Consider the following 57,671-nt stretch of genomic DNA (forward strand, 5'->3'; position numbering starts at 1 on the left):
TGCATAAAACGTTGCTTTCCTAAAAGCACTTCTTCTGTTTCTACATGATTTTCGTCAGGAATACAACAGTCTACTGGACATACAGCTGCACATTGTGGTTCTTCATGAAAACCTTTACACTCAGTACATTTATCTGGCGCTATATAATATACTTCATCACTAATAGGTTCTTGAGTTTCATCAGCATCTACTTCCTTTCCATTTGGCAATACTACTTTACCGGTTAAACTCGTTCCGTCTTTATATCTCCAATCGTCAGCACCTTCGTATATTGCAGTATTTGGGCATTCTGGTTCACAGGCACCACAATTAATACATTCGTCTGTTATTATAATTGCCATAGTAATTTTTAATCTTGTTATTATAAGTGCTGAAATAAGGTCAGATTATATTCTCTTCTTTTAGCACATTTCTTTTTCGTTTGCGTAAATTTGCAACTGCAAAAATAAAGCCAAAACATCGTATAACCAAACTCAAGATGGATTTACAACAAAGAATTAACGCATTTGTAAAATTAGGAGATTTTTTAAGTCAATTTACTAATGAAGGAATTCAAGAAATTGAGGATATTCCTTTTAATGATTTGTTTTTTGAAGGCTTTCAGCATCAAATTATACTGGCTCATGAACATAATGGTTGGTTTAAAAAAGACAATATTCTTTTCGCTTTACAAGGTTGGTCTAATCAATTGAATAATAAGCAACTTAGCCAATGGTTGGATAAGTATAAGTTCACAAAAGAAAACCAAAAAACAATTGCCATAATTATGGCAGGAAATATTCCATTAGTAGGTTTTCATGATTTTTTAAGTGTTTTAATTACTGGACATCATGTTTTGGTAAAGCAATCGTCTAATGACAAACACTTATTACCCTTTTTAGCCAAGTATTTAGAACATGTTGAACCCGAATTTAAAGGTCGAATTCAATTTACAGAATCCAAGCTTGAAAATTTCGATGCCGTTATTGCTACAGGAAGTGATAATACAGCTCGTTATTTCGAATATTATTTTAAAGACAAACCTTCAATCATTAGAAAAAACAGAAACTCAGTTGCGGTATTAACTGGTGCTGAGTCAGAAGATGAGTTAAAAGCATTATCAGAGGATATTTTTAGATATTATGGATTAGGTTGTAGAAACGTGTCTAAATTATTTGTGCCAAAAGGTTACGATTTTGATAGCTTTTTTAAAGCTATGTACGAGTGGCATCCAATTATACATGAAAATAAATACGCCAATAATTACGATTATAATAAAGCCGTATACTTGATGAGTGAATTTAAGATGCTTGAAAACGGTTTTTTAATGCTTAAAGAAGATGAAAGTTACTCCTCACCTATTGCAACAATCTTTTTTGAACATTATGAATCTTTAAAAGAATTAAAAGAAGTGCTTCTATTGAAAAAGGAGCAAATACAGTGTGTTGTTTCTAATGGTTTTGTTGATGATGAAATTAAATTTGGGCAAACACAATCTCCAAACCTTTGGGATTATGCAGATGGTGTTGATACTATTTCGTTTTCGTTGACAATCTGTTAATAATTAATCAGTTTATTACCACTTATTTTATCAGAATTTATGACCTTTGTAAGTGTAAAATCATAATATATTCTCCGTTTTATCGAAACTTAAATATCAAATAAATGAAAAGACATAATTTTAGTGCAGGACCTTGTATTTTACCTGGTGAAGTACTACAAAAAGCTTCAGAAGCCGTAATTAATTTTGACAACGGACTTTCACTTTTAGAAATATCGCACAGAAGTAAACCTTTTGTAGATGTTATGGAAAACGCAAGAGCTTTAGCATTAGAGTTATTAGGACTTGAAGGAAAAGGCTACAAAGCTTTATTTCTACAAGGAGGAGCAAGTACTCAGTTTTTAATGGTGGCACTAAATTTATTAGAAAAAAGAGCTGGATATTTAAATACAGGAACTTGGAGTGATAAGGCTATAAAAGAAGCAAGGATTTTTGATGATGTCTATGAAGTTGCTTCTTCAAAAGAAGCTAACTTTAATTATATTCCTAAAGGATATGATATCCCTTCAGAATACGATTACTTTCACTGTACTTCAAACAATACCATTTTTGGTACACAAATGAAAGAGTTTCCAAAGTCACCTATTCCAATGGTTTGCGATATGAGTAGTGATATTTTTTCACGAGAGTTAGATTTTTCAAAGTTTGATTTAATTTATGCAGGAGCACAAAAAAACATGGGACCTGCAGGTGCAACACTAGTGGTTGTTAAAGAAGATATCTTGGGAAAAGTATCGCGTAAGATTCCGTCTATGATGGATTATAAAGTTCACATCAGCAAAAGCAGTATGTTTAATACACCTCCTGTATTTCCAGTATATGTTTCTATGTTAACTTTACAATGGTTGAAAAATTTAGGCGGTATAAAGGCCATCGAAAAGGAAAACGATAAGAAAGCACAATTGATTTATTCAGAAATAGATCTTAACCCGTTGTTTAAAGGGTATTCTACAAAAGCAGATCGTTCAACTATGAATGCAACCTTTACTTTGGCTAACGAAGACTTGAAAGAAACATTTGAGACAATGATTAAAGAAGCTGGTATTAATGGGTTAAATGGACATAGAAGTGTTGGTGGCTATAGAGCTTCAATGTATAACGCATTATCACTAGAAAGTGTTGGTGTTCTCGTCGATGTCATGAGTGAATTAGAACGTAAAGCATAATATACTTTGTTTTAAATAGTGCTTACGCAATCAAAATAAATAAACTAATAAGATTTCCTATATCGAGGAAATAAAACATTTTTAAATGAAAGTATTAGCAAACGATGGTGTTTCGCAAAGCGGAATAGATGCCTTAGAAAATGCAGGTTTTGAAGTAATAACAACAACTGTTGCACAAGAACAATTAGAAAACTATATAAACGATAATAATATTACCGTTTTATTAGTTAGAAGTGCGACAACGGTTAGAAAAAATATAATAGACAACTGCCCTAGCCTGAAAATAATTGGTCGTGGTGGAGTTGGTATGGACAATATTGATGTAGACTATGCGAGAAGTAAAGGACTTCATGTAATCAACACACCTGCTGCTTCTTCTCATTCAGTGGCAGAATTGGTATTTGGTCATTTCTATGGATTAGCACGTTTTTTACACAATTCAAATCGCGATATGCCATTAGAAGGCGATGCAAATTTTAAAGGCTTAAAGAAATCTTATGCTAAAGGCACTGAACTAAAAGGAAAAACTCTTGGAGTTTTAGGCTTTGGACGCATAGGTCAAGCTACAGCAAAAGTTGCCATTGGTGCAGGAATGAAAGTAGTTGCATTTGACCCTTTTATGGAGAAAGCAAATTTAGAGTTAGAATTTTTTGATGGACAAAAAGTAAATTTCGAGATTACAATGTCTTCTAAAGAAGAGGTATTAAAACAAGCCGACTTTCTAACATTACATGTGCCTGCTCAAAAAGATTATGTTATTGATGAAGCTGAATTCAATCAAATGAAAAATGGTGTTATAATCGCTAATGCAGCACGTGGTGGTGTTATAAATGAAGTCGCACTTGTTAAAGCTATCGAAAGCGGTAAAGTATCTAGAGCTGCATTAGATGTTTTTGAAAAAGAACCTAAACCAGAAATTCAACTACTAATGAATCCTGCTTTATCACTAACACCTCACACAGGTGCAGCAACAAATGAAGCACAAGATAGAATTGGTACTGAATTGGCAGATCAAATTATAAGTCTATTAAAATAAGTCATTAAAAATGTGACCTAAACAAAAAAAATGAGTCCTAATAAATGTTAGGACTTTTTTGTATCTTGAAAGTCCAATTAAATTAATCTTATAAATATATTATGTCAGGAATTTTAGACTTATTAAACAGTGACTTAGGGAAAACTATTATTAGTGGTGTCTCTGGTCAAACCAATCAACCTCAAAACAAAACTCAGGATGTATTAACCATGGCTTTGCCTGTATTAATGCAAGCAATGAAGCGTAATGCTTCAACTCCTGAAGGTGCCCAAGGATTAATGGGAGCTTTAAATAGTAAACACGATGGAAGTATTCTAGATAACCTTAGTGGTTTATTTGGTGGTGGTGTTGATGATAACGTAATGAATGATGGAAGTAAAATTCTTGGACACGTATTAGGTAATAAACAACAAAGAGTTGAGCAAAATTTAGGTGCAAAGGCTGGAATGGATGCAAGTTCAGTTGCTCAAATTTTAAAAGTTGCTGCTCCAATTTTAATGGGTGTTTTAGGAAAGCAATCTCGTCAAAATAACGTGAGCTCTCCAAATGACTTAGGTGGTCTTTTAGGAGGTTTGTTAAGCGGAAATTCGCAACAACAAGAGCAAAGCTTTTTAGAATCGATGTTAGATGCCGATGGAGACGGAAGTATTATTGATGATGTTGCAGGAATGGTTCTTGGAGGAGATAAAAAGAAAGGTGGACTTGGAGGACTTTTAGGAGGTCTTTTTGGAGGAAAGAATTAACACACTTTTTTATTACATATTAAAAAGCTGGACTTAGGTCTGGCTTTTTTGCTTCTACTCTGTTTGTGAATTAAATACAACTGAAGAATTTTGTAACTTTATAAATAAAAATCGTTATGAAAACTTTTATTAAATTTTGTTTGGTGATTCTGTTACTTACAAGTTGTAACAGTGCACAAAGTGTTGTTGATACAAGTCAAGAGGCAGAGATACCAGAAGACGATATTGTTAGAATTGCTAATGATAAAATAGAATATGAAATTATCATTATTGAACCTGGTTTTAATAGCTGGCTAAATTCTACTGCAAGGCCAGAAGGTTACTATTCGCAATCCTACATGGAAACAAGGAATAGAATTTATGTACAAGAATGGAATAATAGAGTTATGCAGGTTAATAGATTTGATTCTGGTCTATACGAATTTCAAATAGATTACAACCCAAATATAGATTACGGTTATGATGTGAACTACAAATTATATAACTATTTTATTTACTTTCAACTAAAACATAATCAAAAATTAGGTCCAATCCAACCAAGAATTTAGATTACCTTTGCAAAATCATTTTAGATTATGTTAGAGAAATTTAAATTACGATGGGAAATCCAAGAAAATTGGCAACTTTTGTTTCCTATACTTGGTTTGTCAGGATTGGGATATAGTGCGTGGAAACTTGCAGTAAGACTTACTAATGCCTATTCTATAATCTTTACAATTGCTACAGCAGTTTTGTTGTTGTTTATACTCTTAAAATTAACCTTATATATTTTCAAGAAACTAGAACACAAATGGATTTTAGATTATAAATGGGAAATGATACGAGTCTTTATCGTATTTGCAGTAACGGGATCATCTTCGCTATTTGTAGGAAGACCAATAATGAAGCTCATAGGAATTACTAAAGAAAACTTAAACCCTATTCTTTATTGGGTATTATTCATTATTATTGGACTAATTTTCTACCAAATACTTTTAGTTATGTTTGGTTGGCTTTTTGGTCAATTTAAATTCTTCTGGGAATTTGAAAAGAAAATGCTCAACCGATTTGGTTTAGGTAAATGGATTAATTAGTGAATAACTACAAACAACATATCGCTTTTAGAATAGCTACAGTTTTTATTGTACTTTGTTTGGTATTGCCTACCGTTGTTAAGATGTCACATGCATTTAGCAATCATGAGCATGACGTTTGTCTTGTTGAAAATCAATCACATTTTCATGAAATTGATTCAGATTGTGAATTTTATAAGTTCAATGTTAACCATCAAACAACATTAACCTATTTTAGTTTCAGTCCATTTGAAGCTGATGAAAGTCAAAACCTCATTGCTTCTAAATATTTATTTTTAAGCACTTTTCAGAAACTTCATTTTTCACTTCGAGGTCCACCTTTTAATAGTTAATATTTTTCTGCTACTGATAACACTTAATTATCAGTCAATTTTTAACTATTAAAATTCAATATACAATGAAAACAAATTATGTTTTTGTATTACTATTTTTGGTAATACAAACCTTATGGTCACAAAATACATTACAAGGAAAAGTAACAGATGCAGACTCAAATGCAGCATTAGTTTACGTAAACATCTATCTTCCTGAACTAGAAAAAGGAACCGTTACTAATGAAAATGGTACTTTCGAACTATACAATATTCCAAATGGGAACTATAAAATTATAGTATCGTTTGTAGGCTATGAAACCTATTCGCAAACACTAAGTTTTCCAACCACAGAAAACTTATCTATCACATTAACGCATTCAGCAATTGAAATGGAAGAAATCATAATTTCTACACCTTTTCATAAACTCCAAAGCGAAAATGTAATGAAGGTTGAGCGAAAAGACGTTAAGGAATTACGAGTGCAAGGTGCAGTTAACCTTATTGATGGCATTAGTAATATCGCTGGAGTAAATAATGTGAGTACAGGAATAAGCATTGGTAAGCCTGTCATTAGAGGTTTGAGCTCGAATAGAGTTTTGGTGTATACTCAAGGTGTTCGATTAGAAAATCAACAATATGGTGATGAACACGGTTTAGGGATAAACGATGCTGGAATTGAAAGTGTTGAAGTGATAAAAGGACCTGCTTCTCTACTCTATGGAAGTGATGCGCTTGGAGGTGTTTTATATTTGAATCCAGAGCGTTTTGCAGATGAAAACTCATCAGAAGGAAACTTGCAAACACGATTTTTTACTAATACTCAGGGTTACAATTCTAGTGCAGGTTTTAAAGCCTCTGGGTCAGAATTTAAATTTCTTTTTAGAGGTAGCCTTTCCGAACATTCAGATTATGAAACGCCAGATTATAGGGTTACCAACACTAGATTTAGAGAACAAGATTTTAAAGCTGGTTTAGGATATCAAAAGAATAATTTCAAAACAGAATTGCGGTATAACCTTAATAATGCAAAACTTGGGATACCTGAAGACATTGGAGAGCAAAGCACAAACAGAACACCTTTAGAACCCTTTCAGGAAATCACGAATCACATATTTAGTTCTAAATCTACCGTGTTTTTTAATAATTCTAGTTTAGACTTTACATTTGGCTTTACGTATAATGATAGAAAAGAATTTGAAGATCATCATCATGAAGAAGATCTTGAGGAAAACGAAGAAGAACATGAGGATGAGGAGCATGAGGAAGACGAAGAAGCAGCGCTTCACATGAAATTGAAAACTTTCAATTATAATATTAAATATAATCTTCCAAAATTTGGTCGTTTTGAAACTATTGTTGGTGTACAAGGAATGAATCAAGTAAACACAAACTATGGAGAAGAAATTTTAATTCCGAATGCTATAACCAATGATATTGGAATTCTGGCAACTTCTCATATTCATTTTAAAACTGTAGATATTCAACTTGGAGCTCGTTTTGATAATAGAACTATAGATATAAATAATGCAATAACTAAAGACTTTAATAGTTTTAACGGTGCTTTTGGAATAAAAACAGATCTGTTTAAAAAAGTTACTGCACGTTTAAATTTGGCAACAGGATTTAGAGCGCCCAATTTATCTGAATTAGCATCTGATGGGACTCATGAAGGCACAAATCGATATGAAATCGGTAATATTGATTTAAATAATGAGCAGAATTTTCAAATAGATTTTGCTTTAGAATATACCAATGAACATGTTGAGATATTTGCTAATGCATTTTATAATAGTATCAACGATTATATTTTCTTAAATCCTAATGGTGAATTTATAGATGAAAATCCAGTTTTTCTTTATCAACAAGATAATGCAAGACTTTATGGTGGAGAATTCGGTTTTCATTTTCATCCACATCCTATAGATTGGTTGCATGTGGAATCAAGTTTTGAAACGGTAACTGGTCAATTAGATGATGATAGTTATTTACCTCTAATTCCGGCCAACACACTGAATAATACAATAAGAGTTGAATTTGAAAGAAATTGGTTCAAAGAAGGTTATGCTTATGTAAAATACAGTTCTACTTTTAATCAGAAAAAAGTGAGTGATTTTGAAAGCACAACTAAAGGATTTAACCTATTAAGTGCTGGATTTGGAGCCACTGTAAAATTATTCGAAAAAAATCTAGATATCAGCATAGCAGCTAATAATTTAACAGATGAACGGTTTACAAATCATTTATCTCGTTTAAAACCAGATGGAATATTAAATATCGGACGTAATATTAGTTTTGGCTTGAATTATACACTGTAATATATAACTGCTGTCTCATCGAGCGCAGTCGAGATGTCTCAATAGTTCTCGACTGCGATCGATAAGACAGTTTTATTAATCGATGTCAATGATGGTTTCTTTAGGTTTATTTTCCGAAGAAAACACAAATGTATATAGCCACATTAAGGTAAAAGTTGGAACAACATCTAAAAACGGTAATGCCTCTTCTACAAAAGATATAGCTGCAGCTATTTTACCTTTTTTTCCTTTGTATAATTTGGTCATTAACCAAGCAGAAGCTGGAGCCCAAATGAAATCAAAAGGTGGAAAAATAAAAGAGATATAACCAAAAGCATCAAATAGAAGTCCTACAAGAAGCTTTTTGTTTTTAGATAGATTTTGTAACGTCATATGTTTTGTAATTTACTTAATAATAAGCAAATAGCATTCCAAAATACGAACTACGACAAATTTTCACTTATCAATTTTAAAAATTCTGATCTCGTTTCAATATTTTTAAAAGCTCCTCTAAATCCTGAAGTCGTTGTTGTAGAATTCTGCTTTTGAACACCTCTCATCATCATACACATATGTGAAGCTTCAATGACAACTGCTACACCTTCAGGTTTAAGGGTATTATTAATACAATTTAAAATTTGCTCAGTTAAACGCTCTTGTACTTGAAGTCGCCTTGCAAATACATCAACAATTCTTGGTATTTTACTCAAACCAACGATATGGCCATTGGGAATATAAGCGATGTGTGCTTTTCCGAAAAACGGTAAAATATGATGCTCACAAAGTGAATAAACTTCAATGTCTTTTACAATAACCATTTCATTATAAGACTCTTTGAACATCGCGCTTTTTAAGATTTCGGCAGCATCCTGATGATAACCTTGTGTTAAAAATTGCATTGCTTTAGAAGCACGTTCTGGCGTTTTTAAAAGTCCATCACGATTGGTATCTTCTCCTAAATCTTCAATAATGCTCTTATAGCGAGCTTTTACGTCATCAGTAACTTGAATATTATACTCTTCAAACTTGTTATATGGCATTGTACATAAATATTAATTTCACTAAAAGTAAGTAAAAATTATAATATTAAAATAGATTAGGTCTTATCAAAACATTAACACAACATCAATGTTTTTAACGTTCTCTTATGAAAATTGATTAGTTGGCCTAACTAGATTTGTAAGACTAACTGTAACAATCTATAATTTTTAGTGTCATTATTATTGTTAGTAACTAATCATCAATCAAACTAAAATGAATTTCCGTTTAACATTCTCTACATTTATATTATCGTGTATTTCCGTTTTTGCACAGGATACAGATAGTATTCAAACCGTTTTAGATAAGAAACAACTACAAATTGCACGTACTTCTTTTGCTCCAAAAATTGATGGAGTTTTAGATGATGTTGTATGGCAAGATGCCAGTATAGCTTCAGGTTTTACACAGTTTAGACCAGATATGGGTAAGTCGGCAACTGAAGACAAAAAGACCATCGTAAAAATGGCTTATGATGATTCAGGTATTTATGTAGCTGCTTACATGTACGACGATCCCAAATTGATTTCTAAACAATTTACAAGTCGAGATAATTTTGGGCAGTCCGATTTTTTCCTAGTTGTATTAAATCCAAATAACGATGCTCAAAATGACACTGAATTTTTTGTGTTCACCTCAGGAACACAAGCCGATGCAGTTGCCAATCCTAGTAATGGAGAAGATTTTGGATGGAACGCTGTTTGGGATAGTGCAGTTAAAATAAATGATGATGGTTGGGTTGTTGAAATGAAAATTCCATATCGTGCTTTGCGTTTCTCGCCAGATGTTGAAACTTGGGGATTACAATTTCATAGACGATTTCAAAGAGACAATTCACAATATACATGGAATCCTCTAGATCCAACTAAAGGTAATATTGGTCTATATCACGGTGAACTAAATGGTATTACAAATATTGAACCTCCTGTAAGGTTAAATATTTATCCGTTTGCTTCTACTGTATTTGATAATATGGATAAACCAGATTTTAATCTTGGAATGGATATTAAGTATGGAATCACTGAAAATATAACTTTAGATGCCACATTAATTCCCGATTTTAGCCAAGCTGGATTTGATAATTTGAGTCTTAACCTTGGACCTTTCGAACAGACATTCAATGATCAACGACAGTTTTTTACTGAAGGAGTCGATTTATTTAGTAAAGGAAATTTATTCTTTTCTAGACGAGTGGGAAATAGTCCTATAGGTAGTGTCAATTTAGCAAATAATGAAGAACTTGCTGACTATCCAGATGAAGTTAAAGTTTTAAATGCAGTAAAAATATCTGGACGAACAAAAAATGGTCTTGGTATTGGCTTTTTTAATGCTATTACTGAAAAAACAGATGCAAAAATATTAAATACAGAAACTGGTGAAACCAGATCAGAAACTGTAGAGCCTTTTACAAACTATAATATTTTTGTTTTAGATAAGCAATTCAATGGTAATTCATCTCTTGCTATTGTTAATACAAATGTGACACGAGAAGGTCATTTTAGAGATGCTAATGTTACGGCTTTAGTTGCAAATATTTTTAATAAACGAAACACTTATAATATAAGAGGTGATATAAAAATGAGTAATAGAAATTTGGATACTGGAATAGAAACCGGTTTAAGTTCATTTTTCTTTATTCGTAAATCGCATGGTAAATTTAGATATAGTTTTGATCATAGTTTCGCAAATGAAAATTATGATATCAATGATTTAGGACTCAACTTTAGAAACAATTTCAATAATTTTGGCGTTGATGCTTCTTACCGAATTTTTGAGCCAACTGAAAAACTGAACAATTTCAGTATAAACACTTGGTATAATTACAGACGATTATACAGACCTAGCACATTTACTAATCAAAACGCAGGTATAAATGTCTATGGCAAAACTAAAAAAGAATTGATGGATTTTGGTGGAAGCATCAATTATCAAATGGGTAAGCAATTTGATTTTTTTGAACCTCGTGATTTTGAGAACAAACGCTTCTTTATTTATGAAGACCGTATAAATGGTGATGTTTGGATTTCTACCAATTACAATAATTCATTCGCTGTAGATACCAATATTGGTGGAGCATTAATGTTTGAAGATGGTCGTGATTATTCTCAATATTGGTTTGGCTTTAGCCCTAGAATTCAATTAAGTGATAAATTTTTAGTGTCTTATAATTTCAATTTTCAAAATGAATTTGGTGACAGAGGTTATGCAAATAATTCCAACGGTTTAGCAGATGAAATAATTTTTGGAGAGCGTAATCAGAAAACCATTGTAAATAGTGTATCTGCTGGGTATAATTTTAATCCGTTTAATTCATTGAACTTTACTTTCAGAAATTATTGGACAACCGTGAATTATGATGATAATCCTTATTTTTTACAAGAAAATGGTCGTTTAATTAAATCTGCAGATACCTTTGAACAACTAGGTTTAGGGAATTCTGATGTTAATTTTAGTACTTGGAATATAGATTTAAGCTATTCTTGGCAGTTTGCTCCTGGAAGCTTTTTAACCGCACTTTATCGAAACCAGTTATTTAATTCTAATTCAATGGCAGAAGAACGGTTTTTTGATAGTTTAAATAACTTACTAGATCAAGATATGCAACATATACTTTCTATACGATTACAATATTTCATTGATTATGGAGGTATTCGTAGTATCTTCAAAAAGAAAAATAAAAATGCAGAAAAATTAAGTAGACTATCACGAAACTTAAATCCGAATGTGCATATTCTTTAATTATCATTATTCATATTAAAGTAGTATTTTCGAAGTACATTTTAATAGAATGATAAAAGCAAAAAATATTCATAAATACTATGGTGATCTTCACGTTTTAAAAGGTGTAAATCTCGAAATTAAGAAAGGAGAAATTGTATCTATCGTTGGAGCTTCAGGTGCTGGAAAAACTACCCTACTTCATATTTTAGGAACTTTAGATACGTTAGATCATAAAAATGATAAAACTTTATTGATAAACGATATCGATGTATCTGGATTAAATGACAAGTCACTTGCCAAATTTAGAAACAATCATATTGGCTTCATTTTTCAGTTTCATCAATTATTACCAGAATTTACGGCATTAGAAAATGTATGTATTCCAGCTTTTATAAATGGAAAGAATCAAGCTATTGCTGAAAAGAGAGCAAAAGAGCTTTTAGATTTTCTTGGACTCAAAGAACGATACCATCATAAACCTAATGAACTGTCAGGAGGTGAACAACAACGAGTTGCAGTTGCAAGAGCTCTCATAAATGATCCTGAACTTATATTTGCTGACGAACCTTCTGGAAATTTAGATAGTGAATCTGCAGAAAATCTTCACAACCTCTTTTTTAAACTTAGGGATGAGTTTGGTCAAACATTCGTAATAGTGACTCATAATCAGGAATTAGCTGATATGGCAGACCGTAAATTGACAATGGTTGATGGTCGTATTGAGCTTTAAACCTAAGTTATAAACAATCAATTCTTAAAAACTTCATTAGACTTCTGTATAATGATTTGTCTTTCGCTTTAAATTTGGCTATAATAACTAATCAGCCCAAACTATGCTTAAAAATTTACTAGTATTACTCGTTTGTTCAATTACGTCAATTTGCTTTTCTCAAAATGATTTTGAAAGTGAGATAGATTCGATACAAACTCTCGATGAAGCCAAAATATACGTTCAAAAAAACAAATCCCTAAAAGGGAAAGTGATTACCTTTAATAAGGAGAAACACCATACAAAAATTGCTGACGAGCTTTTTAGTTTAGGTAAAGGCTCAAAAAAGGTTTATAAAACGGATATGACCAAAACCTATTATAAAGTGGTCGATAAAAATGAAATTCCGTATCAAAAACTCAGCTATATCTTCTTAGATGGTAAAAAGAAATCTATGGAAGAAATTAACATCCTTAGACAAAATATCGTTGCAAAATATCGAAATGGCTTTCGTTTTGAAGATTTAGCAAAGCACTATTCTATGGATAGTAATGCAAATCGTGGAGGTGATTTGGGTTGGGTAACGCAAGGCGATTTGCATCCAGATTTTGAAGCCCAAGTTTTAGATAATACGCATCAAGTGAATGATATTTTTACAGTTGATATACCAGATCAACAGTGGTATTATGTCGTTGTGAAAACCGAAGACACCAAGTACATAGAAGAAATAAAAGTACTTAAAGTCACAGAACCTGTTAAATAATGCAGTTATTTTTTATTTCGGAATTATCTCAAGATAATGACCAAATACAATTTTCTAAAGAAGAAAGTAAGCATATTGTTAAGGTTTTGAGAAAATCAATTGGTGATATTCTATATATCACTAATGGTAAAGGTGTTTTATTCACTTCTGAATTAATCTCAGCAGATCAAAAGAATTGTATTGCCCATATTATTTCTTCTGAAGTAAAACCAAAAAGAACATACAATCTTCATTTAGCAGTAGCCCCAACCAAAATGAATGATCGTTATGAATGGTTCTTAGAAAAAGCCACAGAGATTGGAATTGATAGCATCACTCCTATTTTTTGTGAGAATAGTGAGCGACGAATAATTAAAGCAGAACGCTATGAAAAAATTCTTCTATCTGCGATGAAACAGTCTCTTAATTGTTATTTACCAAAACTAAATGATGCCCTTAATTTTAAGGATTTCATGAGTCAAAATCATGAGGGTTCATTGTTTATTGCACATTGTGAGGACACTAATAGGAAATCACTTAAACAAGAATTAAAAGCCAATCAAGATATTACCATTTTAATTGGACCAGAAGGCGATTTTAGTACCAATGAAATAGAACTAGCCATACAGTCTAATTTTGTACCTGTTACATTAGGAAATACTCGATTAAGAACAGAAACAGCAGCTATTGTTGCTTGTCATTCTATAGCTTTTATTAATGAATTATAACTTTAGCACACGATCCTTAATATCTTAGTAGTCAACTTGTAAGTAAATAAAAAAATCCGATGATTGCTCATCGGATTTTTTTATAATAATTAATATTATTTATTCGCCCATTGCAGCAATCAACGCTGCAGACAAACGTTTATAAGTTCCATTTACTAAACGCTCTCTAATAGCATCAAAAGCATCAAGAGTTTCGTTTACATCTTCAATGGTATGTGTAGCAGTTGGTATCATTCTTAATAGTATTAATCCCTTAGGAATAACAGGATACACTACAATAGAACAGAAAATACCGTAGTTTTCACGTAGATCACGAACTAATGCCATGGCTTCAGGAATACTCCCTTTTAAATACACTGGAGTTACACAACTTTGAGTAGTTCCGATATCAAATCCACGTTTCTTTAATCCAGATTGCAATGCGTCAACAATTTTCCAAAGATTTTCTTTCAACTCTGGCATTGTTTTTAGCATTTGCAAACGCTTACGTGCACCAACTACAAGTTGCATTTGTAGTGATTTAGCAAACATCTGTGAACGTAGGTTATATTTTAAGTAATCTATTATTTCTTGATCGGCAGCAATAAAGGCTCCAGTACTTGCCATAGATTTAGCAAACGTAGCGAAATACACATCGATATCATCTTGAACACCTTGTTCTTCTCCAGCACCAGCGCCAGTTTTTCCTAAGGTTCCAAAACCATGTGCATCATCAACAAATAATCTGAAATTGAATTTCTTTTTTAAAGCTACAATTTCCTTTAAACGTCCTTGTTCACCACGCATTCCAAACACACCTTCTGAAATCACTAAAATTCCTCCTCCAGTTTGTTCAGCCATTTTTGTGGCTCTTTCTAAGTTTTTCTCAAGACTTTCAACGTCATTATGCTTATAAGTGAAACGTTTTCCCATGTGTAAACGAACACCATCAATAATACAAGCATGAGCATCAACGTCATATACAATTATATCATCCTTAGAAACCAAAGCATCTACAGTAGAGACCATGCCTTGGTAACCAAAATTTAATAAATATGTTGCTTCTTTCTTTACAAACTCTGCAAGTTCATTTTGAAGTTGTTCATGAAGATCTGTATGACCAGACATCATTCGAGCTCCCATTGGATAAGCTGAACCATATTCTGCTGCAGCTTCCGCATCAACCTTTCTAACCTCAGGATGGTTAGCAAGACCAAGATAATCGTTAATACTCCATGTAATTACGTCTTTACCTTGAAACTTCATTCTATTAGATATTTGACCTTCTAACTTAGGAAAAACGAAATAACCTTCGGCTTGCGAAGCCCATTTCCCTAATGGTCCTTTATCTTTATAAATCTTTTCAAATAAATCCTTCATTTATAGCTATTAATTTTAGTCAAGTTATTTAATTGAGTACATCTTAATGAAATTTTTAAGCGAAAATCAAGATATAATCGGGACAAAATTAGTCAATTATATTATGATGACATAATATTTTAAGGGCAATGTTTATATGCTTTAACACACAAAAAATCCTATCACAATTAAATGCAATAGGATCTTATTATATTTAAGTCAATTATTTTATATACTGAATACTTTCAGAAACTTCAGTTTTACTATCAAAGAAACCTTGTTCTCCCATCCATTTATCGCTATATACTTTGCTCATGTATCGAGATCCATGGTCTGGAAATATGACCACAACTTTATCTCCTTTTTTAAATTCACCTTCTTCGCTTAGTTGTTTTAAAGCTTGCATTGCAGCTCCACTAGTATAACCAACAAATAAACCTTCAGTTTTTGCTATTTCTCTAGCAGTGTGTGCACTTTCTTCATCAGTAACCTTAATAAATTTATCAATCAAATCGAAGTCAGTTGCCGTAGGAATTAAGTTTTTACCTAATCCTTCAATCCGGTAAGGATAAATTTCTTTATCATCAAATTCACGTGTTTCATGGTATTTCTTTAGTACAGAACCAAAAGCATCAACACCAATGACTTTTACGTATGGATTTTGCTCTTTTAAGTATTTAGAAATTCCAGAAATAGTACCACCAGTCCCACTACAAGCAACTAAATGAGTAATTTCTCCGTCAGTTTGATTCCAGATTTCTGGACCAGTAGAATTATAATGTGCATCAATATTTAGTTGATTAAAATATTGATTAATATAAATAGAACCTTTTATTTCATTATGTAAACGCTTTGCTACCTGATAGTATGAGCGAGAATCGTCAGCACTAACATTAGCAGGACACACATAAACTTGTGCTCCCATTGATTTTAACATATCAATTTTATCTGCTGAAGATTTTGAACTCACAGCTAAGATACACTCGTAACCTTTAATGATACTAACCATAGCAATACTAAATCCTGTATTACCTGACGTTGTTTCAATGATTGTGTCTCCTGGAGTTAAAATGCCTTGTCTTTCGGCTTCCTCAATAATATGAAGTGCTATTCTGTCTTTTGACGAATGACCTGGATTGAAAGCTTCTACTTTAGCAAAGAAATCACCTTCAAAGCCTTCTGTCATTTTATTTAATTTGATAAGTGGTGTTTTACCTATTAATTGTAAAACATTATCAAATACATTATTGTCTTGTTTCATAAACGCAAATTTATCAGTTTCAATGTCATTTAAAATTGAAACGTAAAACCTTGCAAAATTACTATTTTTTTTCGAAATAGCTAGTATTTCCTTCTAAGTCTAGTAAAAAAGCGTATTCCCTTGCATCTTCTTTAAGAGCTTCAAAACGTCCGGAAGCTCCACCATGACCCGCTTCCATGTTGGTAATTAGAAATAATTTGTTAGTATCTTGTTTATAAGTTCTGAGCTTAGAAACCCACTTTGCAGGTTCCCAGTATTGTACTTGAGAGTCATGTAATCCCGTAGTAACCAGTAGATTTGGATAATGTTGCTTTTTTATATTATCATAAGGTGAATAACTTTTGATATAATCGTAGTAACTCTTGTCTTTCGGATTTCCCCATTCATCATATTCACCTGTAGTTAAAGGAATGGTATCGTCTAACATTGTGGTAACAACATCTACAAAAGGAACAGCAGCAATAACACCATTATAAAGCTCAGGTGCATCATTAATAATCACTGCCATTAATAAGCCACCTGCACTTCCTCCCATCGCATACAAATGTGATTTTGAAGTATAACCTTCAGTAATTAAATGTTTTGAACAATCAATAAAATCAGTAAAGGTATTTTTCTTTTTTAGAAGTTTTCCATCTTCATACCAATGCCTACCTAGATATTCACTGCCTCTAACATGTGCAATTACATAAATGAAACCACGATCTAATAAACTCAATCTTATGGTTGAGAAATATGGATCTACGGTAGAACCATAACTTCCATAGGCATATTGCAAAACAGGAGTTTCTACACCAAGTTTGGTGTCTTTTCTTCTAACAATTGACATCGGAATTTTAGTACCATCTTTAGCCGTTGCCCAAATACGTTCTGAAGTATAGTTGTTTTTATTAAAATTAGGATCTAAAATTTCCTGCTCCTTTTTAACTTCTTTTGCTTTAGTTCTCATATTGAAGTCAATCACAGAAGATGGATTTGTCAACGAATTATATACATACCTTAATGTTTCCGTATTAAAATCGACGTTAGTACCAACATTTACGGTATAAGTTTCGTTATCAAAGGGCAAATAGTAATCATCAGAATTATCCCATCGTTTTATTCTGATTTGATTCAAACCATTAGTACGTTCACTAACGACAAGGTAATCTTTGAAAATATCAATGTCTTCAATAAGCACATCTTTTCGATGAGATAAAACGTCAACCCAATTATCAAGTTTCGTAGCATTTTCAGGTGTTTTCATGAGTTTGAAGTTGGTTGCATCATCTTTATTAGTAACCACATAAAAATGATCTTCAAAATGTGAAATGCTATATTCTAAGCCACGAATACGTTTTTGAAATACTTTGAACTCGTCATCAGGTGTGTCTGCATTGAGGATATGAAATTCATTGGTAAGTGTACTATAACAAGCAATAATGAGATATTTTCTAGATTTAGACTTATAAACTGTAACTCCGAATGTATCATCATCTTCAGTAAAAACTATAACATCTTCATCTTCAGAATCACCAATTTTATGCTTATAAATTTCATTCGCTCTAAGGGTTTGTTCATCTTTTTTAGTGTAAAAAATGGTGCAATTATCATTTGCCCAAGTTGATGAACCTGTTGTATTTTCAATGATATCTGAAAATATTTCGTTCGTAATTAAACTCTTTATTTGAAGACTATATTGACGTCTACCAATAGTATCAATACCAAAGGAAATCATGGTATTATCTGGACTGACGCTTAAGCCTACTAATCTGAAATAGCCATGACCTTTAGCCATGACATTACAATCAAAAAGCAATTCTTCTTTAGCGTTTAAGTTTTCTTTTTTACGCGTATATATTGGATAATCTTTACCTTTTTCGTAACGAACGATATACCAATACCCATTGTATTTATAGGGCACTGAAGCATCGTCTTCTTTTATCCTTGCTTTCATTTCCTCAAAAAGCTGCTTTTCAAATTCCTTTGTATGCGCAGTTTCTTGCTCATAGTATTCGTTTTCAGCATTTAGATAATCTAATACATTTTGATCTTCTCGTTGATTCAACCAGAAATAATTATCAATTCTGATGTCTTTATGAATTTCTAATTCTTTAGGAATTTGTCTAGCAATAGGCGCTTTGATAGTCGTCTTCATTTTTCTTTTTAAAAGTCAGGCAATTTAGTAATTTTGCAACTATAATTTTAATACTTAACAATATGTTTGGAGATATGATGGGAATGATGGGTAAACTTAAAGAGACCCAGAAAAAAGTTGAAGACACAAAAGAACGTCTTCACAGTGTTTTAATTGATGAAAATAGTAGTGACAATAAACTAAAGGTGACAATTACTGCTAATAGAACTATAAAATCTATTGCAATAGATGATGAATTACTTCAAGACAAAGACATGCTTGAAGACTACCTTATTCTTACTTTAAACAAAGCTATTGAGCGTGCAACAACGGTTCATGAAACTGAAGTCGCTGCAGTTGCTAAAGCTGGAATGCCCAACATTCCTGGAATGGATATGTTTAAATAATTTAGACAGTTAGACTATTTAGATTTTCAGATAGTACAGTTCTAGAAGTCATTCAAAACATCTAATAGACGTCTATGCATAGCATCAGTATAATCTAAATGGGTTACCATTCTAAGTTTATTGCTTCCCATGCCAATTATATGAATGTCTTTATCTGATAACTGCTGAAGAAATTCTGCTTCATCAACATGAGATTCCAATTCAAAAATGACAATATTGGTTTCAATAAGTTCAACTTTAGAAATTATTGATAAATCTGCTAATACTGCACCAATTTCCTTAGCTTTTTTATGGTCTTCTGCTAATCGATTAATATTGTGATCTAAAGCATAAATACCAGCTGCAGCTACATAACCGATTTGACGCATATTGCCACCTAGAATTTTTCGTACTCTTATAGCATTTTGCATTATAGCATCATCACCAATTAGCACAGAACCAATTGGGCAACCTAAGCCTTTACTCAAACAGACAGATATGGTATCGAAAAGATCGCCATATTGCTTAGCTGACTCATTCTTAGCAACTAAGGCGTTCCAAAGCCTTGCGCCATCGAGATGATAACCTAAATTATTATCATCACAAATGGTTTTTATTTTTTTTAATTCTTCAAAATCCCAACAAGCTCCTCCTCCTTTGTTGGTTGTGTTTTCAACTTCAACTAATGTCGTTTGACTGTAATAAAAGGCATCAGGATTAATTGCTTCTTTAACTTGAGAGGCAGTAAACATACCTCTTTTGCCATCAATTAAATGGCATGAAATTCCACTATTAAAAGATGCACCACCAGCTTCATAATTATAAATATGTGCATATTTATCACAAATTACTTGTTCTCCAGGATTCGTATGCAATTTTAAGGCGGTTTGATTTGCCATACTTCCAGAAGGGAAAAATAAGGCTCTAGGTTTGCCAAACATTTCTGCAAGTCGCTCTTCTAGAGCGTTCACAGTGGGATCTTCTTTAAACACATCATCACCAACTTCAGCAGACATCATTGCATCTAACATGCCTTTTGTTGGTTTGGTAACGGTATCGCTTCTTAAATCAATAATCATAATCTAATTAGAATTATAATGACATATATCACTTCCTATTGGAGAACCATCAGGGATTTTTGGAGTTTTTTCAATTTTGAATTTTTCTGGGTGTTCTTTAAATTCAGAAATCATCATTTCAAAATGCGAACTATATGGTGTTGACAGTCGTTTATCAGTCAATAAAGAATTAATTGCATTGTTTGCTTTTACTTTAACTTGTAAAAATGATTTAGAACTTGAAGCCAAATTCATCAAATGAATCAGGACACGTTCATTAATGAGTTGTTGTACTTCATTTTTGTAAGCATCGGTAAAAGTTTTTCCAAAAGAATTAGTTATAACTTGTTGTAAAACATTTTCTAATGTCAATTGATTAGGATCTAAACTCTTTTGTTGAACCATCCTATTTGCGCGCTCTGGATGTAACAATAAACCTAAGGTCATATCGCTAGCTGTTGCAGCCGCACTTAAAGGATCAAAAGCAACACCTGTTTGACTTGAAAAGGACTCACGATTTCTATAATATTCAAAAGCTCTTGGTGGAAAAAGGTCTAATTTTTCTTTTGGAATTGCCAATGCATCAGCCGAAATTGTTTTAAGAATTACAGTTAAGGCATCTCGTTGTGTTTGAGCATCAATTGACTCTACTATGGTTTGTCCATCACCTTTAACAGCATAATTATAATCTAATCCACCAACAACTTTGGCCGCAGCTTCCGTTTGGAATCTATGGAAAAAATAAAGAGGCACAAACACATCTTCTAAGACAGAAAATGGTTCATCTTCTCTAATATTATCTTTTGAAAAATTTGAAATGGCTTTTTGTCGCACTGCCAAAACAGAATTTAATTCTTCTGAAGCCGATTTACCGTTATCCCATAAATGTGCTAAAGCATGAGCTCCTCCAGTCGCTCTTGCATCAGAATCAGAAATAAACCGATGACCAGCAATTGTTGCAGCCTTTAGAATCTTATTTAGCTCGTCTTTTTCAGTTGCGCTTTTATCAAATTCAGAATAACTATAAGCGACTGTAACTTTGTCCCAACTACCAATCCCTACAGCATAAGCATCACTCAAATCAATTTGACCATTTGTGAGTTTTACTAATGGATGCGGATAATCCATAACAGAAGCTCTTCCGTTGGTACTTGCTGCAAAATTATGTGCAAAACCAATAGTATGACCAACTTCGTGAGCACTTAGCTGGCGAATTCGAGCTAAAGCCATGTCTAACATAGGTTTATAATTGTCATCGCGCTCTGCAAAAGGTTTGTTTAATAATGCCTGAGCAATCATAAAATCTTGACGAATTCTCAAACTACCTAAACTCACATGACCTTTAATGATTTCTCCTGTTCTAGGATCGATAACACTTCCACCATAACTCCATCCTCTTGTAGAGCGATGTACCCATTGAATGACATTATAACGACAATCCATAGGATCAGCATCTGCAGGCAACATTTTCACCTGATAAGCATCTTTAAATCCGATTGCTTCGTAAGCTTGATTCCACCATCGCGCTCCTTCTAAAAGCGCAGAACGAACAGGCTCCGGAGTTCCTGGGTCGAGATAATAAATGATTGGTTCTTTAGCTTCACTAACTTTAGCGTTAGGATTTTTCTTTTCTAAGCGATGACGAATGATATAACGCTTTCTAATTGGTTCTTGTATTGGTGTTGCATAATCTAAAAACGACATTGAAATTGCTCCACTTCGTACATCAAACTCACGCATGTTGTAGCCATCATCTGGTAATTCAATAAAACTATGGTGCTGAATTACACTCACTAAAGACGCTGTAGGAACTACAGTTCTAATATTTCTACCAGTTGGTTGTCCACTAAAAGTCAATAACGCTTCAAACTCAACATTTTTAGGAAACGCTTTTGTCTGTTCAAGTGATAATGCACTTTTAGAAGCATCTAATTTATAATTTCCTTCTTTGCTTCGTTTTAATGTTGTTGCTACACCATGTGCATCTTCTAACAAAAACGGTGTTAAATCAATAATATAATTTCCATTGCTTTCTTCAACAATATTGAATCCGAACAAAACCGATTTAGCAAAAGCCTGTTCAATACTTTTCTTTTCAAGTGCGTTGTCTGTAATAGCTCTATAATTTTGATTAGGTTGAATCAGTAATAATTTATGTCCTGCTTTTTGGAATTTCACAATGCGTTCTCTCCCTAATTGACCTCTATCTAAGCCGATATCGTTAGAGCCAACTCCTGTGGCTAAAGAATTAACATATAAGAATTCTTTGTTTAAATCTTTCACCTCTAGATAAATTTTATCCTGAGCTTCCTCATAATAAAAATCAAAAAGTCCCTTAAAACTTTCGAGTTCCTTAGTGTCTAATACTTGTGAGAATAATGGTGAAATTGAAAGACATAAAACGATGTAAAGTAGCTGTTTTTTCATTTTGAATAATTAGTGTATAAAACTACATAATTTATACGAATTGATAATTGTGACACTAAGAAATAAAATGTGTCTAATAATTAAGTAACGTGTAAATTAAGTGATGAATTTTAGTTTGCATTAATCCCTGTAAATCCTGAAATCCTTTTTTAAAAGATTTAAGATAGCTTTGATTTTTATCGGAAGTGGAAATTTGAAACCAATTTTAGATGGATTTCTAACACGACTATATTCCAAAACAAATTTCATTGGTTTAGAAGCTTCCCCTCATAAATTAAAGGTTTCAGATTCATCCATCGATATAGCAATAAGACCCTTTGAAACTTCTGATATCAATGCTCTCAATGAAAAATTTAGACACTCTCGTTTGGTTGAAGAGCAAATTCCAAGATGTTATGTAGCTACCAACAAAAAAAAGAAAACCGTGTACAGACAATGGTTGTTTACTCATAAATCTCAACAACAAGTTATCAATTATTTTGGTCCAGTTTTCCCTGAATTAGACAAAAACGAAGCAATAATTGAAGGTGTTTTTACACATCCAGATTATAGAGGATTGCGTATTATGTCTAAGGCTATGCCTAAAATAATAAAACAACAGCAATACAAGAATATTAAAAGAGTTATAGCTTTTGTTAATGAACGAAATATATCAAGCCTTAAGGGATTTAATAGAATTGGTTTTAGCCCTTATTGTATAAGAATTGAGGTCTGGTTTCTATTTAGTAGAAAAGTGTCTTTTATTCAAATGACAGATTCGCTTGAAAAAAAATATTTGGAGTCAATTAAAACATAATTCCGTTTTAGTTTTTTCTAATTGATATATATCTTATTTTCGTTTAAAATTTCAAACTATGATTACTTCAGATCAAATTAAAGATCTCAATACACGCCTTGATAAACTAAGGCACTATCTTTGACATAGATGCCAAATTAATTGAAATTTCTAACGAGGAAGAGCAAACTTTTGATCCTAATTTCTGGAACGATTCAAAGCAAGCAGAATTGATTATGAAATCAATTCGCGAAAAAAAGAGTTGGGTTGAAGATTATAAATCTGGTGTTACCTTACTAGAAGATCTTGAAGTCATTTACGAGTTTTATAAAGAGGAAGAAGCAACAGCAGTGGATGTTGAAAACAGGTATCAAAAAGCATTACTTCTAATTGAAAAATTAGAGTTCAAAAATATGTTGTCTGATGAAGGTGATAGTTTGAGTGCTGTACTTCAAATTACTGCAGGAGCTGGAGGTACTGAATCTTGCGATTGGGCAAGTATGCTAATGCGAATGTATTTAATGTATGCTGAAAAGAGCGGATTTAAAGTTAAAGAACTCAACTTTCAAGAAGGTGATGTCGCTGGAATAAAAACGGTGACCTTAGAAATTGAAGGAGATTACGCCTTTGGTTGGCTTAAAGGTGAAAACGGAGTACATCGTTTGGTTAGAATTTCTCCATTTGATAGTAATGCCAAACGACATACAAGTTTTGCTTCAGTTTATGTGTACCCATTAGTTGATGATACTATAGAAATTGATATCAATCCTGCAGATATTGAAATCACAACAGCTCGTTCAAGTGGTGCTGGTGGACAAAATGTGAATAAGGTTGAAACAAAAGTCCAGTTGACACATAAGCCTTCAGGAATACAAATTTCATGTTCCGAAACACGATCACAACATGACAACCGTTCTCGTGCCTTGCAAATGCTTAAATCTCAGTTATACGAAATTGAATTGCAAAAACAAATGGCACAGCGTGATGATATTGAAGCTGGAAAAATGAAGATTGAATGGGGAAGTCAAATAAGAAACTATGTCATGCACCCTTATAAATTAGTAAAAGATGTAAGGTCTGCTCACGAAACAGGAAATGTAGATGCTGTCATGGATGGTGATTTAGAACCATTTTTGAAGGCATATTTAATGATGATGGGACAAAAAGAAGAAGATTTAAATCAATTATAAAAATTATGATTACAATATATCACAATCCACGATGCAGTAAATCTAGAGAAGGTCTTCAGGTTTTGGAAGATTCTGGCAAGAATTTTGAGATTGTTAAATATCTAGATGAACCAATTTCAGAAGCAACACTAAAAGAGATTATAAATTTATTAGGAATTAAACCAATAGAATTAGTCAGAAAAAATGAAGCCATTTGGAAATCTGAGTATAAAGGAAAAGATTTGGTAGATGACAACATCATTTCTGCGATGGTAAAACATCCAAAACTTATTGAACGTCCTATAGTTGTTGCTAATAAAAAGGCTGTGATTGGTAGACCAGTAGACAACATAAAATCGCTCATCGAATAATTATAACACTAGTATGAAAACTTATTTTTTTTTAGGACTTACCCTTATCCTTTTTAGTTTTAATGTTGTGGCTCAATCACAAACTAAAGAAGAAAATGAAAGGATTAGAATGGAACGCAAAATTGAAGAACAAAAAACAGAATTCATTACCAATATTGTCGCTAGTTTTTTTGAGTTAGATGATTTTCAAAGACATATTCTTAAACAGCGACTACATTCTTATTATGATGAGCTTTTAAAAATAAATGTTTTGAACATTCAATCATTTGAAAAAGCAACCTTAATAAATGACTTAGATTATAGTCATTTTAAAGATTTTGAAGAAATGTTAGGTCGCGAATTTATCGACAAACTATTAGAGAAAGCTAAAGGAAAAGACAATTCAGCTCAAAAAAAGAAGAAGAAAAAAAAGAAACGAAAGAAAGGAGACAACTAAGTCTTTTTGTCAATGATTTATTGAACTGAATTGTATAGATTGATTCTATTTAATTTGTTTAACAAAAGATTAACCGTAACCAACCGCAAGTAGTTTTATTTTTGCACATCTAAAATTGCAAACCATCACATTTAGGTTACCATGAAAATAAAACTGACTCTACTCCTCTTTCTAATTACCATCTTTAGTTTTGCTCAAAACCAAATTTCAATTACAGGTAAAGTTATTGATGCGGATGAAAATTTTCCTTTAGAATACGCAACCATTTCTTTTATTAATAAAGCAGAAAACACCATTGTAACAGGTGGTATTACTGATATTGATGGAAAGTTCGAAATTGAAGTCCCTATAGGAACTTATGATGTTAAAATTGAGTACTTATCGTATAAAACAAAAACATATTCTGATAAGTTACTTGATAAAACAATGGACTTGGGAACCGTAAGTATGTCTCTAAATCTTGAAGCCCTAGATGCTGTAGAAATTATAGCAGAACGAACAACGGCTGAGATTAAGCTTGATAAAAAAGTATATACCATTGGTAAAGATTTGACGGTTCGTGGCGGAACTGTTAGTGATGTTTTAGATAATGTACCTTCTGTTTCGGTTGATGTTGAAGGAAATGTGGCCTTACGTGGTAATGATGATGTTAGAATATTAATTAATGGTAAACCTTCAGGATTGGTTGGTTTAAATTCCACTGAAGCTTTACGTCAGTTGCCTGCAGATGCGATTGAGCGTGTTGAAGTGATAACGTCTCCTTCAGCTAGATACGATGCTGAAGGAACAGCTGGTATATTAAACATTATTTTAAGACGAAGTAAACTACAAGGCCTTAATGGAGCCATAACTGTTAATGCTGGATATCCCACTCAAGCAGGTATTTCTGGAAACGTTAACTATAGGACTGGTGATTTTAACTTTTTTAATACAACGAGTTATAATTATCGATCAGTTCCAGGAAATGCTTATGCAAATTCTGAATTTATTCCTTCTGGTGACAGACTAGAGGAAACAAGAAAATTTGATCGTCAGCGAAAAGGTATCAGTACAAATTTTGGTGTTGAATGGTATATTAATGATTCGGCTTCATTGACTACTTCAATTCAATTTCGTGATAGCAATAACGAGCAAGAAAGCACTAATAGAATTGTAGAGTTTGAAAATTCTACCAATACAACAACCTTTAGAAGTCGTTTTGATCCAGAATTTGAAGATGATAGAACTATTCAGTATTCGGTAAATTTTGACAAACAATTTGGTGATAATTCAGACCATCGGTTTACCGCCAATTTTCAATATGAATCGAGTTCTGAGTTAGAAGCATCGGTAATTCAACAGGATGCGATTGAAGTTGAGGATGTTACTACAGATGAAAATCAAGATCGTATTTTTTTACAAAGTGATTATGTTTTGCCAATAGGAGAAGTTAGTCAATTTGAATTTGGATACCAAGGACGTTTCCTTAATCTAGATACAGATTATGAAATATTTTTGAGAGACAATGATACAGGTTTGTTTGAACTTAGTACAGGTTTAAGTAACAATTTACTTTATAGAGAATATGTTAATGGCTTCTACACCCAATTTGGAAGCAAAATTAAATCTAAGTTTAGCTACCTTTTAGGATTGCGATTTGAAGATACTAGAATCAGTATTGATCAACAAACAACAAATCAATTTGCTAAAAAAGATTATGTAAACTTCTTCCCGACTGTAAATTTGTCTTACGAGCTTAGTGAAGATGAAAATATTACGCTTGGATATAACCGTCGTATTAGAAGACCTCGTTCACGTTTTATAAATCCGTTTCCTTCACGTAGTTCTGCAACGAGTTTATTTCAAGGGAATCCGGATTTAGATCCGAGTTTTTCAAATACATTTGATTTAGGTTACTATAGAAGATTCAGTAAAAAAGTAACATTAAACACATCCATATATTTCCAACGAACAACAGATGCGTTTAATATTATTAATATTGGAACTGATAATTATTTCAATTTTGATACCAATGAGATTATTAATGTAAACGACCCTGAATTTGCTGCACAAGAAGAATTTTTGGTTCAGATTTTACAACGATCACCTATTAATTTAGCAATAAACGATCGATATGGTTTTGAATTCACTCTTACGTATAGACCTACAAAAAAATGGAATATAAACGGAAACTTTAATATGTTTCAATCTATTACAGAAGGTATATATGAAGGCACAGATTTTGGTGCCGAAAACTTTAGCTGGTTTGTACGCTTAAATAACAAATACACACTTCCTGGAAATATAGACTGGCAAACGCGAATGAATTACAGAGGACCAAGAGTAGATGCGCAAAATAAAAGTCAAGGCATCTTTTCAACAGATTTGGCATTCAGTAAAGATGTATTTAAAGATCGTGCTTCAATTGCGATTAATGTAAGTGATTTGTTTAATTCTAGAAAAAGAATAAGTAAAACTACTACTCCAACTTTTATTTCTGATAGTGAATTTCAATGGAGAGAACGTACATTTAATCTATCGTTTACTTACCGTTTCAATCAAAAGAAAAAGAATGATCGTTCTGGCAGAGGAAATGGTGATGATTTTGATTTTGAAGGCTAAGGAATAAGAATCAAACGATTACAAATAAAAAAAGGAAACCTAAAATGGTTTCCTTTTTTTTTATCTTTTTAAACTAAAGTCTAGCTGTTAGCAGCACGTTTAGCTTTCTTTTCTTCTTTCATTTCTTTTAATCGCTCCATTAACGATCCGCCAATCCAATAAGGAACTACAAATGTGATTAAAAATATCATTAACCAAAAACCTATAGTTAAAATGGTTAAAAACGCTAAAAATCCTAAATATTGGTCAAATTCAAACATGTGGTTTTTTTTTGTTAAGGCAAAGATATAATAATCCGAATTGTTTTACAATAGTTTATTTGGGTTTTATTAACAGGATATTAAAAGAAATCGAAATAGACCTCAGGTTTAAACAATTCATGAATTGAACACAATAAGATAAATACCATTGGTAAAGTTGAATTTGTTAATATATAATGAAAAATTAAAGTTATAATCACTAAGCAATTATTCCCCAAAATCTTAACTTTGTTTTACTATAAAATGACAAAATATCTCATGAAATTTAGAATAGAAAAAGACACAATGGGTAATGTAAATGTACCTGCTGATAAACTTTGGGGAGCACAAACTGAACGCTCTCGAAATAACTTTAAAATTGGTGCTCCAGCATCTATGCCGTTAGAAATTGTTTACGGCTTTGCTTATCTTAAAAAAGCTGCTGCTTATACTAATGCTGATTTAGGTGTTTTAGACACTGATAAGCGTGATTTAATAGGTAAAGTTTGTGATGAAATTTTGCAAGGTCAACATGACGATCAGTTTCCATTGGTTATTTGGCAAACAGGTTCTGGTACACAAAGTAATATGAATGTGAATGAGGTCATTGCTAATAGGGCGCATCAAATTGCAGGTAAAGTTATTGGTGAAGGTGATAAAACTATTCAACCCAATGATGATGTGAACAAATCACAATCTTCTAACGATACATTTCCAACAGGAATGCATATTGCTATTTATAAAAAAGTAGTTGAAACAACTATCTCTGGAGTTATACAATTAAGAAATACGCTACATGAGAAATCGTTGAAATATATGGATGTTGTAAAAATTGGTCGCACACACTTAATGGATGCAACACCTTTAACACTTGGACAAGAATTTTCAGGTTATGTGTCCCAATTAGACCATGGTTTGATCGCTTTAGAAAACACGCTTCCTCATCTATCCGAATTGGCACTTGGTGGAACTGCAGTAGGAACAGGTTTAAACACACCAGATGGGTATAGTGAATTAGTTGCTGACTATATTGCAAAATTCACCGGATTGCCTTTTGTTTCGGCAGATAATAAATTTGAAGCGCTTGCAGCTCATGATGCTCTAGTTGAAACTCATGGAGCATTAAAACAATTAGCGGTTTCTCTAAATAAAATTGCAAACGATATCCGAATGATGGCTTCTGGACCTAGAAGTGGCATTGGTGAAATTATTATTCCTGCTAATGAACCAGGTAGTTCAATTATGCCTGGAAAAGTTAATCCTACACAATGTGAAGCACTTACCATGGTATGCGCTCAAGTTATGGGTAATGATGTTGCAGTTACAGTTGGAGGAACTCAAGGTCATTATGAGTTAAATGTATTTAAACCTATGATGGCAGCTAACGTATTGCAATCTGCGCAATTAATTGGTGATGCATGTGTAAGTTTTGAAGAGCATTGCGCTTCTGGAATTGAACCAAATCATGATGTTATAAAGCAACTTTTAAATAACTCGTTAATGCTCGTTACGGCCTTAAACACTAAAATTGGTTATTATAAAGCCGCAGAAATTGCCAATACTGCACATAAAAATGGTACGACTTTAAAAGTAGAAGCTATTAACCTTGGTTATGTAACTGCTGAAGAATATGATGAATGGGTTAAACCAGAAAATATGGTTGGTTCACTAAAATAAATAAAATTAAATACTATGAAAACAACTTTACTAACGATACTTATTTGTGTAAGTATAAACTTGAGTATAAATTCTCAAACGACTTTTAGCGCAAAACAGCCAATTAATACCAATACAGATAATGCGCCTTTTGTAATTGATTCGGGTAATTTAGATGCAGACGCATTTCCAGATATCGTAATAGGCACAAATCTTGGAGACACAGTAGAATGGTATAAAAATAATGGTGATGGCACGTTTACATTACAACCGTTAATAGCTAATGACGTCACACAATGTGGAGGTGTAACTATAGCAGATCTCAATAGTGATGGATTTAATGATGTAATCGCTTCTAATTTTGGAGATGATAAATTAGTCTGGTTTGAAAATGATGGAACTGGTAATTTTGAGCCTGAGCAAATAATTTCAAGTTCCATAGATGGTTCTAGCGGAATTATTGCAGGATTTATTGATGGTGGTACAACAGTAGACGTTGGAGTTGTTGGTTTTAATTCTGGAGATACTGTTTGGTTTTCAAATAACGGCTCTGGTGTATTTACTGGTCCTAATACCATAGAGTCGATACCTGGAAGTGGTCCTGGTAATTTAGATCTTGCCGATTTTGATGGTGATGGTGATAATGATATTGTGCTAATGAATTCTAATATTGGCACTGTCGAACTTTATTATAATGATTTAATTCCTGGCGGAACTGTTAGTTTTATTAAAGATGTAAATACTGTGACTTCTGGTGAAGTATATCCATTTGATGTTAGCTTTGGTGATGTTGATGATGATAGTGATCTAGATATAGTTGTGGTAGATCTTTTTGGTGGTGCTTCTGGTTTAGGTTGGTATCAAAAGGAATTAGACGGTACATTTACGGAAACTATTATTACTACGACCATAGCTAATCCTGCAACTGCAAAAGTCGTAGATTTAGATAACGACACGTACAACGATATTCTTTTAAGTTCTGGAGGCTCAGGAGCAGGAACTGATATCGTTTGGTTTAGAAGTACAATGACTGGGACTTTTGGTTCTGAAATGATTATTGATGATACTCAGAGTCAAACCTACGCGTTTACTTTGAACGATTTTGAAAATGATGGTGATATCGATATAGCTAACATTGCTTACAATGATGATGATTTAAATTGGTTTGAAAACGAACTCATTACTTTAGGACTGAATAATGAAGTTCAGCAAACTATAAGCTTCTACCCTAACCCAACGTCTTCAATCTTAAATTTTAAGGGCTTGGATTCCGTAGTGATTGATGTTTCTATTTTTGATATTTTAGGAAAAGAAATCCTAACAACTAAAATTGATGCATCATTAACTTTAGATGTGTCAAATCTTGAGAATGGCACATATTTAATAAAGTTTAAGGACAATGATAGTGTATTGAAATTCGTAAAAGAATAGCTTTTACAACTAAGAAATAAATTTTAAAACGCTAGCATTTCGCTGGCGTTTTTATTTGTTGAAGAATTTAATAAGCAACATAATAAGTTTAAAGATCAACCATAATGAAATACCTGCTCCTAAAAATGATTTAAAACCTTTCTTTTCATTCTTTTTGTGAATAGATCTTGAGGTTTTTCGAAAAACAGGAGTGATTTCAACTACTTTATTAAAGTCTTTACATTGATCTTGAAAGTTAGGAATATTGTTTGTTAAACCACATAAAATTCCATATCGCTCATCTATAATATGATTTTTACATGTTTTGCAAATTTTATCACGTTCAACTTTAGTCATGAGGATTAAATTTTGTTAAATTTAGGGTTTTATCTTAATTATATGTCAATATTAATTATCAATATTAAAGAACTCGTTCAAGTAAGAGAAACTAATGTCACCATTGTAAAAGGTAAAGACATGAGACTTTTACCTACAATTGAAAATGCCTACTTATTTATAGATCATGATACTATTGTAGAATACGGAAGTATGGAAGATCTAGCTGGCATTGAAGCTGATGAAACAATAGATGCAACTGGCAAGACTGTTTTGCCTACTTGGTGTGATTCGCATACACATATTGTTTATGCAGGTGATAGAACTCAAGAGTTTGTAGATCGAATAAATGGTTTATCCTATGAAGATATTGCCAATCGAGGTGGTGGAATTTTAAATTCAGCCGAAAAGTTACAAAACACTTCAGAAGACGACCTTTATCAACAAGCAGCAAATCGACTAAAAGAAGTTATTAAACTTGGTACTGGAGCTATTGAGATTAAATCGGGCTATGGATTAACTGTCGAAGCAGAACTAAAAATGCTTCGCGTTATTAAACGGTTAAAGAAAGACTTTCCTATTAAAGTAAAACCAACATTGCTCGCTGCTCACGCGATTCCAAAGGAATTTAAAGACAATAAAAAAGGGTTCATCGATGTAGTAATTAATGAATTAATTCCTGCTGTAGCAAAAGAACATCTAGCAGAATACATAGATGTATTTTGTGAAAAGGGTTATTTTGATTTGGAAGATACAGAGCGTGTTCTTGAAGCTGGCACTAAACATGGATTGACGCCAAAAATACATGTGAATCAATTTAATGCCTTTGGAGGTGTAGCTTTAGGTGTGAAACATAAGGCATTATCAGTAGATCATCTTGAAGAATTAAATTCAGAAGATGTAGATGCATTAAAACAATCTCATACGATTCCTGTTGCCTTACCTGGTTGCTCCTATTTTTTGAGTATACCTTATACACCAGCCAGACAACTTATTGATGCTGGTCTGCCTTTGGCAATAGCAACCGATTATAATCCAGGATCAACACCAAGCGGAAATATGAATTTTGTGGTTTCTGCATCCTGTATTAAAATGAAAATGACACCAGAAGAAGCCATCAATGCTGCAACGATTAATGGTGCTTATGCTATGAATATTTCTAATATGTATGGAAGCATTTGTCGAGGCAAGAAAGCAAATATTATAATTACTAAAGCTATTCCGAGTTATCACTATTTAGCCTATGCCTTTGGTGATAACCATATAGATACTGTAATTATTAATGGTCAGAAATTCTAGGATTATTTTACCAAAAAAAATCCGAAAGCTCATTGAACTTTCGGATTTCAGATGTATATCATTTTGAAACTATTTCAAAGTAAACTCAGAAGTAGAGACCAATTCATTTTTGTTAAAAACATTGACCACATAACGTCCAGAATTAAAATCTTCATTTGGAGGAATAAACTCGCAAATATCTAAGCTTTTATTCTCGTAATTAAATTTACTTATGATGCTGTAATTTAATATCGTCTGTTCAAATTGAATTTGTTCATTAGCACCTAATACATTGTTTTTAGGATCTAAAACCTGAACGTATAATTCTTTATCTCCTGCACCAACTAATGCGTTTTTGGCAACTGTATAACATACTCTAATCTTATCACTACGTTTTGCTCTTTCTGTAGGAATTAGTTTGCCAGAACTTCTTTCAATAACTCCAAAGCCTTTTAAACTAACAGTTTGTAATACTGCTGCGTTTTCCACGACCTCAGAAAGTTGTGTGTTTTGAACTAATAATGAATCTGTAAATACTGTGCGTTCTGCCAACTGCATATTTGTACTATCTAGCGATGTTGCCAATAATTCATTTTCTATTTTGAGTTTATCGTTTTCTGTTAACAATACATCCATTTCCTCTTGAAGTGCCATGAATTTCTTTTTATATCTCCATAAACTATTTACACTATTTTGAGAAATTTTTAAAGAATCCATTAAACCTTGAATACGATCTCTGGCTTCAACAAGATTCTGATTTGCAACTTCATTTTCACCAATAGCAATATCATATTGTTTTGCCATAGAACTTAAATCAGCCATAACCTGATTTTTCTCTTTGGTTAATGTCGCTTCATTTTCTTTTTTCTCATTATACAATTTAGAAGTGTAAAATGCAGTACCTAAAAATAAAGCCAATAAGATACCTAAAGCAATTTTTAACCCAATACCCTTACTGTTTGAATTTTCCATAATTTACTTTTGTTTATTTGTTATTTTAAAACGTTAATTCTTTTAATTTTTTGCAAAGCTGAAAATAAAAAACTGTACTTTTAATACGTCAAAATTAATCAATTTTGTTGATGGAATACTTAAAACTTTTTACAACTTCAGAATTATCTACAATTCTGAAAAAGCGCCCTAAAGAAACCAAATTCGGAGAACATATTATGTTACTTCCAGACTTTGACAATATATACGAACAATTGTTAAAAATGGACGTCTCCTATGTTCTTTTTGGTATAAAAGAAGATGTTGGAGTTTTTGCAAATTACGGAAACACAGGTGCTTGTGAAGCTTGGGACGCGACTATAAAAGTTTTGCTAAATATCCAAAGTAATGTGAATACACATGCTAAGAAAGTTGCCGTTTTAGGTTGTTTAGACTTTGAAAAGTATCAAAATAAGCTTGAGACACTTGATCAGAATAAGAAAAAAGACATTCAGAAAGCTAGAAAATTAGTATCAAAAATTGATGAAAGCGTGACCTATTTAGTGTCACAAATTGTAAGTGCAGGTAAAATCCCTATCATTATAGGTGGTGGTCATAATAATGCTTATGGTAATATAAAAGGAACGTCTTTAGCACTTAAAAAGCCTATTAATACTATAAATTTTGATGCGCATCATGATTTTAGAGCAGAAGAAGGACGACATAGTGGGAATGGATTTAGTTATGTGTATGCTGAAGGTTTTCTAAAAAATTATTTCATTTTCGGACTGCATGAAAACTATACTTCTGATACTATTTTTAAAACCATAAATAAGTTAAAATCTATTCAGTATAATACGTTTGAAACTATAAAAATAACGCAAAACACTGATTTTACATCTGAAATGGAATTAGGTTTAAATCACATTGAAAAAAAGCACTTTGGAATAGAAATAGATTGTGATGCTATTCAGAACACACCAAGTAGTGCAATGACTCCTAGTGGTTTTTCTGCTAATGAAGCACGTCAGTTTGTACATTATTTTGGAGCACATGAAAATGCATCCTATTTGCATATTTGTGAAGCAGCACCTACTCCTGAAAATGAAACTCAAGTTGGAAAACTTATTGCTTATCTTATAACAGATTTTATTAGAGCACATGAAGGCCATTGAAATCATACCTTTCGATAATCAATATGCGAACGATTTCTATAAATTAAACATAGAATGGTTAAAAACGTACTTTTACGTAGAACCGTTTGATGAAGATGTCTTAGGTCAACCAAAAACACACATCATTAATAAAGGAGGTCATATCTTTTTTGCGAAATGTGATGACTTCATACTGGGAACAGTGGCACTAATGCCTACAAACGACCCTAAAGTATTCGAATTGACTAAAATGGCTGTTCTACCTGATTTACGAGGACAAAAAATTGGTCAACAGCTACTGCAACATTGTATAGATTTTGCCAAATCAATTCAATTGGAAGCATTAATGCTCTATTCGGCAACAAAACTGGAAAACGCTATTTATTTGTATAGGAAATATGGCTTTGTAGAACTAGAACTTGAAAAAAACAGTCCGTATGTGCGAAGTGATATTAAAATGGAATTAAAGTTTATTTATTAAACTTCAAAATTTTCGTATTAATAATTTTATCATCTAGCTGAATTAATAAGGTATAAACACCTGAAGCATAGGTTGACAAATCTATAGTTTGGTTTAAAAAGTTTGCTTTAGACTGTACAACTTGTCCAAAACTATTTATAAGCTGAAAAGCGAAAGGTTTGTTGTTTTTAAAAGTAATATTCAAAATTCCAGTCGTTGGGTTTGGATACATAGTTACAGCATTTGAATCATACTCGTAATCGTTAGTTGATAATGATAAACAACTTGTATTAATAATGATTAAACCATCATTTGAAGCTGCATAAATCGTTTCTGAATCATATTGAGATTCTTCAAAAAGATTAACACCTGGAAGCGTTTGGGAATTATTATCCAAGAATTCCCAATCATTTTGACCTTTGAAAGCAATTTTTCCATCTCCTGTATTCTCAGGCTCACCTGCTCCTATCCATAAATACCCTTGGGAATCAAATTTAACAGCATTAGCAACTAAACCGCTAATGTTGTCCATGTCATTGAAAATTGTAGGTGTGTTTTCATTGTGCTCAATTAACCAATTGTCATTTTCAAATTTTAATAAGCCATACCAGTTTGTAGCATATACAATATCTGAATGTGCTGTAATGCCATTCAGAAAATTAAAAGACTCAATAGGTAATATAGAATTTGTGACATCATACACATTCCAGTTGATGCCATCAAAGGTTAATATATCATATTCATAAAAGGCATAATTAGATAACCAGAGATTTCCGTTGTCATCATAATCCATAGACGTGGTCATCCCACAACATGACGGTGTAACTAATGTTTGTAAATCTTGAGTGTAAATAATTTGATTACTGGCATTTAAAATATTGAATTCATATTGAGCAGCAATTGCTAAATTATCATTAGGTGTAGTTGTCATTACGCCTTGAATAGTAGTGCTTATTTCTTGAAAATTATCATTTGATAGTTGCATTAAGGATAAGTCTGTACTTACATACAATCGTCCATTAATGTTTAGAACCGACTTTATTGAATTGCTTGAAATAGTGCTATTAGAAGTTGTATATATCTGAAAGTCTTCAGTTATTTTATCATATGAAATTAGTCCATTATTGTAAGTGCCTAACCAAATAAATTGGTTGTCATCTGTTACTGAACTCACATTATAACCACTAAGTACGATATCAAAACATGCTGTTTGCGAATTACAAATTTGTGCACAAAGAAGTAAGGCAAATAATAGTCTCATGTTTTAAAGAATCAAAATCTTTTAAAGGTAGCCCTTTTATAATGAAATTCTAAATGTAAATAGACATTCTAATGCTCTCCAGTTGCCTTCAATGAATCAATTTTGCGTTGCAAGGCTTCAATTTCTTTGGTCTTTTCATCGATTTTAGGCATCGCCATAATAGAATCAACTGCTTGCTGAATTATAAGATCTTCATCTATGAGTTCTTCTTGGTAGAAATAACCGATGCCTTCACTTGATCTCCAAGCCTCTCCTAATTGGTCATACACTTCCTTATCCCAAGTACTTGGATGTTTTACATCTATCCATACTACATCGCGATATTCACTATCAATCAAAACCAAATCTGGTGTTGCAGAACCATCAAATTGTTGATCGTTGACATTACTAATAGCAGAAATTGTTCCTAGAAAAAACATTCGCTTTCTACCTGCAATATCTTTAATATATGGTCTAAACTCTACAGGTGTATTTGCTGTCCAATCGATTTCTTTTTTAGATTCTTTCACCTTTTGAGGCATTGCAGACACTCCAGCATAACCTTGTTTTTTTGCTGCATGATCGTAATAATATAATTTATCTGTTCCATCTGCAGGAATAAATACGCTATAGCTTAAACTAGTTCGTTCATCACCAATAGGTTCTAAACCAAACCAATGATATAAACCACTATAGGCATCACTTTCTGAGCCAGCAAAATCAAAATCGGTGACATATGGTTGTTGATTCTGATCTTTTGGCATTTTTGGGATTTTAACTGCTGTCAACATATTCCATGGTAAAGGATCACTAAAACCTCCTAAGAATTTTAAAGATTCTGCTTGTAAACGAGATACCTTTTCTGCCAAGGTGTTTTGTTTATTGAGGTATGGAAAGTTTTTCATCTCATCAGGAGCAATATAAGTTCCTTTTCCAATGGTTATACGTTCCATATAATCATTAAAATCATGTTCACCATTTTCAATAACCATGACACCACCAAAACTTGGATATGGAAAGAAAAAGCCTTTCCACTTAATTAAACTCACGACTTGTACCCATTCTCCATTATCATCTTTCATATAAAACGTATCACTAGGTTCGTAGTTCACCAACATCCAAGGGTTGAATCGTTGTACCACTGCGTTATACGTATTGCGGCTAAATTTCAATGTTTCACCTATTGAAAAGGTCACAGGAATTCTATTTTCATTTGAAAAACGAGGAAATGGCGTTGTACTAGAAACGGCAAAGACCTCTTCTGTATTATCACTTATTTGTTGAAAGGTATAGTTTTCAGAAGGCTGAATGGCCATGGTCCATTTATTTTCATTATCCACTCGAACTAAATGCGGAAGTGAAACATCTTTGGTCTCTCCTACACTTTCGTTAGCCATGGTGAAAATATTCTGTAACGGTTGAATCCGTTCATTTTGTGTAAAAGGTAATTCGTTAATTTCAACCTTATTTATATCATTGAAAACGTTATACGTCTTCATATAATCATATAATTTTAGATGCCATCCTGCAAGATATATTAAACCATAAAAGGCAATTAAAGCCACAAGAATTCCTAAACGCTTTCCTGTACTGGCCGAACTTCTAAATTTTTTAAGTCCGAATAGCAATACTATCAGACTTAAAATGATGATAAAGATGTATTTTCTGATAAATAATAATCCAGGTTGATAATCGTCACGCAGCACAAAAAGAGCGATAAGCAATATGAGGCTTACTATAATAGTTATGACTTTTTGTTTTTTTCCTTTATTCCAATATGATTTGATCATTCTTTGATTTTTGTCATTCTGCGCTGCGACGCAGAATCAATTTAATATGTATGGATTCCGCATCAATTGCGGAATGACAGTTGTTTTACATCAACCCTTTATCTTTTAAACGTTCTCGTGCCGATTTTTGATCAGGACTTGTTTCAGGTTTAATAGCTTCTTTAGTATCTTCTAAGACTTCTTTGTCTTTATTTTTAAAATCATCGATAAGATCTTTACCTTTTTCGACTACACTATCAAATTTATCTTCTAAAGTTTCACTCTGTTCTTCAATAACTTTTGAAGATTTAAGTACAAAATTGGCAAGGTACGTTCCAATTAAAGTGCCTGTTGCAAAAGATGCAAACCCAGAGAGTACAAAATAATTAGTGAAAACTTCTACAGGTGTTAAAAATTGAATGATTAGTCCTATGATAAGCATACTTGTAATAATAAAAATCAACCGTGGAATAAATGCACGTTGATAAATGAATCCTTTTTTACTGTCTGGAGCCATTTGTAATTCTTTACTATTGACTATTTTATTTAAAAAGCGATAGACACCATTTCCATTAGATTCTCTCCAGTATAAAAATATACCAAAAAGTATTGCAGCAATAAATATGACTAGTTCTAATCCCATAGTTGTTGATTTTTAGTTTGAAGCCTTTATAAAGTTAGTCTAATTTTGTTAGATATTGTTACTAATAGTTTCAATTACCCAATCTTGTAATGACTCATCCCAAGTTTCATATAGTTTATAAAACTCTTGTTTATCATACCAATATATAAATAGAATATCCTTAGGTGAAATATTAACTAATAGTTTCCATATTAAATCTTGGTGTTTTGGATCTAAACTTGAATGTGGTTCGTGCAGAGCATCGAATAAATCCTCATCAACAATATCTGATATTTTATATTGATTACTTGTTTCTAATTTTTCTAAGTAACGTTCAACGCTCATTATTTTTTTACGAGTATCAATATCAATTTTATTCAAATAACTCTTAAATAATAAAGGGTCATTTAAAATGTTTTTGACAGGATGTTGCGTGTCTTTTAAGTGTTGTGCAAACTCAAATTTCTTTATCCTTTCATAGCGTTTCGTTTTAATAACCTCTTCTAAATCATATGTAATAATGATATGATCACGAAGTTTTTCCATAAGCTCTGGTTGAGAAATATGAAATATAATAACATCGTGAACGGTGTCTTTAATAGCTTCTTTATACCATTTCTTATCTTCAAAAACGAGTATAGGTGTGATAAAATCCCTCAGCACATAAACACCTCCAAATGATCTTGTATAAAAAGAATCGGTCACAAAACTAATAGATCTTAGATTTAAATCTCGCTCTCTTAAATCACCATATTTTGTTGCAGATTCTAGCAACTGATTATGAATGTCTTCATCTATAAAATTGTTTCCAAATTTAAATTTTTCGATGAGATCTAATTGTTCCTGTCTTACATTATCTAAATTATTGATAAGATGAAACCTTATTGTAATCCGTTGATATCTTAAAAGATCAAAAGGCTCATAAAATGTATCAATACCTTGATCAAAGTCAATACAAATGGCTGAATCTCTTGTAATATCGTTTATTTTATCACTATGAGTTTTAAACACTAATTGCATCATATCTCTATCAAACGTATGATAGGGCAAATACACAGGTTTTTGATTTTGTAACGGAGAAATTATAATGCCATGTGGATTTGATTCGCCATTACCCAAATAATATTGTTCGCCCTTTTCTTCAGCAATTTCGGGACTCCAGCCAATTCCATCAATAGAGAACTTTGTCAGTTTAGTTTCACTAAACCCCATTTTTTTTAAGCATTGATTATAACGCTCAACTAATTTCCCAGAAACTGGAATGAGTTCACTTCTATATAGGTTTTCAGCTTTTAATTTTTGCATTACACTAATATATTTATCTGAGCATATTGCAATAACATAATTGTTTTTGCATCAATAATAGCTTTTGTTTTAATCATTTCAATTGCTTTGTTAAAAGAAATTTCCAGGACCTCTATTTCTTCATCTTCGGAAGCTAATCCTCCTCCATCATTAACTTTCATATCCTCTGAATATTCAGCAGTAAAAAGATACAATTTTTCAGTCAATGCACCTGGAGACATATATGCTTCCATAACACATGTTGCATCATCGATTTTAAACCCAACTTCTTCTTCAATCTCTCTTATAATTGTCCATTTAGGAGATTCATTTTTATCTATTGCGCCAGCACAAACTTCAATAGACATGCCTTCACTTCTATCATTTTCAAATATTGGCATTCTAAATTGTTTCGTTAAAATCACTGTACGTTTTTTAGTATTGTATAATAATACAGCAGCACCATTTCCACGATTATAACACTCGCGTTTTAAACGTTTATATTCTCCATTTTTAAATTGATAATCATAGTCAATTCTATAAAGTGTTGCCCAAGCTTTAGAAAGAACGTTGTGTGTTATGTTTTTGATTTGTTTCATTTATTCATTCCTATGAAGGCAGCAATCTATTTTAATTGGTTATTGAGATTCCTCGTCGATTTGCACTGTCGGAATGACAATTGATTAATATTAATCATTTCTTCCAAATTGTTCACGAGCTTCTGTATCAATCTTTAGTTGATTCACTCTCGCGTCTACTTTTCGTTTAAAGTCTGTATCTGCAATCGTAGCGACATTATCTAAATAACGCACAACTTCTTGACGTCTAATTTCAGAAAAGTCTAAACCTTTCATGTTAGAACGCATTAACTCTTGTAACATATTGAATTTTGATTCGTAATCTTTTTTGAAATATAAATCTGGGTTTTCAAACCAATCTTCTTCCAAATCGAAATCGGTTAATCGTAAGGAGACTGCGCTTTGAATATTTCTTACATCACGTGATGAGAAAAATGGAAAAATCTTCTGAATTTCTTTATATAAATTGGCATAAAACAAATGTTGATTAGTTTTAAAACTGCCTTCTATTTTATCATATGCCTCTAAAACTCGCTCTTCAGTTGGTTTATCTGAAACTTTTAAAATTTCACCCATGTTTTTAGCCAATCCTTGATCTTGCAGGTAACTATAGTTTTCTGGACCTTGCATGTTTACAAAATCTGGCATTGTATCATCAAGTTTTCTCCACCATAAATGGTCTTGATCTAAAAAGTCATGCTCTGTACGTGCACCATCAATTTTAAAACGACCTTGTACACGAGAAATAACGGCTTTATCTAGCATCTCTGGGAGATTGGTAAATAAACCAATAGAACTATTACCATAATTAACAGCATAAGCACCTTCAGTATACCTTAAAAACACACCTATCACTTCTTTAACACCAGCAGACACGCCTTGAGCAGTTCGTTCTTGTAAATTGTTTTCAGCATCATCAATAGGTGCAAAAATTAATTTTGAAGGATCCTGCAAAGGTTTCATCCATTCTACCATCTTTTCTGCTGAACCACCTTGAAATGTAGAAATCAATGTGTCTGGCATTGGATGAAATAAAAATGGAATATCTAAGTTATCACAATGTTCTTTTAGTCGCGTTGCTATGGCAGCAATTAGCATACTTTTTCCGGTTCCTGGAATTCCGTAACCCATAAACACAGGCATAAAACCTCCAAGTTCTTGAAACGGATTCTTTTTGGCCGTAAAATCATAACTCAGCATGCGTTCAGTTAATCGTCTAGCAAAGTGTTTTGCATCTCTATTACCTACAATTTGTTCAAACTGAATTTTATTAAACTCAATACTTTTCGCAGTGCCTTGAAACACATTTTCCCAACCTGACACTGCAAACTCAGAATGCTCTAGTTTGTAGGTTCTATCAACTATAGTTTCGGTGTATTCCAAACTACTTTTACGCATTTGAATTTCCGCAATTAAGGCTTCGAAATATACCACAGTGAAGTCGATGACATCTTTATCGGTTTTAACAATCTCAGGATGACCTAAGTATTTATCATAGTAAAATAAGGCACATGAAATACCTTTTAAAGGCGACATTAATGATACTTCTGGAATACCAGCAAACTTATTTTTCATGACACTTAAATCATCTGAAGCAATAGTTTGCAAATCATGCAAAATCTTATAGGCTACAGAAAACAACATAAAAGCTGTGGCTGTTTGCATTTTACTTTCATATTCACGTTTGCCTGAATTATCTAAAGCAGATTTGTTTTCAGATAAGCTAGATAAACCTGAGGCATCGTAATAACTGTCTTTAATCCAGATGCCTAAAGTAATTCCTTCCTGAACAGCATAAAGGGTTTGATTTAAGTGAATAGGAATGGCAATGGACTCAGGTAACAACCGTTTTTTAAGTTCTAAAATCGTCTTAGAAACTGAAGTTACTTCTGCTCCACCATTTCCTTTGGCGCGTGATAAATACAAAAGAATCGATTCATCTTTTGCATCTTTATCTTTGTTTTTTGCACGCTGACCTTGTTCCCATTGTACACTTTTAATATAGGAGGTTGCTTCATCTCGAAGCATATCAAGTTCATTTTGTTTTATAGGAAATGTTGAGTTGTGTTCCATTTTTATAATTAAAATTTATACTGTCATTTATTTTGGATTCTGCGTCTTAGCGCAGAATGACAAAACATATTAATTCATTTTTAATTTAGTCGATATCGATACAATTTTGCAGCTTCTTCAATTTCGTCATCTAAATCACCATCATAGCTAAAACTTTGTATTCTCCATGTATCGTCTGGTCTGTAAAATTGAAAAGTAAATCGCAAAGGTTGACGATCATATTTTACTAAATAGCTAATAAGTACAAAACTATCTGATAATTTTTTTTCAAGAATGACCTCTTTACCATAGTACTTTCCAACAAAATTTTCATTAAGTCCTTCCATCTGAGTTTTTAGTTTTTCAACTGCATCATTATTTCTTGAAATCCATGTATTACCACGATATAGCTCATCTAAAGCAAATGTTGCTCCTTTAGTTTCAAAATTCTTAAAAAAATTGTCAACAAGATCTTGAGGTTTGTCTTGAGCAGACACCAGTCCCGTTATTGAAAAACACAGTAAGCAGATTAGAATATTTGATTTCATAGTTCTATTTTTTAATAATTAAATTCGCTACTTCTATTGGTGGTTTTGCCAACAAATTCATAATTTCTGGTGTTTTATTATACAGTAATTGTATAATTCGATGTGGTGCAAATACATAATCTTGTTTTACGATGTCACTCCACTTTTGAAATACTTGTTTACTGAAATAGCCGCCCTCTTCAAATTCACTACCTGAAAACACTTCATGAATTTTAAAGGATAATGCGTAAGACTCTAAAGGAATTTCTTTACTCGCAATACTTTTAAGAATGGTATGTGTTATTTCATTTTCATCTTTAGCAAACACATTATGAAATGGTCCTAAATCAATACGTTTAATATGCTTAGGTCTTAGGTCTGGTAATTTTCTATCGATGCCATAAGCCATCGTGTCTAAATTCATCTCACGATCTGCAGTACTTTTTAAAACCTCATAAATTTTGTCTTTATAACTTTCAATATTTCGACCATCATAATCAAAATACATAAAGCAAATAAATGGACGATTGTGAGCTACATCATAAAAACTCCAACTTGTCATGTATTGTGCTGAAGCTGTTTCTGGAGCATCAATAATTTTTCCCTGTACAAAACGATTGAAAATATATTTCTGTTCTACTGAGGTATAATAGACTATTGAAGCTGCTTGAAATAATTTGTCTTTTCTAACGGGTTGTTTTTTTCGAAGTAATTGATCAAGAAATTCTTCTTGTAATTCACTTACATCTCTAAGTTTAGCAACATAATTATCTTTTAATGACAAATCATTGAATAAATATCTAAACTCTAAATAATTTGGGAAGCCAGAATCTGTTAGATCGACTTTCATATTATCTTCCTCGTCATACATGTATTTTACACGCATAGCTTCAATTGAATACAATAATAAGTCACAATACTGTTTAAAAAAGACCAACTCTTTTGATGTGCACAAATTTTCCTTTTGAACACTAACAATAAGTTCTTTAAGTACAAAATCTACTTTTTTATGATAAAAGATGTATTGTTCTTTAGAATCTAGTACTGCGGAATCTAATGGCGTTACAATCATAATCTACTTAGACATAAGTTTCTTTGATGGTTTGCGTTAAGGATTGAATGGTCTATTTGAGCTCCTCGAAGAGAGCGAGTAATGAAAGCCTGACCTACTTATGCCGTTAAAAGCAGAAGTAGGAAACGCCATCATTATTTTTATTAGCTTAACAAATCGTCAGTACCACCTTCTGGCTTAGGAGTTCCATCTGGTTTTCCATCATCTCCAGCAGGTGCATTAGGATCTGCTTTATAGTAATCTTCGAAAATCTCTTTCATATCGATACCATAGCGCTCAGCAAAATTCTTTTGAATATCAATATCCTTTGCTCTAATTTCTTGCAAAGCCTCTGCATAACTGCTATACACACCTTGCATTACTTTTTCGTGAACAGGAATATTATCCATCATTTCTTGACGTGCTTTAGCACTTGCAGTATGCATAGACGCTAAAGTTTCACCAATATGCTCATCGGTTTTTACACCTAAATGTTCTAAAATGGCAGCAAACTCTTGATCTGTTCTTGCTTTTAAGGCCACCACGTAACCATCATAATACTTTAAACGTTCTTCAGTATCACTTTTTAATTTAGCACGATGCGTTTGCAGGTTACTGCGTAAAGAGGTTAATACTTTGATGGTTAAATTATGTTTGTGAACGAAACTATCTTTAGAAGCCGCTAAGGTTGTATACGCATTTTTAAGGCCTTCTAATTCTTCAACTTTCTGTTCTAATGTTGTGACATCACCTATAGCTTGTGCATACTCAGCAGATTGCTTATCAACAATCTCTTCTAAAGCCTGACGTGCTTGTTTTAAAGCCGCATATTTTTCTTCAAGTTTAGCTTCTACTTCTTTCTTTTTCTCTAAAGCTTTAGTGTGATTTTTAGTCGCTTCAACAATGGCAGTTTGCAATTTATCTTCAACTTCTTTTATTTCAACCTCACGATTTTTTAATCGCGTCACTGCGGCTTGAGACTTATAGCTTAATTCGCTCAGTAACGTTTGAATGTCTGCACTTTCAATACGCGTTTGAAACATTGCCTTAGCTTTATTATCTGCTGCATCTCTATCTTTTTGAGCAACTTTTAATTCATCCTGAGCATCTTTAATCTTGCTTTTTCTTCCCCAAAGGTTATTCCACCATGTATCTGGTTTTGCTTCAGCATCTTCTAATTCAACTTTTGCCCGTTCTAAACGTTTGATGGCATCATCAATAATTTTTTGTTCATCTGCATTAAGCGAAGAAAATTTTTCAAATATAATCCCAACTTCATCCTGATAGTCTGTAAGATCTTTAATAGCATCAAGAAGTGTGGTTCTATCTTGCTCTGCCATATGAACAACATCATCAAGAGTAGCATTAAGAATCTTCTGGCGACTTTCTGGATCATCTTCTTGTGCAAGTTTAGATTTCATAGTGTCAATGGCTTTTCCCCAATTAACATCTACTTTCTCACTTTTCTCGTTAGTATTCGTTTCTAATAAATCAAAATCGTCAGACATGTTATGTATAGTGTTTTAAGTTGAACAAAGTTTCGGATAAGCAATTTCGTCAAAAAATATGATTTTAAAAACTTAATGTGCTTAAAATATCAGTAGTAAATTTGAATATTTTGTTACAAACTTTCTTTAGTCTTGTTTTATGATTATCCATTGGACTAATATTTTCAAAAGGCGTTACCATATAAATCTAAAAAGAGCGATTAATCACGAAAAAAAATAAACTGATTAATTAAATTGAAAAAATAAATTTCCATCAAAAAATAAGTCAAATAGCTGTACAGAAGAGCTATAGGTTGAATGGTATAAAAAATCCGATGAAGTGTAAGTGTTAAAATGTAACTTTTTTATAACTAATTAGTTGGCATTTGGAATAAAATTGTATATTTGATGAACCAAATCTAATTAAACTTATAAAATATGTTAGCTAACTTCGTAAGGACTCATTCCCTCGTAAGCACTACTCAGCTCACTATTGTACTCATAATAACTGCCATAATATTTGCAGTCTTTATTGGCATTGCTGTCATTAAAATGTATAAACTTAAAGCTGAAAATAAACGTTTGATGGATAAAAGTAAATATAAATCTGATGTAGAGAAAGAATACACAGATTTCACAGATAGTCATTTGTATGATACTAAAGATTAATTCTATTCTTTGAAGTTTAGAGTAACAAAAACATAAACAAAAAGCCAGCAATTTGCTGGCTTTTTTGTTTTTGTAATGTAGAAATTCTAAACTATCTCACTAGTTTTTTATACTTAATACGCTTCGGTATTAAATCACCACCTAAACGTTTCTTTTTATTCTCTTCATAATCTGAGAAACTTCCTTCGAAGAAATACACTTGACTATTACCTTCAAAAGCTAATATATGTGTACAGATTCGATCTAAAAACCATCTATCGTGACTAATCACCACTGCACATCCAGCAAAATTCTCAAGGCCTTCTTCTAAAGCTCTTAACGTATTGACATCAAGGTCATTGGTTGGCTCATCTAAAAGTAATACATTACCTTCTTCTTTGAGTGTCATTGCTAAATGTAAGCGGTTACGTTCTCCTCCAGACAATAATTTAACTGCTTTATTTTGTTCACTTCCTGAAAAATTAAAACGACTTAAATAGGCTCTAGAATTAACTTGTTTTCCTCCCATCATGATCAACTCTTGTTCATCACTAAAATTTTGCCAAATCGACTTTTCAGGATCAATATTGGAGTGTTTTTGATCTACATAGGCGAGTTTTGCTGTATCACCAACTTTGAATTCACCTTTATCTGGAGTTTCTTCTCCCATTATCATTCTAAAAATGGTAGTCTTTCCAGCTCCATTCGGACCAATAACACCAACAATTCCAGCTTGTGGTAGATTGAAATTTAAATCTTCATATAACAATTTATCGTCATAGCCTTTGCTAACACCTATTGCTTCGATAACATTCGTACCTAAGCGTGGACCATTAGGAATATAGATTTCTAACTTTTCATCCAATTGTTTCTGGTCTTGACTCATTAATTTGTCATAATTCTTCAAACGCGCTTTTTGTTTCGTTTGACGACCTTTAGCACCTTGACGAACCCATTCTAACTCTCGTTCTAAGGTTTTTTGACGCTTAGAAGCGGTTTTGCTCTCTTGAGCCATACGTTTAGATTTTTGATCAAGCCATGACGAGTAATTCCCTTTCCATGGAATCCCTTCACCTCTATCAAGTTCTAAAATCCATCCAGCAACATTGTCTAAAAAGTATCTATCGTGTGTTACCGCAATTACTGTTCCTTTATATTGTGCTAAATGGTGTTCTAACCAATGTACAGATTCTGCATCTAAATGGTTAGTAGGCTCATCAAGCAATAATACATCTGGTTCTTGAAGTAATAAACGACAAAGAGCAACTCTTCGTCTTTCTCCTCCTGATAGTACAGATATTTTTTTATCACCATCTGGCGTACGAAGCGCATCCATAGCAATTTCTAGTTTCGTATCTAACTCCCAAGCATTTGAGGCATCGATTTGATCTTGAAGTTCGGCTTGACGATTCATTAGCTTTTCCATTTTATCAGGATTGCTATACACTTCTTCTAAACCAAATTGATCATTGATACTATTATATTCATCGAGAATGGCTACAGTTTCCGCAGCACCTTCTCGTACAGTTTCCATGACTGTTTTGTCTTCATCTAATTTAGGCTCTTGTTCTAAATAACCTACGGTATAGCCAGGAGAAAAAACAACATCACCTTGATAGTTTTTATCAACACCTGCAATAATCTTTAATAATGTCGATTTTCCAGATCCATTTAGACCTAAGATTCCAATTTTTGCGCCATAAAAAAAGCTCAAATAAATATTCTTTAAAACTGGAGTTTGTGCACTTTGAAATGTCTTAGTCAAACCAGACATTGAAAAAATTACTTTTTTATCATCACTCATTATACTCTACCTTTTAAAGCGTTAAACACCCAAGCAATAGCAAAAAATCCAATTCCAACGGCTGCAAATCCCCAACCCGCTACATCATCATATCTGAAGGCACCTAATGCAATTAAACCTAATCCTACTATTATCATAATTGTGGTAGCCCAAGCTAGCACAGTATTTTTATTCATTGCCATATTAATTTTTTTAAGGGAACTACAAATATCGCATTTTTAAACTAAAAAAAGCATCCAATTTAAGATGCTTTTTTGTTATCAATTATTTTATAGATTTAGTTCATTGGAACTTCAATGATTACCAAATTAGAATGTTGATTTGCTTTAATTTCAAGACTTTCAGTTTCGGAAACACCTAAGGCATCTCGTCTCCCTAAAATTGAGCTAGCGACTTCTATTTCGCCATCAACAACGAAAACATAGAGCCCATTTTGTGCTGCTTTCGTCTTTAAATTTATAGTGTTCTCTTTATCTAAACTCACTCTATAAATATAAGCCTGCTGGTTTATTGGTAAAGCATCTCCTTCTAACTTATCTTTAGGAGCAACAACAGTTTGTAACTTATTTTGTTTCCCTTCTGATGGAAATTGACGTTGTTCATAATTTGGTTCAACACCTAATTCTTCAGGAAGAATCCATAATTGAAGAAAATTAACTTCGTCTGTTTTACTATCGTTAAATTCAGAATGTGTTACACCTGTTCCAGCTGTCATAACCTGAACCTCACCTACTTCAATAGCACGTTTGTTTCCCATATTATCTTTATGAGATAATGCACCTTGCAATGGAATTGAAATGATTTCCATATTCTGATGTGGATGGGTTCCGAAGCCCATTTTTGGGAGTACAACGTCATCGTTTAATACACGAAGTGCTCCAAAATTCATGCGTTCTTCATTTTGATAACTTGCAAAACTAAAGGTGTGATATGATTTTAACCAACCATGGTTAGCGAAGCCTCTAGTGTTTGATTTATGAATTATTGTTTTCATAATTTCTGTTTCTTTTAGTTTTTGACTGTTTTAATTTGATGGAAGAAATCCCATTTTACCCATTTGATAATCTCGCATAGCTTCTAAAAGTTCTGTTTGTGAGTTCATCACATACGGTCCATAAGTTGCTACTGGTTCATCAATTGGCTCACCAGATAAAAATAAAAGCGTACTATCTTTATCTGCTTTTATAGAAAAACCATCTCCATCTGTATTAAATTCCATGAGTTGATTTTTATCCAATTCTATTACTTCTATTCCATTCACAGTTACTTTTCCTTTTAACAAATAAAGCAAACCATGATGTGAATTGGAATACGATATGGATTGCTCACCACCAGTTTTGGCTTCAATCATAAAAGCATTGACAGCTGTTTGTGTACTAATCCTTCCGAAGGTGTTATTAAGTTCACCAGCTATAATTCTGGTTTCTATTTTATTATCTTCGGAAGTAATCACATTAAACTCTTCATGCTTTGCATGTTGATAATTGGCCTCAATCATTTTCTTTTCTGAAGGTAAATTAAGCCACAGTTGAATTCCTTCAATCGTTCCACCTTTTTTGACTAAATCTTTTGTTGGACCTTCAGCATGAATGATACCACGTCCAGCGGTTGTCCATTGCACATCTCCTGCTTTTACAATACTTTCATTACCCAATGAATCACGATGTAATTGCTCACCTTGAACTAGAAATGTAACAGGTTCAAAACCTCTGTGAGGATGTGGACCTAAATCGAAAGGGTTATTATTTTCTGAAATCTCGTAAGGACCATAATGATGTAATAATACAAATGGATCAATCATTTCGATATGTTGAGTTGGAAATGGTTGACGTAATCTAATTGGTCCCATATTTACGAAATGACTTCGTCCTGCTCTTTTTATTGTATTTAGTTTCATAATATTTACTCTTTTATTATAATATTTTCCATGGAAAATATTTGATTAAAAAAACACGATTATTATCGCATTTTATCTAGCAGATTACTCAGTTGTTCTGCTTCATTCTCATTTAAGTTTTTTAGTAAGCTTCTATTAAAATCATTAGGTATTGACTCTAATAAATTCAAGCCTTCCTTTGTAATAGCAATCTTTACAACACGTCTATCCTCTTCGGATGGCAAACGCTCTATACATTGTTTAGCACACAATTTATCCATTAAACGCGTTGCATTTGGAGAACGTTCAAGCATGCGATCTTTAATAGTTTGAACGTTTAATGCTTCACCAGCGCCTTTTAAAATTCTTAAAATATTGTATTGCTGCGGAGAGATTCCATAATCTTTAAAAAACTCATTCTGACAGCTGGTTATCCAATTGGCTGTATAGATGATATTGAGCAATGCTTTTACTCTTTGATTTGGAAATGTTGAATTTATGTCTTTAGAAATGTTTCCCATTATAGACTGTTTTTTTTCATATGAATAAATGTATTGTTCATAAGCTCATTTAGATAATTAGAATCAACATCAGAAAGTTTGTTAATATATAAACAGCCCTTACTAATCTTATGCTTTCCTAGTTTTGACAACAACTCCGTCTCATCTTCCAATCCAAACATCAAATGCAAAGAAATATTGGCTTTTGTAGGTGAAAATCCAATTAGAAACCATTCGCCTTCTTTACCTGCTTTGGTTTTGTACACGTAACTACCAAAACCAACCTTTTTTCCTCCCCACATTTTAGCTTTAAATCCAGTTATTTGTTCAAGCATTTCAATTAATGTAAAACAATCAGCTTTTTTTACTGGATTTTCTATAGTGTTTATAAAAGCTATGACATCAGCATCATTTTCTTTAGTTTTTAAGTAAGACATGAATTCTATACGTTTTTATTAAACATTACAACTTGTTTCATAAGTTGATCATTTAATTCTGAGTTTATAATCTTTCCTTCTGAAAAATTCTCGTTAAATGAAGGTAATGAAAAATCTGCAACAATATTTCCGCCCATATAAGGGAAACGACCTTTAGCTATATCTAAAACAGTAGTTCCTCCTCTACCACCAGGAGATGAAGCCATTAATAACATTGGCTTATCACTCCATAATTTTCCATTGATTCTAGACATCCAATCAAAAATATTTTTAAAAACTGTAGCATAGGCTCCATTGTGTTCTGCTAAAGACAGAATGATGCCATCGCTAGATTTAATGTGTTCTAAAAATTTATGTGCATTATCTGGTATACCATGTTTTATTTCGTAATCAATGCCGTAAATAGGTAAGTCAAAATCATTTAAGTCTAATATGTTCACTTCGACATCTTTCACCAAAGTTGAAGCATATATTGCTAGTTGCTTGTTTATTGAATTCTTACTATTAGATCCTGCGAATGCTATAATGTGTTTCATAAGTATTACTTGTTAATTCTTTTGTTAAAAATATATGATATTATTAATAGGATTAAAGCGATTAAAGCTCCAGCCTGCTCGCCATCACTAATCATAACGTGTGCGAAAAACGCTAGTATGAAAGCAAAAAAGAAACCAGCGTAAGCCCACTCTTTAAGGACCTTGAAATTTGGATTCCAAAGTGCAATTAATCCTAATAATTTTGCTATGGCATATGGATATATAATATATGTAGGATAACCAAAACTAGTAAACATTACCGATACATCTTCATGTTTGAAAAAGTACATACCTACAGAAAATAACATTAATAATGTTAGTAACGTTGTTGCAGTATAAAAAATAATTTTGTCACGTTTCATGTGTATTGATTTTTATGATTGTTGGCACAAATATACAATAATAAATTTATATATTCCTAGGAAAATAATTCCATGTTATTAATTTTAACAAATTATTCACTTTTTAATCCGTTAAGGGTTTCGTAAATTCGTACGAAATAAACTATACTATGGATATCAACTTCAATAAAAACGAAGATCATAATAAATTACTCCTTTCCGATTTAAAAAAACGCTTAGCTAAAGTAAAGCTTGGTGGTGGTGCAAAACGAATAGAAAAGCATCATGCTAAAGGCAAAATGACAGCGAGAGAACGCGTTGATTATCTATTAGATTCAAAAAAATCATCCGTAGAAATAGGAGCTTTTGCAGGAGAAGACATGTATGAAGAACATGGTGGTTGTCCTTCAGGAGGAGTTGTAGTGAAAATGGGATATGTAAAAGGGAAACAATGTATTGTTGTTGCAAATGATGCTACAGTTAAAGCTGGAGCTTGGTTTCCAATTACTGGAAAAAAGAATTTACGGGCTCAAGAAATTGCAATTGAAAACAGATTACCAATTATATATTTAGTTGATTCTGCTGGAGTTTATTTACCAATGCAAGATGAAATTTTTCCGGATAAAGAACATTTCGGACGAATTTTTAGAAATAATGCAGTTATGAGTAGTATGGGAATTACTCAAATTGCCGCAGTTATGGGAAGTTGTGTTGCTGGTGGTGCTTACTTACCAATTATGAGTGATGAGGCTTTAATTGTAGATAAAACAGGTAGTATTTTCCTAGCTGGAAGTTATTTAGTTAAAGCTGCCATAGGAGAAACCATTGATAATGAAACTTTAGGAGGTGCTACAACACATTGTGAGATTTCTGGTGTAACAGATTATAAAGCTAAAGATGATAAAGATGCTTTAGAAACAATTCAGCGTTTAATTGATAAAATTGGTGATTACGATAAGGCAGGTTTTAATAAGGTTGCTTCTAAAAAACCAAAAGAAAACCCTGAAGACATGTTCGGAATTTTACCGCGTTCACGGGCTGATCAATACGATATGCGAGAAATCATTAAACGTTTAGTTGATAATTCTGAATTTGATGAATACAAGGAAGGTTACGGACAAACAATCATAACCGCTTATGCACGAATTGATGGTTGGGCTGTTGGAATCGTTGCTAATCAGCGAAAATTGGTTAAAACCAAAAAAGGAGAAATGCAATTTGGAGGTGTTATTTACAATGATAGCGCAGACAAAGCTACTCGATTTATTGCCAATTGTAATCAGAAAAAAATACCGTTAGTCTTTTTACAAGATGTTACCGGCTTTATGGTTGGTAGTAAATCTGAACATGGAGGTATTATTAAAGATGGTGCAAAAATGGTGAATGCCGTAAGTAATTCTGTTGTACCAAAATTTACCATTGTTATTGGGAATAGTTATGGCGCTGGAAATTATGCTATGTGCGGAAAAGCATATGACCCAAGATTAATTGTGGCTTGGCCAAGTGCAGAACTTGCAGTGATGAGTGGCAATTCTGCTGCCAAAGTACTGCTACAAATTGAAAAAGCATCGCTTCTTAAGAAGGGTGAGAAAATCACTGAAGAAAAGGAAAAAGAGTTATTCGATAAAATTAAAAACAGATACGATAATCAAGTATCACCATATTATGCAGCTGCTCGTATTTGGACAGATGCAGTCATAAATCCGTTAGATACAAGAACTTGGATTAGCATGGGAATTGAAGCTGCCGACCATGCTCCTATCGAAAAGCCATTTAATATGGGCGTTTTACAGGTATAATGAACTTTAAAAACACCAGTTCGCCAGCCTATGTCATCATCTTACTCATTTTAGCTGGTGAAGCTGTTTTTATATTGCCTTTTGTTTTGCAACGTATTTTCAGAACTACTTTCTTAGAATCCTTTTCTATTAGTCAGACTGAACTGGGAAGTTGTTTTTCAATTTATGGTATTGTAGCATTATTTTCTTATGTATTTGGAGGCCCTCTCGCTGATCGTTTTAAACCAAATGTATTAATGTCAGTTGCATTAATTCTTACAGGTTTAGGTGGTTGCTACTTAGCCACTTACCCTAGTCTTTTCAATCTACATATACTTTATGGGTTTTGGGGTTTTACAACTATTTTCTTGTTTTGGGCAGCCATGATTAAGGCAACAAGGATTTGGGGAGGAACTGACAAACAAGGTATTGCCTTTGGTTTTTTAGATGGAGGTCGTGGACTGGTAGCTGCACTTTTTGGTTCTGTTGGAGTCCTTATTTTTTCATGGTTTATTTCTAAGGACATAGAATTAACTTCAGTTGAAGAACGACGTTTTGCTTTTAAGGAGGTCATAACTTACACTTCTCTTGCTGTTATTACAGTTGGGATTATTGTGTTTTTCTTTTTAAAACTAAAGACAGAACAAGTTATTAAATCAGAAAAAGCTTCAAAACTCATCACAATTGAAAATTTTAAAATAGTATTGAAATTTAAGACTGTATGGTTGTTAATGATTATTATTTTATGCGCCTATTATGGTTATAAAATGACTAATCTTTTTAGTCAGTATGCAGAACAAATCATGTATTACGATAAAATTGAAGCTGCTAAAGTTGGAACTTACTTACTATACATGAGACCTGTTATTGGAATTGTCATAGGTCTTTTAGCAGATAGAACAAAAGCCAGTCTTTGGATTATTATAGGATTCTTTTTAATGACTTTAACAAGTTTAGTTTTTGCTTCAGGTATTATAATTGATTCAACTCCTTTATTGTTTATTTTATCAATAGGTACAATGGCTGTTGGAGTTTATTCTGCTAGAGTCCTCTATTTTGCTACCTTAGAAGAGGCTAAAATACCTTTAACAGTTACAGGTACAGCTGTAGGTTTTATCTCTATTATAGGTTATACTCCAGATATTTTTACAGGTTTAATTAATGGTTATTTTTTAGATGCTTACAATGCAGAAGTCGGACATCAAATTGTGTTTGCGATAATGGCAGGCTTTTCTTTGGTTGGATTTATAGCTGCTTATTTTTTATATAAAATGCCAAAATCTTAATCTTTAATTACAGAAATTATCTCAGGCAATAATGCCATTGCTGTTATTAAAACTACATTAGTTCTCTTCTTTGTTGCTTTTACATGTTGAACAATTTCTTCTTCATCACGCGATCCTTTTGGATTTCTAATCATAATGACAGAATTAACTGAATCTTCCATAAAGTTTTCTTTTGTAAATTCATAAGCAAGTTCTATTCCATCGTCATGAAATTCTTTAACGCTTGGTTTTAAATTTTCTATAGCATATAAAATTGCTTTCAAATCTTTAGGAGAGGATTGGTTTAGGGCAATTCCGCTAAAACCTGAATAGGTTATAATTGAAATAGAGTCATCTTCACTTAATCGTTTTGAAACCAGTTTGAATGCTTGATTCAAAATCACTATATGTTCTGTGCGTAAATCATTAACTGGTGTTTGAATTAAAAATGTAATGTTTTCTGAAGGCATATCTGAATCTTCAGTTTTGCGATCAATGGTATCTACAATAAATGTGATTAAATTATCTATTGAAACCGATTTTGTGTCAATATTTAACTCTTGACTTGTAACTATACTAGAAAAAAGCACTACTGAGAATGTGATTGTAAGATGTTTCATTTGCTTGGTTTTTAAATTCATAACAAACTTATAACCAAATCATTATATATAAAATGAATAATGAGTGTACTAATGATTTCAATGAGTAAACTAACTCAAAACTACATCTAGGATTTTTTTACGTTGAAGTTTTCCTGTTTCAGTTTCAATAAATTTTGGAATATTATAAATAACTTTCGGTGCTTCATGTTTCTCTAAAAGTGAAAAAACCTCTTTATCAATTTCAGTGGTTTCAGATTCCAATACAAGAATTACTTTCTGACCTAAATCGCTATCATTTTCTGATGCCACAAAGAAACGAGGCTCTATTAAATCTTGAAGTTTTAACTCTATTAACTCCGGAAACACTTTCACACCTCCAGAATTAATCATATTGTCATATCGTCCTAAAATTTCAAATTGGCTTTCAGAAATTAAATCAATTAAATCATTTGTGATAACAGTAGTCGGACTCAATTTTGGAGCTTCAATAACTAAGCAATCATTGTCATTTTTTGAAATACGCACATTTGGAAGCACTTCAAAAGCTTTACTATTAGACGTATTATGATTTAGTTTTTTTGCTGCAATATGACTAATGGTTTCTGTCATACCAAAGGTTTCATAAACTTGGGTTTTCAATTTTTGTATGGTCTCAATTAATGGTTTAGAAACACTTGCTCCACCAACAATAAGTGTTTTAATATTATCAATTCTACTTATTGAGTTTTTTAGTTGCAACGGAATCATAGCACTAAAATCGTAATGTTTTTGATCGTCGTAAGCTGGATAAAGCGTTGGTGCCACCATATCTAATTCTAAACCTAAAATCATAGCACGAACTAACATCATTTTTCCAGAAATATAACGACTTGGTAAACAATGTAAAGCTGTATCTCCTGGATTTATTTTGAAATAATTTCCTGTCATAATTGCAGAATTGACCATGTGCTTTTTCTTCAGTTTTATCATCTTTGGTAGTCCTGTTGTACCCGAAGTACTTACCAAAACATAGTCTTTTGAATCCAACCAATCCAGAAGAAAATTGCCTGCAACTTTTTCAAATGCCTCACCTTCTTTTACTAGGCTGTAAGCGACTTCTTGGAGCTCATCATGATTAAAAGTAATGCCATTAAACTTAAATTTTAAGTGAATTTTATCAAATGTCGGAGTCATTTTGGTATGATATTAGCTATACGTTTATATACTATTTTTAACACAACTAAGTTAAAGATAAATAGTCTATATTTGAATTAAAACCCCTAACAATGCCTAAATATTTTTTCTTTTTCTTGCTTGTACCTTGTTTATGTTGGTCACAAGATTTTTCAGATGAAGATTATATCTATCTCAAACGACACGAACATATTAAAATAAGTCTGAATGACGACAAATTTAATATTGTTCAAAATATTTCAGAGCAAGGAAAATTCTTAAGCTCAAAAAATTTATTTTATGCCAATGTAACCATTCCATATAATAATAATTTTATGCAATTTAGGAATATTGATGCCTACACATATATTCCGGAAACAGATAAAAAAATTAAGGTTGATTATATTGAAACACAACAACAATTTGACAATATGGTGTTTTATAGTGATGATGAGTATAAAAGCTTCATATTTCCTGCTGTAAAAAAAGGTGCTGAAACACATGTAAATTATGAGCGATTAATTGTAGAACCTCATTTTCTTGGCGATTTTCAATTTGCTAGTTATGTGCCAACGAAAAGCGCCAAACTTTCTGTAGAATTTCCCAAAACTGTAGAA

57 protein-coding genes (2 of these 57 only partly in view) are annotated in these 57,671 nt (G+C 32.5%); 27 read left to right on the top strand and 30 right to left on the bottom strand.

From position 1 onward, the window contains the following. A protein-coding gene (locus VOI25_RS10360; protein ID WP_323788999.1) for a 4Fe-4S dicluster domain-containing protein crosses the window boundary here: on the bottom strand, positions 1 to 341 show its 5' portion. It extends 13 nt beyond the left edge of the window; only the first 341 of its 354 coding nucleotides appear in the window; its start codon is at positions 339 to 341; the stop codon falls past the left edge of the window. A gap of 137 nt (positions 342 to 478) precedes the next feature. Here VOI25_RS10360 and VOI25_RS10365 point away from each other — a divergent pair, with 137 nt between their 5' ends. The 8 genes from VOI25_RS10365 to VOI25_RS10400 all read left to right on the top strand — a co-directional run bounded on the left by VOI25_RS10365 (position 479) and on the right by VOI25_RS10400 (position 8,187). Next, positions 479 to 1,540: an acyl-CoA reductase gene (locus VOI25_RS10365; RefSeq protein WP_323789000.1), complete on the top strand. Its 1,062-nt coding sequence runs from the start codon at positions 479 to 481 to the stop codon at positions 1,538 to 1,540. 104 nt (positions 1,541 to 1,644) lie between these two features. Beyond that, the gene (serC, locus tag VOI25_RS10370; RefSeq protein WP_323789001.1) at positions 1,645 to 2,706 is read left to right on the top strand and encodes a 3-phosphoserine/phosphohydroxythreonine transaminase; all 1,062 of its coding nucleotides are present in this window, start codon (positions 1,645 to 1,647) and stop codon (positions 2,704 to 2,706) included. Between the two features lie 85 nt (positions 2,707 to 2,791). Then, the gene (locus tag VOI25_RS10375; RefSeq protein ID WP_323789002.1) at positions 2,792 to 3,742 is read left to right on the top strand and encodes a D-2-hydroxyacid dehydrogenase; all 951 of its coding nucleotides are present in this window, start codon (positions 2,792 to 2,794) and stop codon (positions 3,740 to 3,742) included. Between the two features lie 101 nt (positions 3,743 to 3,843). Further along, complete coding sequence (locus VOI25_RS10380; protein ID WP_323789003.1) at positions 3,844 to 4,485, top strand: DUF937 domain-containing protein; 642 nt, start codon at positions 3,844 to 3,846, stop codon at positions 4,483 to 4,485. A 116-nt stretch (positions 4,486 to 4,601) separates the two neighbouring features. Continuing rightward, positions 4,602 to 5,033, top strand: coding sequence for a DUF6146 family protein (locus tag VOI25_RS10385; protein ID WP_323789004.1), 432 nt, complete (start codon positions 4,602 to 4,604; stop codon positions 5,031 to 5,033). Between the two features lie 27 nt (positions 5,034 to 5,060). After that, complete coding sequence (locus tag VOI25_RS10390) at positions 5,061 to 5,558, top strand: DUF6787 family protein (RefSeq protein WP_323789005.1); 498 nt, start codon at positions 5,061 to 5,063, stop codon at positions 5,556 to 5,558. Next, a complete protein-coding gene (locus tag VOI25_RS10395; protein WP_323789006.1) occupies positions 5,558 to 5,890 on the top strand; it encodes a hypothetical protein in 333 nt (110 codons plus the stop codon). The genes VOI25_RS10390 and VOI25_RS10395 overlap by 1 nt, the downstream gene beginning before the upstream one ends. 65 nt (positions 5,891 to 5,955) lie before the next feature. Beyond that, on the top strand, positions 5,956 to 8,187 hold the full coding sequence (locus tag VOI25_RS10400) for a TonB-dependent receptor (protein ID WP_323789007.1): 2,232 nt from the start codon (positions 5,956 to 5,958) through the stop codon (positions 8,185 to 8,187). Positions 8,188 to 8,262: 75 nt separating this feature from the next. On the opposite strand, the gene VOI25_RS10405 is transcribed toward VOI25_RS10400, so the two are convergent. Further along, a complete protein-coding gene (locus tag VOI25_RS10405) occupies positions 8,263 to 8,559 on the bottom strand; it encodes a hypothetical protein (protein ID WP_323789008.1) in 297 nt (98 codons plus the stop codon). Between the two features lie 50 nt (positions 8,560 to 8,609). Then, positions 8,610 to 9,206, bottom strand: coding sequence for a GTP cyclohydrolase I FolE (folE, locus tag VOI25_RS10410; RefSeq protein WP_323789009.1), 597 nt, complete (start codon positions 9,204 to 9,206; stop codon positions 8,610 to 8,612). Between the two features lie 214 nt (positions 9,207 to 9,420). Between folE and VOI25_RS10415 the strand changes: the two genes are divergently transcribed. From VOI25_RS10415 to VOI25_RS10430, 4 genes are all read left to right on the top strand, one after another. Beyond that, positions 9,421 to 11,943 carry a DUF5916 domain-containing protein gene (locus VOI25_RS10415; protein ID WP_323789010.1) on the top strand — a complete coding sequence of 841 codons (2,523 nt, stop codon included), beginning with the start codon at positions 9,421 to 9,423 and terminating at the stop codon, positions 11,941 to 11,943. Positions 11,944 to 11,992: 49 nt separating this feature from the next. Further along, positions 11,993 to 12,655: an ABC transporter ATP-binding protein gene (locus VOI25_RS10420; protein WP_323789011.1), complete on the top strand. Its 663-nt coding sequence runs from the start codon at positions 11,993 to 11,995 to the stop codon at positions 12,653 to 12,655. A 103-nt stretch (positions 12,656 to 12,758) separates the two neighbouring features. Further along, positions 12,759 to 13,397 (top strand): peptidylprolyl isomerase, encoded by a 639-nt coding sequence (locus tag VOI25_RS10425; protein ID WP_323789012.1) that lies wholly within the window; start codon positions 12,759 to 12,761, stop codon positions 13,395 to 13,397. After that, positions 13,397 to 14,104 (top strand): 16S rRNA (uracil(1498)-N(3))-methyltransferase, encoded by a 708-nt coding sequence (locus VOI25_RS10430; RefSeq protein ID WP_323789013.1) that lies wholly within the window; start codon positions 13,397 to 13,399, stop codon positions 14,102 to 14,104. Before VOI25_RS10425 ends, VOI25_RS10430 begins: the two co-directional genes overlap by 1 nt. Positions 14,105 to 14,203: 99 nt before the next feature. On the opposite strand, the gene VOI25_RS10435 is transcribed toward VOI25_RS10430, so the two are convergent. The 3 genes from VOI25_RS10435 to VOI25_RS10445 all read right to left on the bottom strand — a co-directional run bounded on the left by VOI25_RS10435 (position 14,204) and on the right by VOI25_RS10445 (position 18,840). Continuing rightward, positions 14,204 to 15,463: an aminotransferase class I/II-fold pyridoxal phosphate-dependent enzyme gene (locus VOI25_RS10435; RefSeq protein ID WP_323789014.1), complete on the bottom strand. Its 1,260-nt coding sequence runs from the start codon at positions 15,461 to 15,463 to the stop codon at positions 14,204 to 14,206. A gap of 202 nt (positions 15,464 to 15,665) precedes the next feature. Next, entirely contained in the window at positions 15,666 to 16,703 is a 1,038-nt protein-coding gene (locus VOI25_RS10440) for a cysteine synthase family protein (protein ID WP_323789015.1), read from the bottom strand. Positions 16,704 to 16,764: 61 nt separating this feature from the next. Then, the gene (locus VOI25_RS10445) at positions 16,765 to 18,840 is read right to left on the bottom strand and encodes a S9 family peptidase (protein ID WP_323789016.1); all 2,076 of its coding nucleotides are present in this window, start codon (positions 18,838 to 18,840) and stop codon (positions 16,765 to 16,767) included. 62 nt (positions 18,841 to 18,902) lie between these two features. Here VOI25_RS10445 and VOI25_RS10450 point away from each other — a divergent pair, with 62 nt between their 5' ends. After that, positions 18,903 to 19,226 carry a YbaB/EbfC family nucleoid-associated protein gene (locus VOI25_RS10450; RefSeq protein WP_323789017.1) on the top strand — a complete coding sequence of 108 codons (324 nt, stop codon included), beginning with the start codon at positions 18,903 to 18,905 and terminating at the stop codon, positions 19,224 to 19,226. Between the two features lie 41 nt (positions 19,227 to 19,267). On the opposite strand, the gene VOI25_RS10455 is transcribed toward VOI25_RS10450, so the two are convergent. Further along, positions 19,268 to 20,284, bottom strand: a complete 1,017-nt coding sequence (locus VOI25_RS10455; protein WP_323789018.1) for a GntG family PLP-dependent aldolase — start codon at positions 20,282 to 20,284, stop codon at positions 19,268 to 19,270. Positions 20,285 to 20,287: 3 nt separating this feature from the next. Further along, a complete protein-coding gene (locus VOI25_RS10460; RefSeq protein ID WP_323789019.1) occupies positions 20,288 to 22,690 on the bottom strand; it encodes a zinc-dependent metalloprotease in 2,403 nt (800 codons plus the stop codon). Positions 22,691 to 22,859: 169 nt separating this feature from the next. On the opposite strand from VOI25_RS10460, the gene VOI25_RS10465 reads away from it, so the two are divergent. From VOI25_RS10465 to VOI25_RS10485, 5 genes are all read left to right on the top strand, one after another. Continuing rightward, complete coding sequence (locus VOI25_RS10465) at positions 22,860 to 23,486, top strand: GNAT family N-acetyltransferase (protein ID WP_323789020.1); 627 nt, start codon at positions 22,860 to 22,862, stop codon at positions 23,484 to 23,486. Positions 23,487 to 23,544: 58 nt separating this feature from the next. Further along, a protein-coding gene (gene prfB, locus VOI25_RS10470; RefSeq protein WP_323789021.1) for a peptide chain release factor 2 occupies positions 23,545 to 24,655 on the top strand; the annotation gives its coding sequence in 2 pieces (ribosomal slippage) (positions 23,545 to 23,607 and positions 23,609 to 24,655; 1,110 coding nt in all). A 5-nt stretch (positions 24,656 to 24,660) separates the two neighbouring features. After that, positions 24,661 to 25,005 carry an arsenate reductase (glutaredoxin) gene (arsC, locus tag VOI25_RS10475; protein WP_323789022.1) on the top strand — a complete coding sequence of 115 codons (345 nt, stop codon included), beginning with the start codon at positions 24,661 to 24,663 and terminating at the stop codon, positions 25,003 to 25,005. Positions 25,006 to 25,018: 13 nt separating this feature from the next. Next, positions 25,019 to 25,441 carry a hypothetical protein gene (locus tag VOI25_RS10480; protein ID WP_323789023.1) on the top strand — a complete coding sequence of 141 codons (423 nt, stop codon included), beginning with the start codon at positions 25,019 to 25,021 and terminating at the stop codon, positions 25,439 to 25,441. A 141-nt stretch (positions 25,442 to 25,582) separates the two neighbouring features. Continuing rightward, entirely contained in the window at positions 25,583 to 28,042 is a 2,460-nt protein-coding gene (locus VOI25_RS10485; RefSeq protein ID WP_323789024.1) for an outer membrane beta-barrel family protein, read from the top strand. An 80-nt stretch (positions 28,043 to 28,122) separates the two neighbouring features. Here VOI25_RS10485 and VOI25_RS10490 read toward each other — a convergent pair whose 3' ends face one another. Next, positions 28,123 to 28,302: a hypothetical protein gene (locus VOI25_RS10490; RefSeq protein ID WP_323789025.1), complete on the bottom strand. Its 180-nt coding sequence runs from the start codon at positions 28,300 to 28,302 to the stop codon at positions 28,123 to 28,125. A gap of 258 nt (positions 28,303 to 28,560) precedes the next feature. Here VOI25_RS10490 and fumC point away from each other — a divergent pair, with 258 nt between their 5' ends. Both fumC and VOI25_RS10500 read left to right on the top strand, forming a co-directional pair. Next, a complete protein-coding gene (fumC, locus tag VOI25_RS10495) occupies positions 28,561 to 29,958 on the top strand; it encodes a class II fumarate hydratase (RefSeq protein WP_323789026.1) in 1,398 nt (465 codons plus the stop codon). Positions 29,959 to 29,973: 15 nt separating this feature from the next. Continuing rightward, a complete protein-coding gene (locus VOI25_RS10500; RefSeq protein WP_323789027.1) occupies positions 29,974 to 31,368 on the top strand; it encodes a T9SS type A sorting domain-containing protein in 1,395 nt (464 codons plus the stop codon). 51 nt (positions 31,369 to 31,419) lie between these two features. On the opposite strand, the gene VOI25_RS10505 is transcribed toward VOI25_RS10500, so the two are convergent. Further along, positions 31,420 to 31,704: a hypothetical protein gene (locus VOI25_RS10505; RefSeq protein ID WP_323789028.1), complete on the bottom strand. Its 285-nt coding sequence runs from the start codon at positions 31,702 to 31,704 to the stop codon at positions 31,420 to 31,422. 42 nt (positions 31,705 to 31,746) lie between these two features. On the opposite strand from VOI25_RS10505, the gene hutI reads away from it, so the two are divergent. Then, positions 31,747 to 32,982, top strand: a complete 1,236-nt coding sequence (hutI, locus tag VOI25_RS10510; protein WP_323789029.1) for an imidazolonepropionase — start codon at positions 31,747 to 31,749, stop codon at positions 32,980 to 32,982. Positions 32,983 to 33,051: 69 nt separating this feature from the next. On the opposite strand, the gene VOI25_RS10515 is transcribed toward hutI, so the two are convergent. Next, positions 33,052 to 33,933: a chromosome partitioning protein ParA gene (locus tag VOI25_RS10515; protein WP_323789030.1), complete on the bottom strand. Its 882-nt coding sequence runs from the start codon at positions 33,931 to 33,933 to the stop codon at positions 33,052 to 33,054. A 110-nt stretch (positions 33,934 to 34,043) separates the two neighbouring features. Here VOI25_RS10515 and VOI25_RS10520 point away from each other — a divergent pair, with 110 nt between their 5' ends. Together VOI25_RS10520 and VOI25_RS10525 are read left to right on the top strand one after the other, a co-directional pair. Beyond that, positions 34,044 to 35,066, top strand: coding sequence for a formimidoylglutamase (locus VOI25_RS10520; protein WP_323789031.1), 1,023 nt, complete (start codon positions 34,044 to 34,046; stop codon positions 35,064 to 35,066). Continuing rightward, a complete protein-coding gene (locus VOI25_RS10525; RefSeq protein ID WP_323789032.1) occupies positions 35,053 to 35,526 on the top strand; it encodes a GNAT family N-acetyltransferase in 474 nt (157 codons plus the stop codon). The genes VOI25_RS10520 and VOI25_RS10525 overlap by 14 nt, the downstream gene beginning before the upstream one ends. Here the strand turns inward: VOI25_RS10525 and VOI25_RS10530 are convergent. From VOI25_RS10530 to VOI25_RS10570, 9 genes are all read right to left on the bottom strand, one after another. Then, a complete protein-coding gene (locus VOI25_RS10530) occupies positions 35,516 to 36,766 on the bottom strand; it encodes a T9SS type A sorting domain-containing protein (protein ID WP_323789033.1) in 1,251 nt (416 codons plus the stop codon). The two genes, VOI25_RS10525 and VOI25_RS10530, sit on opposite strands and share 11 nt — an antisense overlap. Positions 36,767 to 36,834: 68 nt before the next feature. After that, entirely contained in the window at positions 36,835 to 38,535 is a 1,701-nt protein-coding gene (locus VOI25_RS10535; protein WP_323789034.1) for a hypothetical protein, read from the bottom strand. Between the two features lie 85 nt (positions 38,536 to 38,620). After that, a complete protein-coding gene (locus tag VOI25_RS10540; RefSeq protein ID WP_323789035.1) occupies positions 38,621 to 39,157 on the bottom strand; it encodes a hypothetical protein in 537 nt (178 codons plus the stop codon). Between the two features lie 48 nt (positions 39,158 to 39,205). Then, a complete protein-coding gene (locus VOI25_RS10545; protein WP_323789036.1) occupies positions 39,206 to 40,441 on the bottom strand; it encodes a DUF6638 family protein in 1,236 nt (411 codons plus the stop codon). Continuing rightward, positions 40,441 to 41,019: an NUDIX domain-containing protein gene (locus VOI25_RS10550; protein WP_323789037.1), complete on the bottom strand. Its 579-nt coding sequence runs from the start codon at positions 41,017 to 41,019 to the stop codon at positions 40,441 to 40,443. Before VOI25_RS10550 ends, VOI25_RS10545 begins: the two co-directional genes overlap by 1 nt. 90 nt (positions 41,020 to 41,109) lie before the next feature. Further along, positions 41,110 to 43,071, bottom strand: coding sequence for an AAA family ATPase (locus VOI25_RS10555; protein WP_323789038.1), 1,962 nt, complete (start codon positions 43,069 to 43,071; stop codon positions 41,110 to 41,112). A gap of 80 nt (positions 43,072 to 43,151) precedes the next feature. Next, positions 43,152 to 43,598 (bottom strand): hypothetical protein, encoded by a 447-nt coding sequence (locus tag VOI25_RS10560; RefSeq protein ID WP_323789039.1) that lies wholly within the window; start codon positions 43,596 to 43,598, stop codon positions 43,152 to 43,154. 4 nt (positions 43,599 to 43,602) lie between these two features. Continuing rightward, positions 43,603 to 44,649 carry a hypothetical protein gene (locus tag VOI25_RS10565; RefSeq protein ID WP_323789040.1) on the bottom strand — a complete coding sequence of 349 codons (1,047 nt, stop codon included), beginning with the start codon at positions 44,647 to 44,649 and terminating at the stop codon, positions 43,603 to 43,605. 143 nt (positions 44,650 to 44,792) lie between these two features. After that, the gene (locus VOI25_RS10570) at positions 44,793 to 46,136 is read right to left on the bottom strand and encodes a microtubule-binding protein (protein WP_323789041.1); all 1,344 of its coding nucleotides are present in this window, start codon (positions 46,134 to 46,136) and stop codon (positions 44,793 to 44,795) included. Positions 46,137 to 46,553: 417 nt separating this feature from the next. On the opposite strand from VOI25_RS10570, the gene VOI25_RS10575 reads away from it, so the two are divergent. Next, positions 46,554 to 46,784, top strand: coding sequence for a hypothetical protein (locus VOI25_RS10575; RefSeq protein ID WP_323789042.1), 231 nt, complete (start codon positions 46,554 to 46,556; stop codon positions 46,782 to 46,784). 91 nt (positions 46,785 to 46,875) lie between these two features. Here VOI25_RS10575 and ettA read toward each other — a convergent pair whose 3' ends face one another. From ettA to VOI25_RS10615, 8 genes are all read right to left on the bottom strand, one after another. Continuing rightward, positions 46,876 to 48,567, bottom strand: coding sequence for an energy-dependent translational throttle protein EttA (gene ettA, locus VOI25_RS10580; RefSeq protein WP_323789043.1), 1,692 nt, complete (start codon positions 48,565 to 48,567; stop codon positions 46,876 to 46,878). Next, a complete protein-coding gene (locus VOI25_RS10585; protein WP_040249340.1) occupies positions 48,567 to 48,749 on the bottom strand; it encodes a CAL67264 family membrane protein in 183 nt (60 codons plus the stop codon). Before VOI25_RS10585 ends, ettA begins: the two co-directional genes overlap by 1 nt. Positions 48,750 to 48,844: 95 nt before the next feature. Continuing rightward, on the bottom strand, positions 48,845 to 49,561 hold the full coding sequence (locus VOI25_RS10590) for a pirin family protein (protein WP_323789044.1): 717 nt from the start codon (positions 49,559 to 49,561) through the stop codon (positions 48,845 to 48,847). Positions 49,562 to 49,591: 30 nt separating this feature from the next. Beyond that, complete coding sequence (locus VOI25_RS10595) at positions 49,592 to 50,464, bottom strand: pirin family protein (protein WP_323789045.1); 873 nt, start codon at positions 50,462 to 50,464, stop codon at positions 49,592 to 49,594. Positions 50,465 to 50,526: 62 nt separating this feature from the next. Further along, positions 50,527 to 50,964 carry a MarR family winged helix-turn-helix transcriptional regulator gene (locus VOI25_RS10600; RefSeq protein WP_323789046.1) on the bottom strand — a complete coding sequence of 146 codons (438 nt, stop codon included), beginning with the start codon at positions 50,962 to 50,964 and terminating at the stop codon, positions 50,527 to 50,529. Continuing rightward, a complete protein-coding gene (locus VOI25_RS10605) occupies positions 50,964 to 51,380 on the bottom strand; it encodes a DUF1801 domain-containing protein (protein WP_323789047.1) in 417 nt (138 codons plus the stop codon). The genes VOI25_RS10600 and VOI25_RS10605 overlap by 1 nt, the downstream gene beginning before the upstream one ends. Before the next feature lie 5 nt (positions 51,381 to 51,385). Further along, positions 51,386 to 51,916 carry an NAD(P)H-dependent oxidoreductase gene (locus tag VOI25_RS10610; protein ID WP_323789048.1) on the bottom strand — a complete coding sequence of 177 codons (531 nt, stop codon included), beginning with the start codon at positions 51,914 to 51,916 and terminating at the stop codon, positions 51,386 to 51,388. A gap of 5 nt (positions 51,917 to 51,921) precedes the next feature. Beyond that, the gene (locus VOI25_RS10615) at positions 51,922 to 52,278 is read right to left on the bottom strand and encodes a DoxX family protein (protein ID WP_323789049.1); all 357 of its coding nucleotides are present in this window, start codon (positions 52,276 to 52,278) and stop codon (positions 51,922 to 51,924) included. Between the two features lie 149 nt (positions 52,279 to 52,427). Here VOI25_RS10615 and VOI25_RS10620 point away from each other — a divergent pair, with 149 nt between their 5' ends. Then, the gene (locus VOI25_RS10620; RefSeq protein ID WP_323789050.1) at positions 52,428 to 54,056 is read left to right on the top strand and encodes an acyl-CoA carboxylase subunit beta; all 1,629 of its coding nucleotides are present in this window, start codon (positions 52,428 to 52,430) and stop codon (positions 54,054 to 54,056) included. Then, the gene (locus tag VOI25_RS10625) at positions 54,056 to 55,321 is read left to right on the top strand and encodes an MFS transporter (RefSeq protein WP_323789051.1); all 1,266 of its coding nucleotides are present in this window, start codon (positions 54,056 to 54,058) and stop codon (positions 55,319 to 55,321) included. The genes VOI25_RS10620 and VOI25_RS10625 overlap by 1 nt, the downstream gene beginning before the upstream one ends. On the opposite strand, the gene VOI25_RS10630 is transcribed toward VOI25_RS10625, so the two are convergent. Together VOI25_RS10630 and VOI25_RS10635 are read right to left on the bottom strand one after the other, a co-directional pair. Then, the gene (locus VOI25_RS10630) at positions 55,318 to 55,920 is read right to left on the bottom strand and encodes a hypothetical protein (RefSeq protein ID WP_323789052.1); all 603 of its coding nucleotides are present in this window, start codon (positions 55,918 to 55,920) and stop codon (positions 55,318 to 55,320) included. The genes VOI25_RS10625 and VOI25_RS10630 overlap by 4 nt on opposite strands. Positions 55,921 to 56,010: 90 nt before the next feature. After that, complete coding sequence (locus VOI25_RS10635) at positions 56,011 to 57,075, bottom strand: AMP-binding protein (protein WP_323789053.1); 1,065 nt, start codon at positions 57,073 to 57,075, stop codon at positions 56,011 to 56,013. A 92-nt stretch (positions 57,076 to 57,167) separates the two neighbouring features. Here VOI25_RS10635 and VOI25_RS10640 point away from each other — a divergent pair, with 92 nt between their 5' ends. Beyond that, positions 57,168 to 57,671, top strand: partial view of a DUF3857 domain-containing protein gene (locus tag VOI25_RS10640; protein WP_323789054.1) — the beginning only. 1,383 nt of this gene lie beyond the right edge of the window; the window shows 504 of its 1,887 coding nt (coding positions 1–504); its start codon is at positions 57,168 to 57,170; its stop codon lies beyond the right edge, outside the window.

Origin of the sequence: Psychroserpens sp. (assembly GCF_034670085.1) — a bacterium.
Classification (GTDB): Bacteria; Bacteroidota; Bacteroidia; order Flavobacteriales; family Flavobacteriaceae; genus Psychroserpens.

Bases quoted from the DNA above. Each gene is read 5' to 3' on its own strand.
- VOI25_RS10365 (WP_323789000.1), top strand. From the start codon at position 479: ATGGATTTACAACAAAGAATTAACGCATTTGTAAAATTAGGAGATTTT.
- serC (WP_323789001.1), top strand. From the start codon at position 1,645: ATGAAAAGACATAATTTTAGTGCAGGACCTTGTATTTTACCTGGTGAA.
- VOI25_RS10375 (WP_323789002.1), top strand. From the start codon at position 2,792: ATGAAAGTATTAGCAAACGATGGTGTTTCGCAAAGCGGAATAGATGCC.
- VOI25_RS10380 (WP_323789003.1), top strand. From the start codon at position 3,844: ATGTCAGGAATTTTAGACTTATTAAACAGTGACTTAGGGAAAACTATT.
- VOI25_RS10385 (WP_323789004.1), top strand. From the start codon at position 4,602: ATGAAAACTTTTATTAAATTTTGTTTGGTGATTCTGTTACTTACAAGT.
- VOI25_RS10390 (WP_323789005.1), top strand. From the start codon at position 5,061: ATGTTAGAGAAATTTAAATTACGATGGGAAATCCAAGAAAATTGGCAA.
- VOI25_RS10400 (WP_323789007.1), top strand. From the start codon at position 5,956: ATGAAAACAAATTATGTTTTTGTATTACTATTTTTGGTAATACAAACC.
- VOI25_RS10405 (WP_323789008.1), bottom strand. From the start codon at position 8,559: ATGACGTTACAAAATCTATCTAAAAACAAAAAGCTTCTTGTAGGACTT.
- folE (WP_323789009.1), bottom strand. From the start codon at position 9,206: ATGCCATATAACAAGTTTGAAGAGTATAATATTCAAGTTACTGATGAC.
- VOI25_RS10415 (WP_323789010.1), top strand. From the start codon at position 9,421: ATGAATTTCCGTTTAACATTCTCTACATTTATATTATCGTGTATTTCC.
- VOI25_RS10420 (WP_323789011.1), top strand. From the start codon at position 11,993: ATGATAAAAGCAAAAAATATTCATAAATACTATGGTGATCTTCACGTT.
- VOI25_RS10425 (WP_323789012.1), top strand. From the start codon at position 12,759: ATGCTTAAAAATTTACTAGTATTACTCGTTTGTTCAATTACGTCAATT.
- VOI25_RS10430 (WP_323789013.1), top strand. From the start codon at position 13,397: ATGCAGTTATTTTTTATTTCGGAATTATCTCAAGATAATGACCAAATA.
- VOI25_RS10435 (WP_323789014.1), bottom strand. From the start codon at position 15,463: ATGAAGGATTTATTTGAAAAGATTTATAAAGATAAAGGACCATTAGGG.
- VOI25_RS10440 (WP_323789015.1), bottom strand. From the start codon at position 16,703: ATGAAACAAGACAATAATGTATTTGATAATGTTTTACAATTAATAGGT.
- VOI25_RS10445 (WP_323789016.1), bottom strand. From the start codon at position 18,840: ATGAAGACGACTATCAAAGCGCCTATTGCTAGACAAATTCCTAAAGAA.
- VOI25_RS10450 (WP_323789017.1), top strand. From the start codon at position 18,903: ATGTTTGGAGATATGATGGGAATGATGGGTAAACTTAAAGAGACCCAG.
- VOI25_RS10455 (WP_323789018.1), bottom strand. From the start codon at position 20,284: ATGATTATTGATTTAAGAAGCGATACCGTTACCAAACCAACAAAAGGC.
- VOI25_RS10460 (WP_323789019.1), bottom strand. From the start codon at position 22,690: ATGAAAAAACAGCTACTTTACATCGTTTTATGTCTTTCAATTTCACCA.
- arsC (WP_323789022.1), top strand. From the start codon at position 24,661: ATGATTACAATATATCACAATCCACGATGCAGTAAATCTAGAGAAGGT.
- VOI25_RS10480 (WP_323789023.1), top strand. From the start codon at position 25,019: ATGAAAACTTATTTTTTTTTAGGACTTACCCTTATCCTTTTTAGTTTT.
- VOI25_RS10485 (WP_323789024.1), top strand. From the start codon at position 25,583: ATGAAAATAAAACTGACTCTACTCCTCTTTCTAATTACCATCTTTAGT.
- VOI25_RS10490 (WP_323789025.1), bottom strand. From the start codon at position 28,302: ATGTTTGAATTTGACCAATATTTAGGATTTTTAGCGTTTTTAACCATT.
- fumC (WP_323789026.1), top strand. From the start codon at position 28,561: ATGAAATTTAGAATAGAAAAAGACACAATGGGTAATGTAAATGTACCT.
- VOI25_RS10500 (WP_323789027.1), top strand. From the start codon at position 29,974: ATGAAAACAACTTTACTAACGATACTTATTTGTGTAAGTATAAACTTG.
- VOI25_RS10505 (WP_323789028.1), bottom strand. From the start codon at position 31,704: ATGACTAAAGTTGAACGTGATAAAATTTGCAAAACATGTAAAAATCAT.
- hutI (WP_323789029.1), top strand. From the start codon at position 31,747: ATGTCAATATTAATTATCAATATTAAAGAACTCGTTCAAGTAAGAGAA.
- VOI25_RS10515 (WP_323789030.1), bottom strand. From the start codon at position 33,933: ATGGAAAATTCAAACAGTAAGGGTATTGGGTTAAAAATTGCTTTAGGT.
- VOI25_RS10520 (WP_323789031.1), top strand. From the start codon at position 34,044: ATGGAATACTTAAAACTTTTTACAACTTCAGAATTATCTACAATTCTG.
- VOI25_RS10525 (WP_323789032.1), top strand. From the start codon at position 35,053: ATGAAGGCCATTGAAATCATACCTTTCGATAATCAATATGCGAACGAT.
- VOI25_RS10530 (WP_323789033.1), bottom strand. From the start codon at position 36,766: ATGAGACTATTATTTGCCTTACTTCTTTGTGCACAAATTTGTAATTCG.
- VOI25_RS10535 (WP_323789034.1), bottom strand. From the start codon at position 38,535: ATGATCAAATCATATTGGAATAAAGGAAAAAAACAAAAAGTCATAACT.
- VOI25_RS10540 (WP_323789035.1), bottom strand. From the start codon at position 39,157: ATGGGATTAGAACTAGTCATATTTATTGCTGCAATACTTTTTGGTATA.
- VOI25_RS10545 (WP_323789036.1), bottom strand. From the start codon at position 40,441: ATGCAAAAATTAAAAGCTGAAAACCTATATAGAAGTGAACTCATTCCA.
- VOI25_RS10550 (WP_323789037.1), bottom strand. From the start codon at position 41,019: ATGAAACAAATCAAAAACATAACACACAACGTTCTTTCTAAAGCTTGG.
- VOI25_RS10555 (WP_323789038.1), bottom strand. From the start codon at position 43,071: ATGGAACACAACTCAACATTTCCTATAAAACAAAATGAACTTGATATG.
- VOI25_RS10560 (WP_323789039.1), bottom strand. From the start codon at position 43,598: ATGAAATCAAATATTCTAATCTGCTTACTGTGTTTTTCAATAACGGGA.
- VOI25_RS10565 (WP_323789040.1), bottom strand. From the start codon at position 44,649: ATGATTGTAACGCCATTAGATTCCGCAGTACTAGATTCTAAAGAACAA.
- VOI25_RS10570 (WP_323789041.1), bottom strand. From the start codon at position 46,136: ATGTCTGACGATTTTGATTTATTAGAAACGAATACTAACGAGAAAAGT.
- VOI25_RS10575 (WP_323789042.1), top strand. From the start codon at position 46,554: ATGTTAGCTAACTTCGTAAGGACTCATTCCCTCGTAAGCACTACTCAG.
- ettA (WP_323789043.1), bottom strand. From the start codon at position 48,567: ATGAGTGATGATAAAAAAGTAATTTTTTCAATGTCTGGTTTGACTAAG.
- VOI25_RS10585 (WP_040249340.1), bottom strand. From the start codon at position 48,749: ATGGCAATGAATAAAAATACTGTGCTAGCTTGGGCTACCACAATTATG.
- VOI25_RS10590 (WP_323789044.1), bottom strand. From the start codon at position 49,561: ATGAAAACAATAATTCATAAATCAAACACTAGAGGCTTCGCTAACCAT.
- VOI25_RS10595 (WP_323789045.1), bottom strand. From the start codon at position 50,464: ATGAAACTAAATACAATAAAAAGAGCAGGACGAAGTCATTTCGTAAAT.
- VOI25_RS10600 (WP_323789046.1), bottom strand. From the start codon at position 50,964: ATGGGAAACATTTCTAAAGACATAAATTCAACATTTCCAAATCAAAGA.
- VOI25_RS10605 (WP_323789047.1), bottom strand. From the start codon at position 51,380: ATGTCTTACTTAAAAACTAAAGAAAATGATGCTGATGTCATAGCTTTT.
- VOI25_RS10610 (WP_323789048.1), bottom strand. From the start codon at position 51,916: ATGAAACACATTATAGCATTCGCAGGATCTAATAGTAAGAATTCAATA.
- VOI25_RS10615 (WP_323789049.1), bottom strand. From the start codon at position 52,278: ATGAAACGTGACAAAATTATTTTTTATACTGCAACAACGTTACTAACA.
- VOI25_RS10620 (WP_323789050.1), top strand. From the start codon at position 52,428: ATGGATATCAACTTCAATAAAAACGAAGATCATAATAAATTACTCCTT.
- VOI25_RS10625 (WP_323789051.1), top strand. From the start codon at position 54,056: ATGAACTTTAAAAACACCAGTTCGCCAGCCTATGTCATCATCTTACTC.
- VOI25_RS10630 (WP_323789052.1), bottom strand. From the start codon at position 55,920: ATGAAACATCTTACAATCACATTCTCAGTAGTGCTTTTTTCTAGTATA.
- VOI25_RS10635 (WP_323789053.1), bottom strand. From the start codon at position 57,075: ATGACTCCGACATTTGATAAAATTCACTTAAAATTTAAGTTTAATGGC.